This is a genomic window from Mesorhizobium sp. CA4 (genome assembly GCF_020165075.1).
Lineage (GTDB): Bacteria > Pseudomonadota > Alphaproteobacteria > Rhizobiales > Rhizobiaceae > Mesorhizobium.
On record NZ_JAIUHK010000039.1, the window covers coordinates 1 to 53,342 of the forward strand.

A 53,342-nucleotide genomic window follows, 5' to 3' on the forward strand; every position below is an offset into this window, starting at 1 on the left:
ACAAGGATCAGCTTGCCGTTCTTGTTGCCCTTCACCGACTTGATGAACTCGGCCGAGACCTTCGCCTTGTCGTGGCCGTAGGGCAAAAGGTGCTCGTACGGGATGCCGATCTTGGCGCCGATCTCCTGGATCGGTTTTTTCCTGGCTGCTCGAGCTATCTCAATGTCGGTCTTGAATTCGGACATGTTTCCCTCTGGAATGGTTTTCGATCCGGCAGCGCCGGATCGCAACGGTTCAAAGAGGCGACGGCCGCTGACTCACCGCTCGGGAACGGAGGCGGCCCTATTCGCCGTCAAACGCGTGATCGTCATCGGCCCGGCGCAACCAGGCGCGAGCACTAAGCGCTTCGGCCTGTTCTGGTGAAGCAAATTTGCGGTCGATATCCCTCGACCTGCAGCTGTCACCAAGATGAGGCTGACCGAAATGCCTAGCCCTAAACTCACAAAGGCCCCACCTGTCGGTCTAGTATGCGGCGAGGGATCAACAAAAACTGCGCTGCTGAAAGCTTCCCCAGCTGCATTGGGGAAGCTTTCAACGCTAGGTTAGGCGAAACTCTTGGTTCGGGTGTCGCCTGGATCATACAGCGGCATCACAGACAGCTTCGCATCCGCTCGATTGCCATTCTTCAAGACAACGGCAACGTCCAGGCTCGGAACCGCGTGGGGCGGATTGACATAAGCCATGGCGGTTCCGCGCTTTCTGGTCGGCGAGAAGGATCCGCTGGTGACTAATCCGATCTCTCGGTCACCGACAACAATTTTGTCGCCGGTTTCCGCCACGTCGCCGGACGGAATGTCGAGCCACACCATCCGCCGGGTTACCCCGTCGCGCGCGATTCTCCGCAAGGCGGCCTTGCCTATGAAATCTTCTTTTCCAAATTTTACCGCAAAGCCGATGCCGGCTTCGAGGGGGTTAGTGCGACGATCATGATCCTTGCCGACCAAAAGATATCCGGCTTCCTGACGCAGGCTCTCCAAAGCGGCTTGGCCACATGGAACAATCTCGTAGGGTGCCCCAGCCTTCATGACCAGATTCCAGATGGCCGGTCCTTCACTGGAAGCGAAATGGAGCTCGAAACCGGCTTCACCCGTGTAGCCCATGCGCGCGATGATGCACTCGATCGCCGAAATTTTTGCTGGCCTGAAGCGATAGTAGCCTATGGTCGACAGGTCGATATCGACCAGTGACTGCAGGACGCGACTAGCCTTCGGCCCCTGCAGAGCAAGCGTTGTATGCTTGTCGGTCACGTTGGTGGTGGTCACGTTGTACGACTTCGCCTGTTTGGAAATCCAGGTGTAGTCGTCTTCCGAACCGCTGATGATCATGTACTTGGTCTTATCCAAGCACCAGATCGTACAGTCGTCGATCATCTGACCGTCTTCGTCACACATTGCGGTGTACTGCACGGAGCCGATCGTCTTCTTAGAGTAATCGTTCGTGGCGAGCATCTGGATAAACCGAAGCGCATCGGATCCTTCAATCACAAATTCTCCCATGTAATCCAGATCACATAGTGAAACGCTCTCGCGAGTAGCCACGTGCTCCCGGGAACGTCCGACGCTGTACTCCCAAGGTAAGAAGTAGCCGAATAGCTCGGTCATTTTGGCCCCATGCTCAAGGCCCCTTTCGTAAAACGGAGTCTTCTTCATCACGATTTTCTCCTCCTCGTGCGCAAAAACAAAAAGCCCCCGACGGCGCCATCGCGCCTGTCGGGGGCTTCAAATACCCCAATTCCAATGCAGCTAGCCCGCTGCATTGCCCTTCTTATTTTCTTCTCCCGATTTCTGTCAAGGCATTTTGTGACGCGAGGCGCCTGCCGACCAAACAGCCCTTGCGCTAGCCTACCCGGAATGAATGCTGAACCTACCCATTCGGGCGTTCTCTCGGAGGCAAAAAAGTGTCATTCAAAGATGTCGCTTGCATTGGAACACAGCATTAAAATGAATTCATGAATTAAAATGAATTCATAACCGGAATACCATTAAGTATTCCCCCGGGCCAAAGGCATGAACATGAGTCTACTCCAGAAACACTCCCATCACTCATACGAGGGACAGAGTGATGCCTTGCAAGAAAGCCGGCCAATTAGTTTCCGAGAGGATGCGAGAAGCCTCCTATTTCGGCTGTTGCTGTCTGTCGTCAATGACCGCGAGCCTGATATAGCGGAAGTGCTCAACGGACTGGTCGATCTTGGCACGCTACCCAAGGAGCGGCGGATTGCCGCCCTTCAGGCTACTGGGATCTGGTTTCAACTACTGGCCATTGCGCGCGAACTCACCGCAATGCGATCACGTCGCGAGCTTGAACAGGCCGGCGGTTCCGACGAGGTCGTCGGATCATTTTCCAATGTCATTGGCCAGATAGCGGCGCGCGGCTACTCGGCCGAAGCGGTTCGGGAGGTCCTGGCCGATCTTTGCGTCGGTCCCACGATGACGGCGCATCCCACCGAGGCGAAGCGCGTTACGGTGCTCGAAGTCCACCGCCGCATCTACCGCAAGCTGACCGAGCTGGAACAGCAAAGATGGGCGCCGCGCGAGCGCGACCTGCTGATCCGCGATCTCAAGAGCGAGATCGAGATATTGTGGATGACCGGCGAGCTGCGACTGGAAAGGCCGTCGGTCGAGCGCGAGATCGCTTGGGGGCTGCATTTCTTTCGGGAAGTGATCTTCGAGGCGACGCCGCAGCTTTACGAGACGCTCGAAAGCGCATTGCGGCGCCATTATCCACAGCATGATCTCAGGGCGCCGTCGTTCATGCGCTACGGTTCATGGATCGGTGGTGATCGAGACGGCAATCCTTATGTGACGGCGAAGACCACCGCATTTGCTCTGTCTGAATGCCGCAGTGCCGCGATCGAGTGGTATCTCGGACGGGTCCGGCATCTGGTCACGGTGCTGAGCGCGAGCTCGAACGTCGTCGAGATCCCAGAAGATTTTGGGCCGGCGCTGGCGGTCGCGCTCGAAAGAAGCGGCGAGGGGCAAGATCTCGCGGCGAGGAATCCCGACGAGCCGCTTCGGCAGTTTGCCGCCGCCATGCTGCGCAGGCTTGAGGCGCTGCGTGGTCAAGGGAGCGGCGCCGCCTACCCGAACGAGGAGGCCTTCAGAAAGGATCTGCTTTCGCTATCGAAGGTGCTCGATCAGATTGGCGGTACCCTGATTGCCAAGCGGTTCGTTCAGCCCCTGTTGCAGCAGCTCGACAGCTTTGGCTTTCGCACTGTCTCGCTCGATATTCGCCAGAACTCGACGATGGTGAACCGGGTCTTGGCCGAGTTATTTGCTGCGGCCGCCCCAGCGCGATCGACTGCGCTCCGACCGGGCACCCCGCAATGGTCGGCGCGCATCCGCCAAGGTCTTCTTGCGGGCGAGAGGCTCAAGATAAAGCGTGACCGGCTTTCCGGGGAAGCCCGCGAACTGCTTGATCTGTTCGACGTCATTCGCGATGCCGTTGCAGACACCGGCAGCACCTCGATCGGGGCTTTCGTCCTGTCAATGACGCAGTCGGCCGAAGACATCCTTGCCGTCTACCTCGTCGCTCAGTATTGCGGTTTGGCAACCGCGCTCGACGGCTCGGGCACAATCAGGCTCAAAGTCGTACCGCTTTTCGAGACGATCGACGACTTGCGGGCCGCTCCTGAAATCATTGACCAGTTGCTCGTTACGTCGATCGTTCGCCGTTCTATTCGCGATTTTGGCAACCGCCAGGAAATCATGCTCGGCTATTCGGATTCCAACAAGGATGGAGGGTTCCTCGCTTCCAACTGGGAACTGAACAAGGCGCAGAAGCGACTCACCCGGACGGGCCAGAAAAACAGGATCAAGATCAGCTTCTTTCATGGCCGCGGTGGATCCGTCAGCCGTGGCGGAGCGCCGACAGGTAGGGCGATCGCCGCACAACCGGCGCAAACGGTCGGCAGCGTCATGCGCGTTACCGAGCAAGGCGAGGTGGTGTCGTCCAAATTCGCCAATCGCGGGACCGGACTCTATCAACTCGAGATTTTGGCGGCCAGCGTGCTTGCCCATAGCATCAAGTCGGCCGACGAGGTCGAACTGAAGGACAATCCGGAGTTCGAAGAGGCACTCGAGGCGCTGACCGGCATGTCTCAGGCCTCTTATGCCAGCCTCATCAACGAGCCCGGCTTCATTGACTACTTCAACCAGGCAAGCCCGGTCGAGGAACTTGCACTGCTGAAAATCGGCTCGCGGCCGCCGCGCCGGTTTGGCGCCAGCAGCATCACCGATCTTCGCGCGATCCCATGGGTCTTCGCCTGGAGCCAGAATCGCCATCTGCTGACTGGCTGGTATGGGATTGGCAGCGCGCTCAATTCCTTTATTGCAGTGCGCGGCGATCACGGGGTCGAACTGCTGAAGCAGATGTTCGAACGCTCGCGCTTCTTCCGCCTCATTGTCGATGAGGTCGACAAGATGCTTTACCAGACCGACATGGAAATCGGTCGGCTCTACGCCGGGCTTGTCATCGAACCCGAAACCGGCGAGCGCATCCACAGGAAGATCACCGCCGAGTATGAGCTGACGCGCAGGATGATCGGCGAGATCACCGGGCGCGTCGATCTGTCGACTCGCTTCCCGGCGTTCAAGCGTTACTTCGACCGTGTTCGCCCGCAGATGGACGACATCCACCGGCTTCAGGTCAAGCTTCTGCACGAGGTCCGATCACAAGACGTTGCGGCACCAAGTCCGAAGCGGGCGATCAATGCGCTTCTACTGTCGATCAACTGCATATCCACCGGCCTTGGATGGACCGGCTAGAAACTAGGGACGGCGCTGCCGCGCCTGAAAAGGAGGGTCCTCATGAACGTTCCCACAAGACCGGGTCTCGGCAGCTTGGGCCAGTTCTTCTACGCAGGCGTGGCGGAGACCGATCCGGCCGTCAGTGCTGCAATGAATCGCGAATTGCACAGGCAGTGCGACGGGATCGAATTGATCGCTTCAGAAAACATCGTCTCGAAGGCGGTGCTTGAGGCGCAAGGCTCGGTACTGACGAACAAGTATGCCGAGGGCTATCCCGGCCGGCGCTACTACGGCGGCTGTCAGTACGTCGACGAGATCGAAGACTTAGCACGCGATCGCGCCAAGGCGCTGTTCAACTGCTCCTATGCCAACGTCCAGCCCAATTCCGGCAGTCAGGCAAACCAGTCGGTGTTCATGGCGCTGATGCAGCCCGGCGACACGTTCATGGGGCTCAATCTCGCTGCCGGCGGGCACCTGACGCATGGCTCTCCGGTCAACCAGTCCGGCAAATGGTTCAATGTCGTCTCCTACGGCGTGAGGCCGCAAGACCAGCGGATTGACTATGACGAGGTCCGCGACCTTGCAATCAAGTACCGTCCCAAAGTCATACTTGCCGGCGGCTCGGCCTACCCCCGCATCATCGACTTTCAGGTATTTCGCGGCATCTGCGACGAGGTCGGCGCCAAGCTGTTCGTCGACATGGCGCATTTCGCTGGTCTTGTCGCCGGCGGCGCCCATCCCAATCCACTGAAGTACGCGCATGTTGTTACCACCACCACGCACAAGACGCTGCGGGGTCCGCGCGGCGGCATGGTGCTGTCCAACGACGAGGAGATAGGCAAGAAGATCAACTCGTCGGTGTTCCCCGGCCTGCAGGGCGGACCGTTGATGCATGTCATCGCCGCGAAGGCGGTTGCATTCGGCGAGGCGCTGACGCCTGCGTTCAAGACCTATGCGACCAACGTCGTCGCCAACGCTAAAACAATGGCGGCAACAATCGCGGCGAGCGGCGTCGACATGGTATCGGGTGGAACCGACACGCATCTGATGCTTGTCGACCTGCGCCGCAAGCGGCTTACCGGAAAGACCGTGGAGGCAGCCCTTGGTCGCGCCAACATTACCTGCAACAAAAACGGCATTCCATTCGATCCGCAAAGTCCCACTGTCACGTCGGGCATCAGGCTCGGGACGCCCGCCTGCACGACACGCGGCTTTCATGCCGAGGAGTTCCGCCTGGTGGGCCAACTGGCGATGAAGGTCATCGACGGGCTGTCGGCCAACGGAGAAGACGGCAACGCGGCGATCGAGCGGGAGGTTTGCGAGGAGGTTGGTGCGCTGGTTCGCAGGTTCCCCATATACGAATGATTTCGGTTACTTAGCACCGCAGGTGATTGCCTGGGGCAGGTAGGGCCCGCAATATGCCGGGATTGAGGACACGTCGATGGCTGAAGTGAACAAATTCAGAGTTATGATCGCGAAGCGGAATCCACCGGTCCTGGCTGCGTCGTCGACACGATGGAACGGGATGACCGTTCCTTGTCGTGAGGGTCCAGACGAAGAGGCATTCCTGGAGGTGGCATCTGCCGGCCTGAGTGCTTTGGTGAGCTAGTTTTACAGAAAAGCAAAATCCTACGTCACGCCAGCCTCGCTGTCTGATGGCGCTCGTCGCGTGAGTGATCGGAGGCCGTCGTTTATGGAAAAGATTGATGGGTGCTCATGCTGCCTTCCCAGTGGCGACCCTTGCGAAATATCGCAATTTCTACCACCGCTTCACGATGGACACGCGCCAATCGGGCTGCACATGGCGTTTCATGATGCCTTGGAAGCCTACGAGGAATGGGCGGAAAACGCGGAAGAACCGACGGTCCAGGTCGATGGGCGGCGAGTGACGATCAGCTCCATTTTCGTTCGGATGACAGATTGTACGGACCTGCTGCCGAGACGAACGCTCATCACGCTCTTCGCCATAGTTCCGGGGGCTGACCGGGCGTCTCTTGAATGTGGCTGTCCGACATTTGGGGATGGTGGCCGGCTGCTACTTGCACTCTGCTCGCCGCTGAAACCGCTATTAGACTTGGAGAAGCACAATGTTGTACCGTACCATCGCTAACGAGGCGAGCAGCACAATCAGCGCCAATAAAAACTGGACCGGCATATCCGTTGAAGCGGTCGCTCGGATGCGGTTGCAGAACAGGTTCAGCACCGGCCTCGATATTGCCAAGTACACTGCAAAAATCATGCGAAATGACATGGCAGCCTATGATCGGGATGCCAGCAAGTACACTCAATCCCTCGGCTGCTGGCATGGTTTCATTGGTCAGCAAAAGGTCATATCAATCAAGAAGCACTTTGGCACGACTGAACGCCGATACCTCTATCTGTCTGGCTGGATGGTCGCGGCGCTCCGCTCGGAATTTGGGCCGCTGCCGGATCAGTCAATGCACGAAAAGACCAGTGTCGCGGCGTTGATTAACGAGCTGTACACTTTCCTGCGTCAGGCTGATGCTCGCGAGCTTGGCATGATGTTCCGCGACGTCGACCAGGCGAGGGAGAGCGGCGACGCCGATCGCGAGCGCCAGTTGCTTGAAGCGATCGATAACTATCAGACCCATGTCATTCCCATTATTGCGGATATTGATGCCGGTTTTGGGAATGCTGAAGCGACCTATCTTTTGGCCAAGAAGATGATCGAGGCCGGCGCGTGCGCCCTTCAGATCGAAAACCAGGTCTCGGACGAAAAACAATGCGGTCATCAGGACGGCAAGGTCACGGTCCCGCATGAGGATTTTGTCGCCAAGATCCGTGCCTGTCGCTACGCGTTTCTGGAGCTTGGGGTCGACGACGGGATAATCGTCGCCCGCACCGACTCGCTCGGCGCTGGCCTCACCAAGCAGATCGCCTTCAGCGCCGCTGAAGGTGACATTGGTGACGTCTACAACTCCTTCCTCGATTGCGAGGAAGTTGCGGAGGGTAATTTCTCAAACGGCGATGTTCTCATCACGCGAGGCTCGAAGGTTCTGCGGCCAAAGCGCCTGCGATCCAACCTTTTTCAATTCCGAGAAGGTACCGGCCAGGACAGATGTGTTCTGGACTGCATCAATGCGCTGCAGAATGGTGCGGACCTGCTTTGGATCGAGACCGAGAAGCCGCACATCGAGCAGATTGCCGGCATGGTCGATCGCATCCGCCAGACCATGCCCGCTGCCAAGCTGGTCTACAACAACTCGCCATCTTTTAATTGGACGCTGAACTTCAGGCAGCAGGTCTTCGACACATGGCTTGACCAGGACAAGGACGTGACTGGTTATGAGCGTGCAAGGCTGATGAGCGCCGAGTACGACAATTCCGAACTCGCTCGGGAAGCAGACGAGAAGATTCGCACTTTCCAGCGCGATGCGGCAGCGCGCGCCGGGATTTTCCACCATCTCATCACCCTGCCGACCTACCACACCGCCGCATTGTCGACTGACAATCTCGCCAAGGAATATTTCGGCGACCAGGGCATGTTGGGATACGTGACCAATGTTCAGCGCAAGGAAATCCGGCAGGGTATCGCCTGCGTCAAGCACCAGAACATGGCGGGCTCCGATCTTGGGGACGACCACAAAGAGTATTTCGCCGGCGAGGCGGCGCTCAAAGCGGGTGGGACTCACAACACGATGAATCAATTCGCCGCGTGACGATCTGAAGCGGTCGAAAAAGCGATCGCTTCAACAGCGATCGCAGCCAGCCATGCACCTTAGCGCCGAAAAAATGAAACCGAGCAAGGTGGAATGCCAATGAACTTCAATGCGGCCACAGCTTTGAAACCAGGGAATTTGAGCCTTGAGTTGAGCGGTCACAAATACTCGCTTGAGGTCCATCAGGGCACAATGGGGCCGGACGTCATAGACATAGGGGGCCTCTATACGGAAACGGGGGCGTTCACCTACGATCCCGGCTTCACCTCGACTGCGAGTTGCCAGTCGGCGATCACGTTCATCGATGGCGATTCCGGCATCCTCTTGCATCGCGGCTATCCGATCGACCAGCTCGCCGAGCATGGCGACTTCCTCGAGGTCTGCTACCTGCTGCTCTACGGCGAACTTCCGACCAAGGCGCAGAAGGAGGATTTCGACTATCGCGTGACGCGCCACACGACGGTGCACGAGCAGATGTCGCGCTTCTTCACCGGCTTCCGCCGCGACGCTCATCCGATGGCCGTGATGTGCGGCGTGGTTGGCGCGTTGTCGGCCTTCTACCACGACTCGACCGACATCTCGGACCCGTATCAGCGCATGGTCGCCTCGATGCGCCTGATCGCCAAGATGCCGACGATCGCGGCGATGGCCTACAAATACCATATCGGCCAGCCCTTCATTTATCCGAAGAACGATCTCGGCTTCGCGGCCAATTTCCTGCACATGTGCTTTGCCGTGCCCTGCGAGGAGTACAAGATCAATCCGGTGCTGGCGCGCGCGATGGAGCGCATCTTCATCCTCCATGCCGACCACGAGCAGAACGCCTCGACCTCGACGGTTCGCCTCGCCGGCTCTTCCGGCGCCAACCCCTTCGCCTGCATCGCCGCCGGCATCGCTTGCCTGTGGGGTCCGGCGCATGGCGGCGCCAACGAAGCGGCGCTGAACATGCTGGGCGAGATCGGCCATGTCGATCACATTCCGGAATTCATTGCCCGCGCCAAGGACAAGAACGACCCGTTCCGGCTGATGGGCTTCGGCCATCGCGTGTACAAGAACTACGATCCGCGCGCCAAGATCATGCAGAAGACCGCGCATGAGGTGTTGGGCGAATTCGGCATCAAGGACGATCCGCTGCTCGACATCGCGATGGAGTTGGAGAAGATCGCGTTGACCGACGAGTACTTCATCGAAAAGAAGCTCTATCCGAATGTCGACTTCTATTCCGGCATAACGCTGAAGGCGCTCGGCTTCCCCCCCACCATGTTCACCGTGCTGTTCGCGGTCGCGCGCACCGTCGGCTGGATCGCCCAGTGGAAGGAAATGATCGAGGACCCGCACCAGAAGATCGGCCGCCCGCGCCAGCTCTACACCGGCGCGACGGAACGCGATTACGTGCCGATGCTTGGTCGCTAGAGTCCCGCTTCCCCTGACCCCAGAAGGGAGGTTCCTCATGCGTCAGCTCTGGTTCTTCAGCGGGCGCCATGGCAAGCAATGGGGGTGATGCGACGGCGGCGAAGACGGTCTTGGTGGCATCGCGGAGCAGTGGGAAGCGTCTTGCGCAGCCTCGCAGATCGTCCGCACGCGGTGCCCAAGCTTGAACAAACCATGGCCTCGGCGAGCTGCAGGAACACTATCAAAGCCCTTTTGTCGAAAGCGAAATCGCACTGCGCGTTTTCGGAAAGGCATTCTGGTGGTAGCGCCCGGCGAAGTCGGCGTCGGCATATTGCAAATGGTGCCGGTCGTTGCTGCGGCCTTGCGGAAGCGCGAAGGCGTCCTGGCGATCGAGCAGGCGTCGAAGGAGGTCTCTCGCCTCGGACAGATCCCCGTCTTTCAGCAGCCCCTTGTCCTGGACTCCATAGCCCGACGAAACAGTCAGCCTGAAGTTCGGCCGGCACAGTGGCCGCTTCCGGGTTGTCAGCGGCTGAAGAGAGCTCTGCACGTGACACGCGACTTCCAGGGCAACCGTAACCGCCTGTGAGAATTCCCCGTTCGGCCCGACTTTCGAAGCTCGACAAAGGTTAGGTCGAAAGAGATGAAATAAGTCGAAGTCTCTCAGTGCAGCCGAACCACGCCGCGGTTCAGTTCGAAGCCCCTCGCCTGCAGCGTGGGACGCGCGGAACGGGTTGCGTGCTGTCCAGCGCCATTGCTGCGTCACTTGCTCAAGACAGATCGCTACAAGAAAGCGTCCTACTTGCTAAGCGCTATTTTTTCAATTTGCTTTGCTCGATCGCAGCGGCAGAGCGAAATGAACAGGCGGCATTGAGTGGTATGGCGGATCCGTAAACCCGATGGCGACTTACAAACCATCACCGTCAAGCTTCCGGCGGTCGTCACCGCCGATCTTCGCTTGAATCGTCGCTTTCCATTTAATTATAACGATCGGACACCAATGATTTCAGGCGTTGTGCTGAGAATAAGGAGTTAATTTGATCATGAGACTTGGATTTTGTAATGGGTTCTTCCTCAACTTGAGTGGGTTCGTCGGCTATTAGCGAGAGCATCGCTATGGACGGGCATGCAAAGGAGCGAAATGGGTCGCCCGGCCTAGGGTCAAGGTCGACGCCCTGAAGCAGAGAGCCGACGCATCCGCCGAGATGTGGCGCCTGGCGATGCGCTTCAATGGGATCCAAATGGCTGGAAGCCATCATGAGCAGGCATAGCTGCGGGAGCCACTGAACCTCCCAATTGCCCGTCTGGCACCTATCGAGGGTTCATGCGCCGCAGCTCGAGGATTGCTGCGCTATGGTCGAGGTTGCTCCCGCCACTGTCGACGAGGCCGCGGAAAATCCGGTCGACCTCGGTTGCGACCGGCAAGGTCAGCCCCAAGGAGGCTGCCAGCACTAGGGCGATGCCGGTATCCTTGATCTGATATTTGGCTGGACCGCCGGGCACTAAAATCGGCCTCAATCATGCGCCGCCCGTGCTGGCGGAACACCGTCGAGTCGGCAAAGCCGCCGAGCAGCGCCTCGCGCACGCGCGCCGGGTCGGCGCCGCCTCTTTCCGCCAGCAGCAGCGCTTCGGCGACGGCGCAGATCTTGCTGGCGACGATCGTTGGTTGGCGAGTTTTGCCAGGCTGCCGGCGCCGGCCAGCCCAATCCATGCGCAAGGACGAGCAGATCATTATCGTGCAGGGCCACAGTCCGATCCGTTGAGGGCGCGCGATCTATTTCCGGCGCAAGGAGATTAACGAGGCGGCCAAGGCCAATCGTTCGTCAAGCCGTGAGCGTCATGAAGGAAGGTCGCGGAGATCGTCAGGGCCAGTCTCGGCGGCGATGGCGTTCAAACGGATCGACCTCGCCCGGTGGTGTGAACCAGCCGTAGCAAAGCCGATGAAGCCGATCGCCATCAGGAGAAAGGCCCAGGCATCCCATTCGCAGCTTCGGGCTTCACGAAAGCCGCGATCGAGAGCGGAACCATGACAAGCCCGGCAAGGACAAGGAGGTGACGACAGGGCGGAACATGCAGAGCGCAAGGAAGGTCAGGTGCCACACGCAGTAAAATAAGGCCAGCACGCTTCCGACGACGATGGTGCCGAGCAAACGGGCGAAAAACCGCAGCAAGCGAAGAACCGAGTTTGTCCTTCCGTCCCGTTGGTCCTTGGAGGCAGCAGGTAGAATTTCGATCATCGTGCTACCTCGCTTGATCCCTTGCGCTGGTCCTCTCGGTTGTACGAGCGACATAAACGGGAATGGTTCGGGCAACTGAAGGGCGCGGCAACCATCATGGCGCCCGGTCCAGCGCTGCGGATATCGGCCGCGCAATTTGAAATCTCCACCACCATGCCGATCGACAGCTGCACCGCCTGCTCCTGGCCGTTCCAGGTGCATGACCCGCCCCTTGCCCGCATCCTTCCCTTCAACGGTCCGCGAGGTCTGCCCGGGCTGGAGCCGTATCGCCGGCTTCAAGCCGCGCTGCAATACCTCGGTGGAGGTATCCATGCCGGCATCGCATGGCCGATCTTTGGCCGACTCCGTCCTGCCAGCGTCCGGAGAGCCGACCCGTCGGAGGAGCAGGCACACCAATGGTCGGCGAGCTAGGGGCCGGAACAAGATGTGGCGTCCAGAATTATCTGTCGCAGTCCGGAATTAAGTCAGGACGTCGCTGTTATGCGCGCACATTGACTACGCCGAGATTCTGACGCCATCTGTCTCAACGGATTGGGGAGTACAGAGCTGAACCTTGGTCGATAGGGCTGCCGCTTCGGTTTACCAATCCTGGGGTCTCGGGTTGACCAATCCGTTGCCGACGGAAGTGGGTTGACCAATAAGGGTGCTTAAATTCCACGCCAATCCTATCACTTAGCACCAGTCCAGAATCAGCTGTCATTGAGGCTATTGGTAAACCCGACCTATGGATCGGGAACTCCTGGCCTCTGCTTGAAAATTCCATTGTTCTCAATCACATAGGCCGAACACCCGGCGGCCCTTAATTCCGGACTGGTAAACCGCCTGAACTGCCGAATAATTCCGGACATCACACCAGTTCCACACTGCCCTTTATGCGACTTTCGAAGCACAAAAGGCGAACGGGGAGGCTGCCGCCTCGGGATCAGGGCGAAATGCAAGACTGGGTGCATCGAGACGCAAATGAGCACCCTATCTTAGAACTTCATGAAACTACTTTTTTGGCTTCGGCACGTACTGCTGGCTCCACAACCCCAACAGCTTTTGATTGTCCGATAGCCAGAAATTGCCATCGGGTGTCACTGAAGTGTGGATGGTGTCGTTCACCGGGTGCGCGACATCCGGAGCGACCCACGAAAACAGCCGCGCCGCAACCAGGCGATCCGCGAATGCCTTGAGATTAAGCCCCGATTGCGCCGCCCCTTCTTGTAGGCTTTGATCATTGAGATCCAGCCCGCCGCCGTTCATGGCCATACCGAAGATCACGTATTCTTCAAGCGTAACCGCAAAAGGCTCCCACTGATCGGCCGTTGTGTCAGCGAGCTGCTTCTTGCTCAACATGCTATAATGGAACATCCAGCCGCGGACTGATCCGTCTGTCACGACTTCACCAGCCAGAAGCGGGGCGATGACCTCCTTGGTCAGGCTGTCATCGATAGGAAATTGTGCGTTAAACTCGTTCCCGAGGCGCGTCCAAATGAGTTCCAGCAAGAGGGCGAAAGGCGCTGCGCGGGTGGAGCCGAATAAGTTCCACCGGCCGTCATCGCCGACCGGCGAGACGAACGGATGGCCATTCATCTTGAGGATGGCGTTCTTGCGACAAACAATGAGGTTGGGGAGTACCGCAGGCCCTGCGATGCCTCCTGGCGCGTCCCGGAGAGCGTCCAGAAAACCTTTCCGAAGACCTGTCTCGTCTGCGTACCCTTCATAGCCGAAAACGATCCTAACCGGCGCCAACTGCTCGTGGGCAATGGTCCGCAGGATCTCACCCCCTGCCCCTTGGAAGTCTTCCAGCTCTCCCACCGATGGAAAACGCCCCATGAGACGTGCGAAGGCGTCCTTGGACGGGCCGAGTTTCACCCGCTTTCGCTCTGAGGCCATCAGCTCTTTCTGCTGGAGCGAGACGATGCGCATCTTCTCGATGCTATCGACAAGCTGGTTTCCGAAAAGGCTCTTCTTGACCTCGAAGACGGCCAGAACGTCTTCGATCGGCCAGATCCACTGATCGGTCTTAGGTATCCGTTGCCCCTTCTCGCCCATTACCAGCATCGCATCGGTCTGGTGACTGAGTTTTCCATCAACGCCGAGCACAAAGCCATCCACCAAGCGGACGTTTAGCTGTTCTGGGATAGCGCGCTCAAGAAGTTCGCGGGTCAGGCCTTCGTACATATCGCCGATCGTCGGACCATGGGTCACGGATTGTCCGGCGAGGATGGCAGCCTCTTTTTCCTGAAGCTGCTCGAGGAATTCGGCGAAGGATGTGATCATAAGGATTCGATATCCGATCCGGCCCATAGTCGGTCGTCGCAGTGCGTCGTTTCCGCCGGAGGCGCCGGCAAGAACCGCAGGTTTATATATGGGAAGTCTCATCCGCGTTGCATCATGAGACGTTCAGGCCTCGCAATCTCCGACACCATTCTGCCGATAGATCAAGCAACAACTGGAAGAAGGCCCTGGAAGCCCGGCACGGCGCCCAAAAAATGGAATTTGCGGCGTTTTACTGCCTTTTTGCGAAACGTCAGCTTGATTGCTCGACGCTGATCGTGACCAGAATGGCGTCTAGTTTGACAAACGGCACGATGCGGTCATCCGATGTGGTTCGACGAGTTACCTGGCAAATCATGGGCAAGCCTCTGGTCGGGCTACGTGTCATGCAGCGGGGACTGCGCAGGCATTAGGAAGATTGATGCACCCTGCCCGGCTTGTGGTGCCGACCCATTCGACACCTCGCCTCAGATCACGAGGATAAAGGGCCAACAGATGATCATCCATCCGGCCTTCGCTGGTGCCGAAGGTCGCTATGAGGACCACATTTATCTGCAGATGCTGCAGCGTGAGTGGGAGCGTCCGGTCGCTGAATTTGAACGGTTTTCACACCTTGCCGATGCTGAGCGCCCATCCGCTCGGGCGGCGCTGGTGCTGCTGTTCTGGAGCTACTTCGAAACTCGTATCGAGAGGCTTCACCGAACTGCCATGCGTGCCCTCCCACAACGTGTCTTAGACGACGAGCTTCGGCGTTACTCTGGAATTGGGACCCGCCTCTTCGACCTCTACAAGATATTCTTCGGGACGAATTATTTCGACGACCTTCGCGTCAATGGGTTTCCCGGAGTTGCAGATCTACTTAAGGACATCCACGAACGCAGAAACGCGTTCGCTCATGGAAGGCCCCAGGCAATCAATGATTTGACGGTGAATGCCCTTGTTGAAAATCTCAAAGCTGAGCACGATGCCTGGATCGCAGTGTATAACAGCCGCGTGATATCCTGAGATGGTCGAAGCTCTTCCAACGATAGATCGTGCGTTCCTGAGCGTCCTTGTGCGCGGCGCGGAATTGACGTTCGATAACGCCGAGAAGCTGTACTTCGAGGCAGAACTCTTGGCAAAAGCCGGCGCAACGGCACGAGCGCTCTGTCTCCATCAAATTTCTCTCGAAGAATGCTCAAAAATCGAGAACATGGGCTGGTGGGCAACTAGTTTGCTGTCGGGACTTGAAGTTGATCAGAACAGGATTCTAGGAGCGCTTAAACGCCACTCCTCCAAGAACAAAAGCAATGCCTACATGCTCAGCGGGTCGAAAGCAGAGAAAGATGCCAACGCACGCGGAGACTGGGAAACAGCGCGGAAGGAGTTCGAGAAGCTCCAGATGGAGTTTCACAAGACCTCAAACGATGCCAAAAATGCGTCCCTATATGTGGACTGGAAAGACGGGCAATTCGTGTCACCAAGCGAGCAAATTACGCCTGAAATGCTCGCGCAGATCGTGGAAAGAAACCGGACCTTTCTCGGATACGCCCACAACAGTTTGAAGATGCTCAAACGTCTGGACAAATCGCCTGAGGATTTACAAGACTTGGTGGTCGAATTCGTTGAGGCTGCGGAGGAACTCCAAAGGCATGGAGGTGACGATCTCATGTCCGCGAGTGACGAGCTCGTCAAAAAGTTCTTGGACGCTGGATTGAAGAGGCTAAGAGAGGTCGGGTAGACGGGAACTGGCGTTTGCGATTGCGCTCTTACTCGCGTCTATGACTGATCGACAAATTGGAAAGGCGTTGCAAATCATTGTCATCGGCTGCGCGCGAGGGTGTTGGCCTGACATTCCCAAAATATTTTCGCTCAATCCCACCATACTTCATTTCATCGGCCAGCTTGGTAAGTCGCATTTGGAACATCTTTGCCCCGACAACCAGTTCTATCGGATTATTTCCATGGTTGAACAGTTCAACCGAAAAGCACCCCCGGAACCCCGGATGAACCATCGTGCTGAGGCCAATGCCCAGGCGAGTAAAGCTGCTTCGAGTAAAAATGTCGGCGTAGCAGTCGCTTGGAAGTGCGATGTACTCCAGCGTCGTCGCCAGCACGACTTGATCGGGATAGAGAATGAAGCGGTCGCCGAGCTCGCGGCGGGTCGGCTGAAAATAAGATGGGATTGACCTGAAGCGCTCATCATCGCGAACAATCCCGATGAAAGGGCGCCGTGTCACGATCGATACGAGAAAGTCGTATCCGAGCCTAAGGTCGACAGTTACCTCACCGATCTGACCCTCATCCAACAGCGGATCAATCCAAAGCCCGGTTGGACCAACCTTCCCCAGCCTTCCCAGAATGTCGCTTCTTATCATGTTGAGCCCGAGGACCACAGGTGACGGATCGAGTGGTTTCGGATCGATTTTTCAGTAAGATCGTTCACGATACGAATCACCTCCAACGAGCTGCCTGTGGCGGTCCACTGTGGACCAGCGCCAGACTTGATCTTTCCAAGGTAGGACCACCCAGCGGCCATGAGGCCGTGCAGCTCTGCGGCCTCCTCGACTACATGGGGGCGGATGTCGTCAAAAGCGCTCTCAATAGATGGTACCTTGAATCTCTGCCGCAATGGCGGCAGGCCGAGCTTCGAAAGCGCCTCCTGGAACATGTCGAGATCGTCCAACTTCTCGTCTTTCAGGAAGCCGTTTATGAAGTCGATACGTTCTACCGTTGGAGGATGGGTAAAGGTTCGGGGCCCGAGAGGATTGGTCGCGTCAAGACTGTCGACAATTGCCGAGCCGACATAGCAGGCGGCGAATAGGTCGGCGAAATGTTCCCGCCGATAATTGCGGACAATCTCCGTGAGGCCCTCCGGGGCAGGCTTAAGCAGGAGGGTCGTGTCCGTAACGTTGCGGGTCAGGTCTACGAAATGGCCCAATTCATGATAGAGCGCCGCGCAGAATAGAGGCATGTGCTTGTAAATGCGTGGCACGCCAATGAAAATCAGTTTTTCCTCAGGCACGATCCCGTCATATCGATCCAAGGCGGCTGAAACGAATTCCCACGGATCACCGGGTTTGAGGTGGAAATCCTTTTCATCCGTCAGCGCGGTCGTGACCAGACATGGATCCGGGAGCCAGTCCCCAATCGCATGGCGCATACAATATTCGATCTCATAGGGCGCCTCCTTCGTTGTGGAGCCCTGGAGATACCGGTGGCATGTCCACACCTTATCCGCAAAAGATCTCAGGATCTCATCATCGTAAGGAGGAGAGGCGCCGACAACGTGTCGAATAACATCAATGAGCGCCTGAACGTGCTTTTCGATCGCTCGGTTAAAGTATGGAGTCTTTGCGAGCTGCGATAAGCTTTCAGTCAGCAGAGCAAGGTCAGTCTTGGGATGCAATTCCAGGCTCCAGATTCCGGAGCACCTGACGCGCAATGGCTTGACTGACATCCCCGATCGAGTTGATCCCCGTAAGGGCATCCCGCAGGCCCACATAGACGCGCAGCTCGTTTGCAAGCTGCACAGCTTGCGGCTTTATGCCTGGAGAGATCGCATTCGGATCATCAGAAAGTTTTCTCGCTTGGTGCAATACATCGTCAAAATGAACTGAAAGCGGAGATGGTATTTCGCTTTTGCCGCGGTCTATCAGCGACAGTGCCAACCGGAATAGTTCGAGTCGCCTGCTCGTTTCCGACGGCATTGCTGCAAGCATTTGCTCCCCCAACTCGGCCGAATCTGGTTGAGACTAGCTCGGCCCGGCCAAGTATGGAACAAGAATTGCTAATTTTCCGGCAAGATTTTTCCGCTGTCTTTACACCATTCTACACGACCTTTTCGAATCCAGAAATGACACCGGCACCCGTCGGTCCGCCGGATAGATGGGGTCAGGGTGGGCCTGGCCAACCAGTCAGACGCTACGGCCCAGCGAGGCCGACGTTTCGGATTGAGCGAAAGAAGAAGTGGCGTGCCGCAGCCCGAGGGACATTGAAACGTCATCCATTTGGGCGTTTGCCTCGGGCCAACGACGATGGCTTTGCCCGGCTTGAGCTCATTTGGTGCGGGCATGTCTATGCTAGTGACGACAAAAAAGTCCGGTCTTTCGACGAGATGCAGCCGAACAAGGCAGGCGGCGAGAATCTTGCGCAGCATCACCCTGCCCTCCCCAGAAACGGTTGAACATCTCCGATGCCATGGACGCGATCAGACCCGCAGACGCGACAGGGCTCCTTTTTTGCACCGGGCCGAAAGTCTTCTGCCATGTTGAACTTGCGAACCCGATTGGCGATGGCGCCGTCGACACCGCGGAACTGGTTCATCCGCTGGATCATCTCTTCAACGGCCATCGTCGCGACCGAAGTCGTAAACGAGATCACAGCTGGAGACGGATTGCCTTCGCCGCGCACATAGGCTTCCACCTTGCGACGCTCATATTCTACCGGATCGTTTCTTCGAAGCGCTTCTTCGGCCGCAACGCCGGCATCAACGACACGCCGGCACAAAAGGCATGCGCAGCCGGGCTCAAGAACTGTTGCGCGGCCATCGGCCTCAAGGCAAGTCAACCCGTGGCGCTCGGTGACACGCAAGGCCAGACCAAGGTCGATGACCGGGATCAAATAGTAGTAGGCGAGGCGATTTAGCAACGAGCGGCCGTCATGATCATCGGTGCAGCCGAAGATCAGATCCATCGATTTCAATGCATCGCGACATCCGGTGCCCCCGATCCAGGTATCGAAGGTCGCGACCCTGGTGCCAAGGCCCATACGGTCAATCTCGCGCCGAGCAACGTCGACCTTCTTGCTACCTTGATCCGCATCCATCATCGTCGCGCCATAGAGCCTGTTGAGATTGGAATGCTCGACGTGGTCGGGATCGAAGATCGCGATGTAACCGGCACCCATGCGGGCAATCTGTTGGAGCAACGGGCTGCCAGTGCCGCCAGCACCGACCACCCCGACGCGCAGATGGCGCATCACCTGATTGAACTCCGGCCCAAGAGCCAGTTCTTGTCGCGCAAGCGCCCGATTGTCCACCGAGCCTTCCTGGTCGAAGGAGATCGTTCGCCAGCTACTGCTAACCGTTCTCGCTGAGCCGAGGTTGATAAACGAAGTCGGCGAAAGCCACACGCGCCCCGCTGCAAACCCGTCTCCTGTAAAGAGCAGGCTCGGCAAGATGGCATCGGCACCATTGCGGTTCTGGCTCAAACGAACGAGTTCGGCTTCATTTGCGTCGTCCTGCGCGGAGAAGCGCTTTGATCCCGCCGGATGCGAATGGGCAATGCCGAGTTGAAGGCCCTCCCGTTCAGCGCGCGCGAGCAGTTGAACGAAACGTTCGGTACTCCAGGAGATATGCTGGTGGTCCGACGACTTAATCTCGTTGTCATTAACGGCGAGCACGTCCTTGACCATCACGCGCAAGCGAGGCTTGTGCGTGAATGGGTCCGCACCAATTCGAGAGATTCCGAAGATCACATACGCAGCGTGCTCTGTTCCGTCGGCACGCAGCAACTCGGCTTGCAACGTCGAGAGGTGATGTTCCCTTAAGATGAGGTCAGCGGTCATCATGCCGCGATCTCCAGCGCACGCTCGATGCGACGCAGCATGGTCCAGATTCCATCGATCCCCGCGCGCCAGGCGCTGTTGTGCCTCGACCAGCGCTGCCAACGCTTGCCTGCAAACATGTGAGGCTGGTCCGCTGCGTTTGGATAGCGCTGGTTCGCCACAAGACGAACCCAGGGCGTCAGGTAGAACATGTCGGGTGCACAGTCGGGATAGGCCGGGGGCAGGAGAATAAGGATGTCGGCCGTGCCGACATCGAAACGCCGCTCAGGCAGACTCCAGGCTTTCAGCACGACTGCCTTTGTAGTGCCTTCGACGTGCTCCTCGAAAGCGATGGCCTGCGAGGTCAGGTACTCACGATCCTCGGGCGGGAGCACTGCTGCTCCCGCGCCTTCGGTAGTCGTGTCAACGCCGGTGAAGAAGCGCTCGGTTCCGTTCCCCTGCAGATCGACCTTTTCCGTGTTGCCGATCAGACGGTCGTCGCCGACCTGCTGAGCAAGCCAGACGCCATAGGACTGAGGATCGACGCCAGCCAGCCGTTTCAACTGCAAGCCAGTGATGAAGGGAAGGCCCCATTCGAACTTGCGGCCATCAAGGACAAAACGAAACGAGCGATCGCTCTTGAAGGTGATGAACTGCTCGCGGCCTTCGCGCTGAAGGTCGACGCTCTCGTCGGGCCGGATCTCTTCGAGCTGCCCATCCGCGAGCTCTTGGAAGAGAAGATGCTCATCCGTGGGAAAAAGCTTTGCCTTCTGAAGGATCTGATCTCCGGTGACGATCGAGTCATGGAACACAAACGGGCTGCCGTCGATCTTGATGTCGAAAGCACGGTGCCCCTGAGGGGAAATATGGTCTGACATTGCGAGGACTCCATTTTGGCAACAGCGACCACCGCCATGCCTGATCCATAAATAGTAGCTATTTTTTAGCTAATCAATAGCCGCTTGTTGAATTTTTTCTGTTGACTATTTCGCTAAAAAATCCAATCTTGGGGAGTTCGCAATCCCGGGAGTGCCCCATGAAAAAGACAATGACACTCAACCTCACCGATGCCGAAATGCAGGTGCTGCAGGATCTCTGTGACAAGAAGGACTTGTCAAAGACGGCAGTGCTTCGCCAAGCGCTTAGGCTGTATCAGCTGGTCGACGTGCGCCTTCAACAAGGTGGAAAACTCTTCTTCGAGGATGAAACCAAGAAGGAGAAGGCGGAACTTATGGTGCTCTAAATGGCTTCATATCCAGTCTTCCTCAACGACCAGCGAACCGGAAAACCGGTGGCCGCTGAGCTCCTGGACCGCATCGATGAACTTCATCTGAGAGCGGTTGAGACGGACTGGATACCCCAGATCATCAACCATATCCGCCAACTCATCGACCAAGGTCAGCCACGACAGACTTGGCCTCAGAGCTGGCATTGGAACTGGCGAGACAAGGTGGACCGCATCAACGGACTGCTCGCCTTCCAAACATTTGCAATCATGTGTGAGGGCCAACTGCAAGGCCTCATGCAGATGAATTCCGCTCGCAGCCTCTGCCGACTTCCGGAGCAGGCCGGCAAGCATCTTGCCTATGTCGATTATGTTGAGACCGCACCTTGGAACCGCCCGAACATCGCTTCGAAGCCGCGGTATCGAGGTGTTGGAATCACCATGATCCGAGCCGCCATAGAACACAGCCGAGACCTAGGCTTCCATGGCCGCATCGGTTTGCACTCTCTGCCCCAATCGGAGACCTTCTACGCAAATTGCGGCATGACCGATCTTGGTATCGATGGCACGTACGAAAATCTTAGATACTTCGAGATGACATCAAGCCAGGCTGATGCGCTCTCGGGTTAGGAAAACCCATGAAACTAGCAATCACAAAGGAGTGGTTCGAACGCAGAGTCAAACTGGAAGGCGACCACGAAATCGCTGCCGGGGCCCTTGCCCGAGACCCTGCCCCTGAGGCTGAAGCGTCAGTAGCGTCCGAATCGATAGATGCCGTCCGTCTGGCGTTTGGTTCTCTGATAGAGAGCCTGCGCCGACGTAAGGGGCTGACGATAGAGAAACTCGCCGAACGCTCGGAGATCGATGTCGCCGACATCGTGCGGATAGAGCGAGATGCGCATTTCCGCCCCGAACCAAGGGCCGTCTATCGGCTCGCACAAGCATTTGACCTGCCGAACAAAGCACTACAACAATTGTCCGGGAACACATCCGCGCAACCAGAAATGCAAGAGCACGCTCTTCGCTTCGCGGCGCGTTCGGGCGAGTCGCCACAAAAGCTGTCACGCGATGAGAAAAAGGCGCTCGAGGAGTTCGTCGCCTATCTGGCCAGACAATAGGATCCGATGCGTAATATCATCCTCAGCCGCGGAACGGCATCTGACATCGAGAGCCAGGTCAACAAAGTCCTACGCGGACTTGGCAATCCGGAACCGCCTTTGCGGCTCCAGGACGTCCGCGATCTGCTGAAGCTCGACCGTGCCTACTACTCCACTACAGATGACGGCTTCCTTCGGGAGAAAATCAGCAAACTGACGATTGCCGGGGCGCAAGTTCTTAAGCGCCCCGGCCTACTGCTGGAAGCAGTTAGGAAGTTTGATCTCCGCGCGCTCTATCTGCCTGACCGCCGACGGATCCTGCTGGACAGATCACAGCCGGACGCGAAGCAGCGTTGGAATGAAGCACACGAGGTTGGCCACAGCCTTTTGCCTTGGCACGCCGACCTTATGCTTGGCGATCATGAGCAGACCGTCACGCCAAGCTGCCATGCGCAAATCGAGGCCGAGGCCAACTATGCCGCCGGCCAACTCCTTTTTCTTCAGACGAGATTTCTCGTCGCGGCCAATGATTCTTCTCCAGACTTGGATACGGTGCGTTCGCTAAAAGCGTGCTTTGGCAACACCTTCACAACCACTTTCTGGCGCTTTATCGAAAGCGCCCACAGCAACCTGCCCATGATTGGCCTAATCGGTGCGAATCCCAACTTTCCTAAACGGAGCGGCGGAGAAGCGGTCCGTTACGTCATCGAATCGCCTGCCTATCGCAAGATGTTTGAAAGTCTGTCTGTCGATCACCTTCAGGCCGGCATCGCTTCCTATTGTCGACCCAGCAAGGCAGGGCCGCTCGGCTCGGCGGAGATCGTCTTTTCAGATCGGAACGGTGAGGCCCACGTTTTCTTATTTGAATCATTCAGCAACACTTACGATTGTCTCACGCTGGCCGTATATCAGCGACCGCATAGGCGCGTCGTTGGATTCTAGAAATCGCCCAGACATTGCGCGTGCTGCCCCGCTCACGCCAACCCGACATTGAAGTTCTCCAAAACTTGAGCCAACCCAAGCGCGCCCAGGAGCGTCGTCACGCGGGTCGGCCGCAGTTTTCCTACTGCCCGATCGTAGACCGCGAGATTGGTCGCGCCGTTGAGGCGGGATGGATAGATGACCCCGTCAAGCTGAGCCGGGTGCTCATGAAACGCCACCGACCACCGGCGCGCCAAATTCTGCCGCTGTGCCCGAACGACATCGGTCGGCACCCCCATCCTGACGGCATTGTCGCCCCTGAGGTCGACCAGGCGAAGCTCCGCCGTGGTCGCAACTTCCGCATAGCGCCGTTGGGTCAGCTCCACCTCGTCGATCGGAAGGTCGTCTACAAGTCCCTCGCGTCGATCGCGAAGCACGGCCTCGAGGAAGCACACCTTCAACGAGTCGCCGAGGTAGAAGACACCAAAGCGATTTGCGTCGACGCGGCGCCGCGGATCGCTGAAACGGCTTGGCGACTTTCCGTACCCGAGGGGATCGGGATATGCACCCCAGTAGATCCGCCCAAATGTGCGGCCCGGCGGTATGGTCTCGATTTCAAGCTCTGCTCGCTCGAAATCGGGTGGAGGTGGAGCGCCAGGCATTCAGTCGAAGTCGCCTCTGGCCATACCTTCCGCGGCGGCCAGCACCAAGGCATCGTCACCTTGCTGAAGAGCGCGAAGACCTGTCCGTCCATCGAGCGCGCCGTGACGCGATACCAAAAACCGGTAGACCGCCAAGGCGCTGTTGCCCAATGCCGCGTGGAGCGCGGGCAATGCGCCGAACGGCCGTCCGTCCTGGTCGAGTTGCCAGCCAGGAAAGCGAAAGCCGCGCTTGGCGCCGTCGATCCCCAAGACCTGGCCGCTCTGCCGCTTTGCATTGACCGTCACCCGCGACGTGCCGAGCAGCCTGGCAAAGGCATCTGCGCTCAGCATGTCCTCGCCGGCGACAATCTCGGCGACACGCTTGCGGCCGCGCACACGCGCCGCCGCAAGGGCCGCCTCAAGTTCGGCATCCGGCTTAGCTGTATCCTCGACGGGAAACGCATCGTCCAAAGCGACAGGTTGTTCCTCGACCGGCGATATCGTCTGTGCGCCGGCAGTTGGATCGACGTCAACCCGGAATGAAACGCGATGGCCGATCTTGCGACTGCGCGCGATGGCTTCGTGGTAGCGTTCGAGCAGCACCTTCTTGAAATCCGCCTGTGCCGGCAGTTTCGTCGTGAAACTCATTGTGGCTACTCCCGCATGGGACGCGGTTTCGCCATGATTGGTTCGTTTTGAAGCGGCCATGGTGACAACCTCCTTCTTGCTGTCACCAATTTGGTTACAAGACGCAAGTTCGTCAAGTTAGATAACTTCGTAAAGTAGCCGGAACCGTTACACAGGACCGATCAACGGCCCCGAGGGAGTGTCACTCCTCCAAGCGCAGTGTCGCATCGGGGAGCAGCTCGAGGACCTTGGCCAGCTCTGACTTCGGTACGTAGAACGGCATCCGTTTGGCCCCGTAATGATGCGCCAGATGGTAGCGATGCATGCCGCCGACGATGACTATTTCTCCCTCGCGCTCTGCGATGACAGGCGGAGACACGCGCAGCCCGTGAACCCAGCGATACCCGATCTCGATGCTCTTAGATTTATACCGTACGTGCCAGGGGTCTTTGTCCCTGGTCGCCTGGTAGGTCAGCTTGGGATGGATGTCCGCCATATCAGCCTCGATAAGAGCGAAGTTGCTGGCGGGACGGTCGTCGGGGTCGTTGCCGTCATAGGCTAGATAGATCCTGGCGGGATCGCAATCCCATCCCGGCACGAGAGCCTTCGGGATGTTCTTACGCCCCTTGCCCCATTTCTGCGCTTTCCGCCCTATCTCCGCCTGGGCGACTTCGAATCCCTCGTCGAGCTTTCCATCCATCACGGCCATTGCCGTCAGGTTGTTCAGCCCGCGGCCAATCAGCCGATTGAGTTCAGCGGCGTCTTCGGCGGTGAATGTCACGCTTTCCCCATCAACCTTGAACGACTTCTGCGCCACGCTGGACTGCAGGATAGAAAACCGTACAGTCGAGTGGATTCAACCATAAATGATTCGGCCCATGTCGCAGTATCCGCGGCTCGAATACAGCATGGATGACGTGCGGGCAGCCGGGAAAAGCCTGGCTGGTCCAGTGTACTTCACTCCACAAAACAATGCTGAAGCCATCGGCATATTCTCGGTAGCGAACTCTTGGCGTGACTCCCACATCTACCCCATGCGCAGCATCCGCGCTTCAGTGCGGATTGCCATGCGGCAGACCTCCATCCGCGGAGACATGGCCGCACGGCCAAAGCGGATGTCGTCCATCAGGCGTAAGCTCGCCGATACGACGATCCGGCTCGACCAGATGCAGGATCTCGGCGGGTGCCGGGCGATCCTGAACGACATCGATGGGGTAAACCGGCTCGTCGAACGCGTCCGCGAGCGCTCCCCGCATGTCATTCGCAAGGAATGGGACTACATCCAGAAACCCAAGGGCGATGGCTACCGCAGCCACCATCTCTCCATGGAATTCACGCCCGCAAGAAAGGAGGACGAGTCCTTTGCCGGTCGGCGCATAGAACTGCAGGTTAGGACGCGCCTTCAGCACTCGTGGGCGACCGCCATCGAGGCCGTCAGTCTCTACCGCAATCAGGACCTGAAGCATCATAAGGGAGACGGCGACTGGCTCCGTCTGTTCGAGCTGGCTTCCGCCGAGTTCGCCCAAGTGGAGCGAAGCCCGCTTCCGACCGGGGTTCCGGATCGGGCAGAGCGCATCAAGGAGCTGAAGGACCTCAATGCACGGCTCGGCGCCGTGAGCACGCTCGAGAACATCAAGGCGGCCACCCACTTCGCCGAGAATTTTAGCCATGACCGCGGCCGCTACTACCTCCTGCGGTACAGGCCGGATCACACAGTCAAGATCGAGACGTACACGGGGACCTTCTCCGCAACGGGCGCCCTCGAGATCGCCGAAAGGGCGATCGAGGCCGGGGAAAGCCAGGAGAAGGTCGTCCTCGTTGAGGTGGACAAGATCGACAAGCTGGTCTCCACTTACCCGAACTATTTCGGCGACGTCAGCCTGTTCATCCGCAACCTGCAGCTCGCCTGCAGTGGAAAGTCAGGCATCGAATACACCGTCGCGCCGCAGGAGGTGGTCAGGCCGAGAGAAGTGCAGCAGCCTGACTACGGCGCCCTGCGCAGGCGCTACACGCGTTGGATCGAACCGCGACGCTGATCGCTTTTTGGGGGGCGTGGACGATGCTCAGAATATTGGTCGACACGTGCGTGTGGCTTGATCTCGCCAAGGACTACAGACAGCAGTCCTTGATCCTTGCAGCGAAGGAGCTGTTCGACGGGCGACAGATAGACTTCTTCGTGCCGGACGTGGTCAAAACAGAGTTCGCTCGCAACAAGGCCCGTGTCGCCGAGGACGCGCGTCGCAGCCTGCAAGCCCATTTCCGCTTGGTCCGCGAAGCGGTCGACCGCTTCGCCGAGGACGACTACAAGAAGGAGACACTGCACTCCCTGAACGAGGTCGACCAGCGCATTGCCATGAAGGGCGAGGCCGTCAACGACTCCATCGAATGGATAGAAGGGCTGCTGACGCACGGATTGAGCAAGGCGACCACCAAAGCTATCAAGCAACGGGTCACGGAACGCGCGATCGCCGGGCTGGCGCCGTACCACTGTTCCAAGAACTCGGTCGGCGACGCGATCCTCATTGAGACCTACGCCGACTTGGCGAGGACTGCCACGGCGAAGGGGCAGCGCGTCGCGTTCGTATCCCACAATACCCGCGACTTCAGCGACCCGGACGGCGACCAGCGCGACCCCCATCCAGACATCGCCTCGCTCTTCGACGGGCCTCACTCGACTTACTGGACGTCGCTGAGCGACCTTCTTAAGTCTGAGCACGCTGACTATCTCGAGTTCGTAGACGAAGAGCTATCGTGGACGGATGAGCCGCGGCGGTTATCGGAAATCCTTGAGACCGCGCGCTTGCTGGAGCGCCAAGTCTGGTACAACCGCCACTGGAACCTGCGTGTCCAAGTGGAGCGCGGAGACACGAAGGTGGTCACGAAGTCGGAATGGGAAACCGCCGAACCCCATAGCCGTAACAGCCGGGTCATTGTTGACAGCATCTGGAAAGGCGCACTGGAAGCCGCCCGGAAAACAGAGGAAGAGGTCGCCTGGATCACCTTGGCCCGTCGACTTCGAGTGGGGAATGGTCAACGGCAAGCTGTCAGCGCTCCGATGGGTCATGGGCGATGACTGGGACATGCTAGACACCTAGCGCGTCGGCCAGAATCGGAGGGGGTAAGCAATGCAGGAATTCGAAGCCGCACTGATGAACCATTACGTCGCGTTCAACCTAGCCGTCGCCGTGGCCAGCATCATAGTGTCCGCCTACCTCGCACAGCGCATGCGGCCAGGGGTCCTGCTCGGGACGCTGGGCTTCGTCCTGGCGACAGCCCTCGCTCTCTTCGTAGCGGCGGCTGCTACATGGCTGGCGGCGGCGTTCATGACTCCGGGGCTGGCCCCAAGCTCGTCGGCGGTACCGCTCGGCGCGCTCGCATGGTCGTTCGAGACGGGTGTTGAGTTCGCCATGCTTGGCATCTCCGCGGGGATGCTCGCTTACCTCGTCCTCAGACTGAGACGGCCGGCTAGACGGGCGCATTCCTCATGAGGAACATGGTCAGGGTTAGCTGGATGGTCATCGTCCCCGCAACAACGCTCATCCTCGCGGCAGGGCTGTCGTCGATACACGCGGCCGCGCAGTCGACAGGCGGTACGCCCGGCGGCGCTTCCGTTTCCGTGCTGACGGGCTGGCCGCTTGCCATCATGACCGCCGTGGCGACGACCATCGGCACCATTGCGGTTGCCTATTTCAACCATCGGCTGACCGTTGGCAGGGACTCCCATGAGGAGCGCGCCAGGCACGCCACCTATGTGGCGACTAGGGTCGTCTGCACGCTGGATCCGTTCGTGCTGCACTGCGTGGACGTGATCCATGACCAGGGCGAGTACGTCGACGGCGAACTGACCCCGCAGGTCGACGCCCCTGGACTGGAATTCCCGGCCGACCTCGACTGGAAAACCATGGACGCGGCCTTGATGTACCGGACCCTGTCCTTGCCCAACGAGATCGCTGCCGCCGACAGCACGATCTCCGCCTTCACCGAGCACTCGGGGCCGCCGAACTGGGAAGAAGTCTGGGAGGAAAGGCGCTACCAGTACGGCCGCGTCGGCCTCTACGCCCTCGACCTCGCCGCCGACCTGCGGCGACACTATGGGCTGGCGCAGCCCGACTACAGCCGCTGGAATCCCCGCGACACACTCGATATCGCCTACACGGCGGAGGATGCCAGGCGCATGAAGGTGAGCGAGGGCATCAAGGACATGATCAAGAAAGCCGACAAGAAAAAGGTGGAGAAAAAAGAAGGCTGACGGCCGCGACGGCCATAATGCATCTCGCATCATTAACGGAGGCAAGAGGCGTCATCGGATCCCCCGCCGCTAGCGGCGGTTAGTCGGTCGCCACCTCATGGCGCTCAAATCACCACGCCCGCCCCTGCCGGTCATCTCGCGCAGGCCGACTCTGCCGATGAGATTGAGCGCTCGCTGTCTCGAGACTTTCGAGCGCCTCTGCCCTGAACTGCCCTGTCCGAAAAACGCCCATACATTCGAGCACGCAACTGCTGGCGGTTGCTACACGCCGGACAGTCATTCTCGATCTCTGGATCGGCGTTTCAATAGCTGGACGAAAACTCGGGCATGATGTCGCCGGCCAGCAGCTTCTCCTTCGACAGCAGCCCCGCGTCCTCGAGCGCCTCGAAATCAGGCAGCTGGCGCAGCGTGTCGAGCCCGAACTGCGACAGGAAATTTTTCGTCGTCACATAGGTGTAGGGCGCGCCCGGCTGCGGACTGCGCGGCCCCGAGGCGATCAGCTCCTGCGCGCGCAGCACGCCGATCAGATCGCGCGACACCTCCTTGCCGAAGAACGAAGACAGCTCGCCGCGGGTGATCGGCTGGAAATACGCGATGCACATCAACACCAGCGCCTCCGACTGCGACAGTTCCTTTGTCCCCTCCCCCGCGGCCGTGCCGAATGCGGCGTGGATGACGTCGCCAAAGGCTTTCTTGGTCCGGTGCTGCCAGCCGCCGGCGACCGCTACCAGCTCGTAGGGGCGGCCGGCGAGCTCGGCGCGGATGTCGTCGATGACCAAATCGAGATTGCAGCTTTTGCCGACGACGCGCGCGAGCACCTCGCGCGGCACAGGCTCGCCGGCGGCAAAGATCACCGCTTCGACGCGGCCCATCCACTCGCGCCAGCGCAGCTCCGGCGGCAAATGCTCGAGTTCCGTGTCCAGCAACGCGGACTGGTTGTTCGGCTTGCGGCGGACGGAGGCTTGGCTCATCGCTACAGCCCAAACAGCCGGAAGGCGGTTCGGCCGGAAAGCTCGCGAACGGCATCCAGTTGCAGCAGCCGCTCGAATAGCCGCCGTGACGCAAAGCGCGACAAGCTTTTCGTGGTCAGCGAGCCGGAAACGGCGTCTTCGCTGAGCAGCAGAAAGATCACGTCGCCGGCGCCCTTCGCGCGCAGTTTTGGCGCCACCGCCAGAAGCCTTTCGGCGCGGCGCGACAACTCGGCCGCCAACCGACAAGCCTCGGCCGCTCCCTGAACCAGCGCGACGCAGACCGCGCGCTCAAAACCCTTTTGCCCGGGTCGGATGCGCATGCCGCCGCCGGCCTCGGCGCGGAAGACCGGGCCAAAAGCCCGGGCTATCATCAGCGGCAACGGCCGCGGCCAGCGCAAGCCCCGCGCCAGCACCAGGTCGGCCAGCCACCAGGCAAACAGCTCGGCATCGGGCCGCATGGCGACGACGCGGGCGGCGATCGTCGCGGCGGCGAACGGCGCCGGGCGTTGGGAGCCCGCCAGTTCCTCGATCTGCGTGCAGAGGTCGGTGAGAGCCTCATTGCCCCAGGCGAGCCCGAGCATCTCGGCCACTTTTGCCAGCCGATCGGCGCTGACCGCCGGCGGCTGCAGCACCAGCTGGCGCCAGGCGCCCAAAATGGCGCCGGCGGGGCCGGGATCGGCGCCATCCGCGCGTAGAAGCCAGGCGTCGCGCAGTGCGGCTTCGTCCTCGGCGCGGCCGGCGAGCCGCATGCCAGCGGCGGCGCATTTGAGCGCCATCCGCTGGCGCCAGGCGCCGGCCCAGGCGGGTTGCGCGCGGGCAAGCGTGTCGAGCGAAGCCAGGGCGGCGCCGACCCGGAAGGCGGCGTCGATGTCGTTCGACGCGCCGTAGTTTGCCAGTGCCCAGGCTGGGACGGCCGGCGGCGCGGCGGGGTTGGCGGGCAATGGACTGGCAGTTAGGGGATCGAGGCGAATCATGCTTTCGAGGGTAAAGTGCCCGTGCGCTTTGCGCCATAATTTTCACGCCGAAACGCACAGCCTGTCATCCATCTAAAACGAATGATAATGTTGCCTTATCATTCGTTTTGCTCTTTATATAAGAAATGGCCGTTTTCGTCGAGCAAAAGCCCAAAAATCACGCCGAGCGAGGCTCCGGAGCGCCCCACAGCACGGGGCCGGCAGATGACATTCCGGACGCCAGGGTGTCGGCCGAGCCCGACGCGCCGATCGCCGGCGACCTGCCCGACATCGTCGACCTCGTCATGGCGATGGGCACGACGCCGGAAGAACTGTCGGCCGAAGCTCCCTCCCCGCTTACCGCCGTCGCCAATCCCCGCCTGCCGGCGCATCTCGACGCACTCGCCGGCCGCGCCCGCGACTATGTCGAGGCGGCGAGCTCGGCCAACACCCGCCGCGCCTACTCCGCCGACTGGAAGCATTTTGCGAGCTGGTGCCGCCGCCAGGGCTTTTCGACGCTGCCGCCCGATCCGCAGATGGTCGGGCTGTACATCACCGCGCTCGCCTCCGGCACCACTGCAGGCGCGGCCACGGGGGACAAAAAATCCGTGTCGACGATCGAGCGCCGGCTGTCCTCGCTGACCTGGAACTATGCGCAACGCGGCCAGCCGCTCGACAGGAAGGACCGCCACATCGCCACCGTCATGGCCGGTATCCGCAACACACACGCGTCCCCACCGCGGCAGAAGGAGGCGATCCTGCCGGAGGATCTGATCGCCATGCTGGAGACGCTGGAGCGCGGCACCCTCCGCGGACTGCGCGATAGGGCGATGCTGCTGCTCGGCTTCGCCGGCGGCCTGCGCCGCTCAGAAGTCGTCGGCCTGGATTGCGGCCGCGACCAGACCGAGGACGGCCGCGGCTGGGTCGAGTTTTTTCCCGGCAAGGGCCTGCTCGTCACCCTGCGCGGCAAGACCGGCTGGCGCGAAGTCGAGGTCGGCCGCGGCTCGACAGACGCCACATGCCCGGTCGTGGCGCTGGGGACCTGGCTGAAGCTCGCGCGCGTCGCCCACGGTCCCCTCTTCCGGCGCGTCACCGGCCAGGGTAAGACGGTCGGCGCCGATCGGCTCAATGACCAGGAGGTCGCCCGCCTGGTCAAGCGGACCGCGCTGGCCGCCGGTGTGCGCGGCGATCTGCCGGAAGGTCAGCGGGAAAACCTGTTTGCCGGACACTCGTTACGATCTGGCCTCGCCTCCTCGGCCGAGGTCGACGAGCGCTATGTGCAGAAGCATCTCGGCCATAGCAGCGCCGAGATGACCCGCAAGTACCAGCGCCGGCGCGATCGGTTCCGGGTCAATCTCACCAAGGCGAGCGGACTCTAGCGCCCCGCATTGGTGCGTTTTTCCTTGCAAATCTGGAACTGCACTCCATAATTGCAAGGATGATCGAGCGCCGCATCACGACCGAACTCACCCTATTGCTGGACAGCATGCCCGCCGTTGCGCTGCTCGGGCCGCGTCAGGTCGGCAAGACCACGCTCGCGCTCGAAATAGCCGAAAGGCGGCCTTCGATCTACCTCGACCTTGAATCCGATGCCGACCGCGCCCGGCTCGCCGAACCGGAGCTTTATCTGAGCGAGCATGAGAATAAGCTTGTCATCCTGGATGAGGTCCACCGGCTGCCGAACCTGTTCCAGAACCTGCGCGGGCTGATCGACCGCGGCCGGCGCGCCGGTCGGAAAGCCGGGCGCTTCCTGCTCCTGGGATCGGCATCGATCGACCTCCTGAAGCAGTCAGGCGAGACCCTTGCCGGCCGCATCGCCTATCTCGAAATGCGGCCGATCGACGGTCTCGAAGTCGGCGCCGCCGACCTTGGTCCGCTTTGGGTGCGCGGCGGCTTCCCCGACAGCTTCCTGGCCGCCACCGACCGGGCCAGTCAGCGGTGGCGGCAGGATTTCATCCGCACCTATCTGGAGCGTGACGTCCCCCTCCTCGGCCCGCGCATCCCGGCCGAGACGCTGCGCCGTTTCTGGACCATGCTGGCGCACCACCAGGCCGGCCTGCTCAACGCCGCCGAGTTCGCCCGCGCGCTCGGCGTCGACGGCAAGACAGTCGCGTCCTATCTCGACCTGCTCGTCGATCTCCTCCTGGTTCGCCGGCTGGAACCCTGGCACGCCAATGTGGGCAAGCGCCTGGTCAAATCCCCGCGCGTCTATGTCCGCGACAGCGGCATCACCCATGCGCTGCTTGGACTTGCGACACAGGAAGACGTGCTTGGACATCCGGTGGCCGGCGCCTCCTGGGAAGGCTTCGTGATCGAAACCCTTACCGCGACCGCCCCCGCCGGCACGCTGAGCAATTTCTACCGAACGGCCGCGGGCGCGGAGATCGACCTGCTGCTCACATTGCCGGGCCAACGCCTCTGGGCCATCGAAATCAAGCGAAGCCTTACGCCAAAGGTGGAAAAAGGCTTCCATCAGGCCTGCGAGGACCTTGCTCCGGAGCGGCGCATCGTCGTCTTTCCGGGATCGGAGCGTTTTCCGCTCCAGCATGGAATCGAAGCGATGCCCCTGCAGGATCTGGGCCGGGCGCTGCTTGACGAAGCATGATGCAAAGCTCCTGCTTCATTGCGTCGAGGCGGCTCACGGGCCCCTGCCCGGCCCTATCCATGAAGCGTTGCCGTAAACCAAGGTTCCTTGCATCGACCTTTCCGCGCAACACATCACCATTTCGGCTTTTCCAGGCTGCGGCGCAGGGCGTCCGACACCTGAAGACCTTCGCCGCTCGGCGGACGGCTCGCTTGCGGCGCGCCATGCCCCTTCCCGGCAGATTCCTCCGGCTTGCCGTTATCCAGCTTGGCCCTGAGCAGCGCCATTACCATAGGCCAGGTCGAGAATTTTCCGTCCCTGGCGCGCTCTGTCAGGCTGCGCAGATAACCGCCGGCGTTGTTGATCTGCGCGCTGCGCTGGTAGATCGCGGCGAGCGTAATCGCGGCCTGCTGCTCGCCCAGCACCTTGAGCGCATCCTTCCAGGCGCTGGGGCTGACGCCGAGCATCGGCCGGGCGGCCTCCGCCGCGGCCAGAAAATCACGCCAGTGGCGGATCTGGCCGCCCTGGGCCAGCTCGCGCAGGTTCGGGCAGGCATCCAGCACGATGCCCAAGGGCAAATCCCGTTTCGGCAGGCTGCGTACGTTCTCGGTTTCCACAAACGTTGCCGCTTCTTCATATTTTCCTGAGCTGTTTTCAAAATCAGAGGGGGAGTCTGGATTTGAATTCTGTATGTGCGCGCCGGAATGGGACTCATTGGCGTCCGGATTTTGTGTTTTCGCAAATGATTCCAGTGTGTCACGGATTTCAGCCCAAAGGTCATCGAGCTCGTCGCCGACGCTCTCGACGAGCTCGCGGGAGGCCGTGCGCGGCAGCCGGCTGACAATCACCTGGTATGCCTGCAGCACGCGGCCCCAATTGCCGGGCACCTTCTCCTCGATGCCGGCGTCGATCATCTTGACGATGTCGCGGCGCAGCAGCGTGAGGCGCTCCCTGGCAACGCGAGAGGCCTTCTTCTCGGCCTGGACCGCTTCAGCGAGATCCCTGAACTCGTCCGCGCGTGCCACGATCGGCGCCAGATCGAAGCCATAGGCCTGCTCGATCTCCCCTCCCCTGCCCTTGCGCGCGAAGCGCTTGCCGTTGGGGCTGTCGCGGCGAATGATCAGGCCGCAATCGACCAAGACCGCCAGATGGCGACGCAGCGTCGTTGCCGGCATGCCGTTGGCGCGGGCCATCAGTTGCTCGTTGGACGGCCACACAACGAGCTCTCCGTCGCCGGTGAGCGTTGTTTCGGGATGAAATGACAGCAGAGCGTTCAGAATGGCGAGCGCCCTGTCCGTAGCGCCGACTAGGTCCCGCGCTTCGCGGATGTGTTGAAACACCTGCCATTTCTGGACGCTTGCCTCCCTATTTATCGTCCTGGCCTTCGCCTGGCTTGAAATTTGGCCAAGCGACATTGGCCGCCGCCCAAAGGGCGTCGTAGCAATATAAGTCTGCATTTTCCTTCACCTGTCGTAAGGCAAAAGAAATCCGCACGCCAAAACGACGGTTACGACTCTTGACAGTGATTCGTGGAGATGCGATTCTCGCTTCGCTACAAGACGAGAGAGGCTTCCACGACGTAAGTCGCTTGGGGGCCTTTTTCTTTTGCGGTTAAGTGCTCCTTAGTCCGTTATCTTTTGGCGGAATTCATCATAGAGCGCCTGCAGGCGATCCCGCACGAAGCTTGCGAATTCCGGTTCGATGCGCTTGTCGAAAGCGAACGTCATCTTCGTTTCGCTGTCATTGATGTTGACCAGTCGCGATCCATTGGCGGCTGTCCATACCGTCCGGTCGGGCTTCCTTGCGGCGGTCCTGATAAGCTCGTGAATAGCCTGGAAGCGTTCGTCGCTGGTGCGCTCGGCAAATCCAGGCTCCTGGATAGCCTTCAGCGCCTTGGCGCGCTTGCCCTTTTCCTCGAGCAGGTCGGCGAGTTCTGCCCATTTCTGGCGCCCGAACGACTCGGCGGTGCCTATGGCTTCGATGATCTCCGCCGGCAGGCGGGCAACCAACGCAATCATCCTGGAGAGTGCGGCTTTATCGACGCCCAGCGACGCCATGATGATGTCGCGTGAAAAACCCTTAGCCTCGAGCTTGGCCGCGAAATAGCACCGCTCGATGTACGAAAGGTCGCTACGGCTGTTGTTCTCCTGGCCCTGGCTGATAACGAGTTGCTCATCCGTCAGATTCCTGACGACTGCACGGACCATCCGACCGAGTTGTCTGATGGCGCGTAGTCTTCGGTGACCGTAGGCTATCTGATAGCGGCCGTCATCGTTGGGATGTGGCCGCACCAAAATAGGTACCTGTTGTCCGTGCTCGCGGATCTGAGCCACCAGGCCCGCTTGCGCCTCATCGCTTACACCAAGGCGGTCAACTACGATCGACTGGTCTATCAGGTTGGGATCGAGTTCAACGACCGCTTGGCCTTCCGACAGTCGACGCTCGATTTCCTCAGCCCGCTGTGCGCGCGAGTTGATGCTCTCGAGCGACTGCGAGATGGCTCCGACCGGCCGACCAGGCTTGAGAGGTCTGTCCAAGCCCATCAGCGGCCTCACCAACGCCGTTCTGGCGGCGGCGTCCGGTGGGGACTGCTCATTGTTGGCTTCGGACACTTCGAAGAGGTTCTTGCGGGCCATGATTACTTCCGCCCCCATGTCTTGCGGATCAACTCCTCGATCTCACCATTGACAAGGGTCAGGCTCTCCAGGGCACGATCATAGGTACCGCGCGTGAATTGTCCGCGCTCGACTTCGTAAAGGGTCTGCTTAGTCAGCCCGGCATCGGAAATCGCTGTCGACTTGAGCATGGCGTTTTCAAGGACGCGATTGCCAAAAATCGATCGCATGAAGCCGGACATCTGGCTTTGCGGACCATCGTTCGGCTCGAACCGGGTAACCAGGTAGCGCATCCAGTCATAGTCCGTGTTGCCGCCTGCGTTCTCTACGACGCTCAGCAAATCCGAAGTCATGAGCAAGAACTGGGACATCGACATTACGTCCAGCATCTGCGGATGCACGGTGATGATGACGGCCGTGGCCGCGCACAAGGCAGACAGCGTCAGAAAGCCTAGTTGCGGCGGGCAGTCGATGACGACGACGTCATAGGCGCTTTCGATCTCGGCCAAGCATTCCCCAAGCCGGGCGAAGAACATCGTGCCTGGCTGCCGGCTGGCCAGCACCTTCGGCGTCTCATGCTCGAACTCCATCAGTTCGAGATTGCCAGGGATAAGGTGCAGGTTGGGCGTATAGGTCGAGCGCACAATCTCGAGGATGCTGCGACAATCCTCATCGTATCGGATCGCCCCATAGATGGTCTCGTTGGCCCCGACATCCAGTTCGGGTTGATGGCCGAACATCGCCGACAGGCTCGCCTGCGGATCGAGGTCGATGGCCAGCACCCGATAGCCGCGCAGGGAAAGAAACTGAGCAAGGTGGGCGGCGGTAGTGGTCTTGGCACTGCCGCCCTTGAAATTCATCACGGAGAGGATCTGAAGCTTCTCCCCTCCCCGGCGATGACGGATGTATTTCCCTGGTCCCTTTGAGTTCTGTTCGTCAAGCACCTGGCGAAGGCGGTCGATGTCTTCCACCGAATACAAGCGCCGTCCGTTCGCCTGCGGCTGCGGACCGTGTCCCTCTGATACGATCTGGCGCAGATACCCTTCATGGATCCCAATGAAGTCCGCGGCCTCGCCTGGGGTGAACAGGCGCATGCCCTTCTGCGAGGTCGGCGGAAATATCCTCGCCTGGTGCGCCTGCAACTGCCTCGACAGTTCTGTGGCGTCCGCGGCAATGAGTTCGCGGAGGCTTTCGCCTGGTGGACTGCTCTGGCTGACTTTCTCCAACATCGGCCCTCTCTCGATCTGCGCATTTTGGCCAAAGGGCGAAGGAAATGCGCTGATCAGGATGGACTGATTCTGAACTGCCGACAAACGCTTTTTGGTTACCAAAAGGTTAACGAGGCGCAGTGCTAGATGAGTCTCTTTGAGCTTGCAATTTGCTGATAATAACGCCCGCACGGGTGCGGCCATACTTCATTGCTGGCTATTTAGGGCAGGCCGTCACGCGCGAATGTTGTCGCCGGCTTGCCACAAGGAGCTTTGTGAGTGTGCGGCACGCCTTCCGCTGCTCAACTGCTTGCGACTGCTAGTCACCCCGAGCCGGCAACACGGCCAACTCCTTGGACGGGCCCGATTAACAAGCGTTGCCGGCGCTAAGCACCCTCGGCGTCGAGATCTCTCGCCGCAGACTCCACGTTACGAGACTACGAGCGGCACCCCTTGGCAATGCCGCGGCTGAAGAGACGTATCACTGGATAACCATGGCCAAGCTGTCGTCCGCCTCCTTGGCAGTCGCACGCGGGCAACTTTTCCTCGCCGCAGATCGACCTCGTAAGTTGGCAGAACCTGGGGTTTACTCTTAGTAGCCCATTTCGAGCCATCCCCGCACGGAAGAGCTTCGCGCTGTATCCTGCCGGCCGTCGCCGCTGCTCTGATTGGTTGTACGCGTGCAACTTTTCGATAGGTCGCCCCCTCATCACTTGGGCTTGAGCCGAGAAATGCCTTAGAACCGGCCCGTGTTTCGGCGGGCGGCTCAGCGGTGCTATACATGTGCAACTGTATGGGATTGGTTTGCTCGGTGCAGGACCCATCTGCCCTTTGCCAGAGGAAGCGAGATACCTTTGCAAGATCATTTGCCGATTTGGCCAGCTTCGTATGCGGATTTGTTCGCGACAACGAAAGTGGCGCTTGGCGGTCGCCCGATGGAACGCTGGTTGTACACGTGCAACTCGCGTAGCGACCTTCCGGCAGAGCAGTGCTTGCTAGTCCCGAAAACAAGAAACCCGAGCCGCCGTCAACTTCGCAGCGGGCAGTCCGAAGCTAAACGTAGGCGGGCGGATTGCCGTCGGGTGAGAGCAATTCCGCCTCAATATGTTGCCCGCGTCATCGACCATGACGATCCGAGGATTTACCCCGCAACGGCAGCCTCTAGACGTCGTTCAGCCGCATGCGCAAAGTTGCCCCGGCCACAAAGCAACAGTTCAGGCGGCCCGCCAAGAAGGCGGTCGGCGCTTCATGCCACTTTGCGATGGTTCCTCGCCATCCCGCCAGTTCCTACACCACGCCGGGTCGATGAGCGCGGCAAGTAGCGGGCAGCTGGTCTGAATCTGCATGTGCTCCTACAAGAAGGCACACAGTTGTACACGTGCAACTCGGGCAGGAGCCGTTCGAATCCTGCCACGCTAAGGCAAATGCGCCTTACGTCGAGGCGCCGGCTGTGACTGCTGGGTGAAAAAATGCGGGGAAGGAACCCTGGCTGCCCTGCCACCTGTCGCCGCATTCCGAGGAATTTGGGTACTGACGAGAGGCCCGCAGCAGGGCATAGCCTCTGGCCGAGGATAGCGTCCTCAGGAAGCGAACCACCGCGCTGTAAGGCGGTCCTAAGTTGAGCCCTGGCTGGTGTCTCGGCGCGCCCTATGCTTTGCCGCCGGAAGTGGATTGCACGGGACAACCGCAGACCCGCCGGCAATGGCTATAGGAAGCCAGCCATCCGTCCGAACTAGCACACACTCTCGACCTTAACGGAGCGTAGATCCCAGTCGCTGCGCGGCGACTTTCTCGCGAGGGAGGGGAGGGATCAGCGCGACGGCATCACGGCTTCAACCGCTAGCGGACAGACCAGGTTGGCTTCCGCCATACGCCTTCTTACGCGCTGCCGCTTCGATATCGGCCAGCTCGAACACTTTGCCGCCCTGTGGGCCCAGCAGCTGGCTCTCCGGAACAGGCGTATCCCCAAGACTTTGGCGCTGCGGGCTTTTAGAGGCCGGTTGCCGAGACGATTCGGCCTCTTCTTTCCAATGAGCAAGAACATCGAACAGACCGGCTATTCGTCTATAACCAGCGCCTCATGCTTGGACTGCCGGTGCCATACGAGCTGTCTGAGGTCGGTCATATCAACCACCTGACCACAGACCGGACACACATAGCTGGTCACATAGTCGCGCGCCCTGAGCTTGTCAGTTCGCTTCCCGGATATCGATGGCCCGAGATCGGACAATTTCGTCATTGAAATGAAACATTCAACTTAGCTAAAATGTTCCCTGAACCAATCGTGAACGCCCCCCTGCTGATTTCCGTTAGCCTTGCCTCAACGATAGCGCGTTCGAGTTGAGCTGGTGGACGGTCAAGTCGATCATAGGCCGGCAAGCACCGCCGGCGGGCGTCACTTGCACCCACGGGGCAGCGAGCACGCGGCGGCAGATGATTGGCCCTGCCACACCGGCGCTCAAGAGCGCTTAAGGCGCTCAAGGATTTCCGGGGCGAACTCGTACTGCCATGCCGTTCCTCGCCCCACCGAATTTTTCACGATCGTTTCCTGGAGGACGCCACGCGCAACCAGCGGATCAACCGATTCCTTCACTGTGTTGCGCGTCATACCGGTTACCTCTTTGATGTTCGCAAGGGTTAGCTTCTCGCCCCTTTGGTGCATCATATAGAGCACCGTCATCATGCCGAGCTGCTTCAGCCGCGATTGCGGCGTTTCTCCCTCGACCGGATTGTCAAAAACCTCCTGCAGGGCGAGGGCCGAAAACCGCTGGTCCTGCCATTCCGCGTTACGTGCGCTTGTCATCGATTAAACTATCAGATATTCGATAGTATAACGAATCGGAATCGCAGATCGGTCCCGACCAGCGTTGCGCGCGTGAAAGGTGGTGATCATGAGAAACTCGCTCATACGGGCAATCGTCGCTGCATCCAGCCTAGCGTCATTCTATCTCGTTTTCGACAGTAAAGCGCGAGCTGATGAATGGGGATGCCAGGTTATCCTGTGCCTTTCCAATCCAGGCGGCGCGACGCAATACGCTGAGTGCCGACCGCCTATCAACAAGCTCTGGCGTTGGCTCGCCAAGGGCCACTCGTTTCCCACATGCAGCGGCGTTGGGTTCCAGAGTTCGCGCCCAGGCTACGATCCGTATTACTGCAACGAGGGCTATACGCTCACCAGCTCTTTCGGATCAGGCGAACGTGTCGCCACATGCGTCTCGACCTCTGTCCAGCCCGTTGACAAGCGCTTCTGCTCATTCGGGCGCAATGACGACGACGGCGATCACACTTCCGTGCTGGCGCCGCGATGGCAAAGGCAGGACGGCCGCTTTCAGTGCATGGCCAAGGTTACGTCCCGGCCCAACGTCCGAGCGCAGCCCCATTTTGTCGATGTGACCATCGACGGCGTCGGAAAGCAAAGGGTCTGGTACTGACCATGCCAGTTCTCTTCGCCGATCTTGCGCAGACCTGCGCACCCATAGTCGCTGCCCAGACGCTGGCGGGCGTCGTCAGCCTGGAAAGCCGGTTCGAGCCGCTGGCCATCCGGATCAACAGCGGTCCGCCACTTTCGAAGCATCCGTCCACGAAAGCGGAGGCGATCGAGATTGCCACGTCGCTGGCGGCTGAGGGGCAGGACATCCAGCTCGGCCTCGGTGGCATCGGCATGGAAGAGCTTCGAAAACTGAAGCTGTCGATCTCCGACGCCTTCGATCCGTGCCGCAACCTTCGGGCCACCGCGACGCTCCTCGATGGATACTACCGGCTCGCCGTTAACGCCGGCGCCAATCCGAAGCGGGCGGGGCAGGTGATGCTGCAATCCTGGTATGGGCGAGGCGATCCCACCGTTGGCGACATGGTCAAGTACGACGAGCAGGTCAGGAAAGAGGCGAGGCGGCTGAGCGGATCCCTTGCGACGCTCGAAATCGGAGATGGCGGGCAGGGGAGGGGGGATAGTGAGCCTCCTGCCATCGAAGTCGCGGCCAAACAGCAGACACACGATCCGCGAGCCGACCAGGCAGCCTCGGCTCCCTCTTGGGATGTCTTCAATGCGCGGCGGCGATCTCCCGTCCTGGTGTTTCAGAACAGTCAAATGGAGCAGAGTGAATGACCTCCCATTCCCGTATCCGATCGACCGCCGCCTCCGCTGTCCTAGCCGCGGCCATCGTCACGACCGTGATCGAGCCCGCGTTCGCGCAAGCCGCCGGCATCGAAACCGTACTGCAGAACATCGTCGACATGCTGACCGGCAACATCGCCAAGCTGCTGGCTACCATCGCGGTGATCGTGATCTGCATCGCCTGGATGTTCGGCTACATGGATCTGAGACGAGCAGGGTTCTGGATCATCGGCATCGGCGGTATCTTCGGCGCCACCGAGCTCGTCAACACCATCGTCGGAGGCTGACGCCATGGCGAGTGCGCGGCCGACGCTCGAGGAAGACACGCTGTTCATCGCCTGCACCCGGCCGGCGATGATCGCCGGCGTGACGATGGAAGCCATGGGCGTGAACATCATGCTCACCACCATCCTCTACATCCTTGCCGGCTCGATCGCCTACGCGCTCGTCGGCGTGGCCTTCCACCTGTTGTTCCGCGCTGTCGTCAAACACGACCACAACATGTTTCGCATCCTGCTGGCCTGGGTGGAGACGCGTGGCCGGTCCCGGAACAGCGCCTATTGGGGCGGCGCGACACTGACACCGCTGAGACTCGCCCGACGCTTCGACGAAAGGGACCTCGATCTTGCCTAGCCTGGCCACGCTCAGGTCTCGCGAACTCGATCCGCAGACCTTCATCCCGTATTTTCGCCATGTCGACCATCAGACCATCGCGCTCAATTCGCGGGCGCTGATGGTGATGGTCGCGCTCGAAGGCGTCTCGTTCGAGACCGCGGATGTTCTCGACCTCAATTCCCTTCATCGCGACCTCAACACACTCTACCGGAACATCGCCGACGAGCGGCTTGCCGTGTGGACCCATCTCATTCGCCGTCGCGACAACAGCTATCCCGAAGGAATGTTCACCACACCGTTCTCGGCGACGCTCAACGACAAGTATCGGGCGCGCATGGTGGACGAGGATCTGTTCCGTAACGACCTCTATCTGACCATCCTCTGGTCCCCGGCCCGCGATCCGGCAGACAAGGCGGCAAAGCTGCTGTCGCGCCTGCGTCGCGCCCGCCGGACGTCGACGGAACTGGACGAGGAAGCGCTGAAGCAGCTTCACGACAAGGTCGCCGAAGTCACGGCGGCGCTGAAGCGCTTCGAGCCACGCCTGCTGTCGCTTTACGAATCCGGCGGCCTGTTGTTCTCAGAGCCGAGTGAGGTGCTGCACCAGATCGTAGGCGGCCGGCGAGAATCGGTTCCGCTGACTGAGGGTCGGATCGCGTCGGCGATCTACTCCGACCGGATCATCGTCGGCCGCGAGACGATCGAGATCCGGCACGAAGCCGCCAGCCGCTATGCGGGCATACTGAGTTTCAAGGAATATCCGGCGCGCACCAGGACCGGCATGCTCGACGCTGCGCTCACCAGCCCCTTCGAAATTATCCTCACGCAGTCGTTCTCCTTCGCTTCGAAGGCGGACGCCCGCGTCATCATGGGCCGCAAGCAGAACCAGATGGTCAGCAGCGGCGACAAGGCGGCCTCGCAGATCGATGAGCTGGACGAGGCGATGGACAATCTGGAGTCCAATCGGTTCGCGCTCGGCGAGCATCATCTGACGCTTTCCGTCTTCGCCTCCTCGGTGAAGGAACTGACCGACAATCTCGCCAAGGCGCGCGCCAGCCTGACCAGCGGCGGCGCGGTCGTCGCGCGCGAGGATCTTGGCCTCGAGGCTGCCTGGTGGGCGCAGTTGCCCGGCAACTTCCGCTACCGCGCTCGGTCCGGCGCGATCACGTCGCGGAACTTCGCCGCCTTGTCACCCTTCCACTCCTATCCGATCGGCCAGAAGGACGGCAATGAATGGGGGCCGGCCGTTGCCCTGCTCAAGACGGCATCAGGGTCGCCGTACTACTTCAATTTTCATTATGGCGATCTCGGCAACACCTTTGTTTGCGGGCCGTCTGGCGCCGGCAAGACCGTGCTTTTGAACTTCATGCTGTCGCAGCTCGAGAAGCACGATCCGCACGTGGTGTTCTTTGACAAGGACCGGGGCGCCGATCTTTACGTGCGCGCCGCCGGCGGCGCCTATCTGCCCCTCAAGAATGGTGTTCCGACCGGTTGCGCGCCCCTGAAGGCGCTCGAGCTGACGCCCGAGAACAAGGTGTTCCTGACGCGCTGGGTCGGCAAGCTTGTCGGCTCGACAACACGGGAACTGACCGTGACCGAGCTTCGCGACATTGCTTCCGCCATCGACGGCCTTGCCGACCTGCCGGTCGAGCGCCGCACGATCGGCGCGCTCAGGACCTTTCTCAACAACACCGACCCGGAGGGGATCGCGGCCAGGCTGCGCCGGTGGGAGAGGGGAGGGCCGCTGGGTTGGGTGTTTGACAATCTGATCGAGGACATTGGCTTCGGTGATTTCGGCGCCGGCGGCAGATTCGTAGGCTACGACATGACCGACTTTCTCGACAATGAAGAAATCCGCACGCCGCTGATGGCCTATCTCTTCCACCGCGTCGAGCAGCTGATCGACGGCAGGCGGATCATCATCGTCATCGACGAGTTCTGGAAGGCGCTGCAGGACGAGGGGTTCAGGGATCTCGCGCAAAACAAGCTGAAGACGATCCGCAAGCAAAACGGCCTGATGCTCTTTGCCACGCAAAGCCCCCGCGATGCGCTCGTTTCACCAATCGCACACACAATCATCGAGCAGTGCCCGACGCAGATCTTCCTGCCGAACGCCCGCGGCAATCAAGCTGACTATGTCGACGGCTTCAAGCTGACGGAGCGCGAGTACGAACTGATCGCTCGCGAACTCTCGGTCGAAAGCCGGCGGTTCGTGCTGAAGCAAGGCCACAACAGCGTCGTCGCCGAGTTGAACCTCAGGGGCTTCGATGACGAACTCGCCATCCTTTCCGGCCGCACCGCCAATGTCGAGCTTGCCGAGGCGATCCGCGCGGAAGTTGGCGACCGGGGCGAGGACTGGCTTCCCATTTTCCACCAGAGAAGGAGTGCGGGCTGATGGCTTCCTACCGACTTCACGGCGCGGCGATTGCCGCGGCGCTATTGCTGTCCGCGAGCGGAGCGGCGGGGCAGGGGATACCGGTGATCGACCAGACGGCGATCGCCAAGCAGATCGAGAGCATCACGCAGCTCAAGTCGCAGCTCGATGCGCTCCACCAGCAGATCGAACAGGCGCAGCAGCTCTACGGCTCGCTCAACAAACTCACCGATATGGCGGATGTCGCGAGCGTCCTCAATGATCCTTCAATCCGAAAAGCCTTGCCAGCGGACTTCAACGCGATCCAGGGGCTATTCAAGGGCGAGGGCGCCGGCGTGTTCGGTGACTCAGCCTCGAAATTCCTTGAAGACAATTCCACCTATCGGACCAGCGCCGACGACTTCTACGCAAAGGAGCTCTCCCGCATCCAGAACAAGAATGCCGGCCAGATGAGCCTCGGCCAGCAGATCTATGACGCCGCGACCAAGCGCATCGACGGCATCGATCAGTTGCGCGAGAAGATATCGACGGCAGCCGACGCCAAGGACATCGCCGACCTGCAGGCGCGGCTCCAGGCCGAAACGGCCTTCCTCCAAACCGACGTGCTCCGCATGGAGGGCCTGCGCATGGTGCAGCAGGCGCAGGCTCAAGTCGATGAGCAGCGCAAGGCCGAGGACTGGCGCCAGCGCATGGACTCGATCAAGGCGGCGCTGCAATGAGGAGGCTGCTTCTCCTGGCGGCGATAGTTGGTCTGGCGGCGTGCTCGGAGCAGACCGAACTAAGCTACACCGTCGACGAACTGGTGGCGGACGAAGCGCTTCTTTCCAGCACCCTCACAAAGTGTCGCAACAATCCGGGTGAGCTCAGAGACACGACGAACTGCAGGAACGCCGAAGCCGCCGACGGCAAGCTGCGGCTTCAGCGGATGCGGCAGTCGTTGGGAGGCTGACAATGTATGAGGTGTTCGCCTTCGTCGATGAGCAGTTCAAGGCGCCCTTGGAGACTTTCATCTCCGATGGCACCTCCAACATCTCCGAATGGGTTTCGGGGCCTCTCACGGCGGCAGTCACCCTCTATATCGTGCTCTACGGCTATCTCATTCTCCGAGGCTCGGTCCAGGAACCGATCCTGGATTTCGCTTACCGGGCGATCAAGCTCGCCATCATCGTGATGCTGGTGAAGAACGCCGGCGAATACCAGACCTATGTCACAAACATCTTCTTCGACGTGCTCCCGCGCGAAATCTCTCAGGCTCTGAATACAGGCACGGCGCCGAGCGCTTCCACCTTCGACAGTCTGCTCGACAAGGGGCAGGCCTCCGCCACCGACATCTGGTCCCGAGCTTCCTGGCCCGTCGACATCGTGACAGGCGTCGCCGGCATGATGGTGATCGGTGCGAGCTTCATCGTCGCAGCGATCGGCTACATCGTCTCGCTCTATGCCCGGCTGGCGCTCGCCATCGTGCTGGCGATCGGCCCGATCTTTGTGGCGGTCGCCATGTTCCAGGCGACGCGCCGCTTTACCGAGGCCTGGATCGGGCAGCTTGTGAACTTCGTAATCCTGCAGGTCCTGGTCGTCGCCGTTGGCTCGCTGCTGATCACCTGCATCGACACCACGTTCACGGCGATCGAGGGATACAGCGACGTGCTCATGCGGCCGATCGCGCTTTGCGCCATCTGCCTCGCCGCCCTCTATGTCTTCTATCAGCTTCCCAACATCGCTTCGGCGCTCGCCGCCGGCGGCGCGTCGTTGACCTATGGCTACGGTGCGGCACGCGACGCCCACGAAAGCACACTCGCCTGGACGGCATCCCATATCGTCCGTGCCGCCGGCCGCGGCTTCGGCGCGGCCGGCCGAACCTTCACCTCGAAACGCGCCGGCTCATGACGCTTTTCGCACCAACAAGAAAAAGGCCTTCCGGAATGATCCGAATTTTCCCGCTGGTTTGCATGGCGGCGATCTTAAGTGGCTGCGCATCGCTATCCTATCCGCTCCCCAAATGCGACGGCTATTCGCGCCGGCCGCTCAATCGTTCGATGTGGGAATGGGAGGACAATAAGAATCTCACTGAGAAGCGTTCGAGCGCACAGCCGTCGATCTCCCAACAGGCGGCCGCAGCCTATGTCGAAGAGGGCAGGGCGCCGGCCGCCTTAGCCCGTTTTGACATCGCTGCATCCAATCGTCCTTGCGGAGCGTGACCCATGGTCTCCGGGGACGAACTCAAGGCATATTTCGAGAAGGCGAGACGCTTCGATCAGGACCGCATGGTTCAGGTCGAACGCTCGGCGCGTATCGCCTGGTCCGTGGCAATCGTTGCCGGCGTCCTTGCCGGCGTTTCGATCTTCGCCGTCGCGGCCTTGACCCCGCTGAAGACGGTGGAACCGTTTGTCGTGCGGGTGGACAATTCGACAGGCATTGTCGATGTCGTCTCGGCGCTGACGTCGACCGCGGGCACCTATGACGAAGCCGTCACCAAATACTTTGCCGCCAAATATGTGCGTGCGCGGGAAGGCTATGTCTGGAGCGAGGCGGAGGAGAATTATCGCACCGTCGCCTTGCTGTCGACACAGCCCGAGCAGACGCGATTTTCCACGTACTATCGTGGCAGCAACCCAGATTCGCCGCAGAACACCTACGGGCGCGGCGCCACTGTGCGCATCAGCATTGCGTCGATCTCACTGATCAATTCGAATGTCGTATCCGTCCGCTACATGCGCACGATCACGCGCGGCGAGGAGGTTCGGACAACCCATTGGGTCGCTACCCTAACCTTCTCCTACGTCAACGCGCCGATGTCGTCGACGGATCGGCTGGTGAACCCTCTCGGCTTCGTGGTCAGCGAATACCGGGCCGATCCGGAGGCCATCAACTGATGCGCACAATCGCAATCGCCACTCTTCTTCTGGCCGCCACCCCATCCGCCGCGCTTGCCCTCGAAATTCCTCGCGGCGCATCGCAGGACAGCCGTGTGCGCTTTGTCGACTACCAGCCCTACAACATCACCCGCATCGTCGGCTCGCTGCGCTCCTCGGTGCAGGTTGAATTCTCGGCCGATGAGGAGATCGCCCATGTCGCGCTCGGAAACAGCGTCGCATGGGAGGTCGCGCCGGCCGGCAACATCCTGTTTCTCAAGCCGCGGGAAAACCAGCCAGTCACCAATATCTCCGTCGTGACCACCCGGCGTGACGGCTCAACCCGCAGCTACCAGATGGAGCTGACGGTAAGGGACGGAACGGTGGTGGTCGGCCAGAATACCTATTTCTACGTCAAGTATCGCTATCCGGCTGACGAGGCCGAACGACGGCGACAGGCTGCGGCGGCGCGAGCCGTCGCGGCGCAGGCGAAAGAGGCCGACAATGTGCTGGCCCTCCACGAAGCCTATGGCCCACGGAACTGGCGCTATTCGGCACAAGGCTCCCAGGCACTGGAACCGGAGACGGTCTACGACAATGGCAAGGTGACGACGTTCGCCTTCGTCGGCAATCAGGAGATGCCCGCCATCTATATCGAGAACTCGGACGGCAGCGAGAGCCTAGTGCCCAAATCCGTCGACGGGAACCTGGTCCTGGTCCACGCGATCAGCCGCAAGTTCATCCTGCGCAGGGGAGGGGATGTGCTTTGCGTCTTCAACGAGGCCTATGACCGCGTCGGCATCGATCCGGACACCAACACGACCTCGCCATCGGTCGAACGCGTCGTGCGGAGCGACGCCAGCGCAGCGCGATAGGAGGTGGGCATGGCTCAGGAAAACGAAAGCAGGATCCCGGGCGAGCGGGCTGAAACTGTCGCGGCCAGGCGGATCGACAACAATCCCACCCTGAAGCGGGGCGCCGTAGCGCTGGCCGTCGTCGCCTTCGTTGCCTTCGCATTGTGGTCTATGAGCGGAGAAAAGACGCCGTCGGACATGACGAAGCCGGAGCGGGTGGTCATTCGCCAGGCGACGAGTTTCGAGCCGGCCAAGGAGCAAGTGGAACCGGTCGTTGCCCGCCCGGAAGTGAAGCTGCCGACCCCTGTAGTGACCGAGCAGGCCAAGGAAGAAGATCCGCTGCTCGACTCGGCGCGGCGTGCGCCTGTCATGGCTTACAGCGGCGGGCAGAAAAACGCGACATCGAGCCGGGATGCCGGAGGCTCTGCAGCAGCGACAGAGGGCAACTACCTGCCGCTCGACGGAAATATGATGGGACAGAATGCGGCCAACGCCGATCAACAGCGGTTTGACGGCCTCCTGCGGCCGACCCGGCTCGAGGGCTCGCGAGCCGGCACGCTCGGCAACCGCAATTACATCGTCGCCATGGGAACCTCGATACCTTGCGTCCTCGAGACCGCCATGGCGTCGGATCAGCCCGGCTTCGCAAGCTGTGTGATCAACCGCGACGTCCTCTCTGACAATGGCCGGGTCGTGCTGATGGAGAAGGGAACCCAGGTCATCGGCGAATACCGTGGCGGCCTTCAGCGCGGGCAGAAACGTCTCTTCGTGCTCTGGAATCGGGCAAAGACGGCAAAAGGCGTGATCGTCACGCTCGCATCGCCTGCGACGGACGCCCTCGGCCGCGCCGGCGTCGACGGCTATGTCGACACCCATTGGTGGGAGCGATTCGGCAGCGCACTCCTTCTTTCCGTCGTCGGTGATGCGACCAGCTACGCCAGCAGCCGGCTGCAAGACAGCGGTGTCGAGGCGCAGAACACGACGAGCGCGGGCCAGCAGGCCGCGGCCATTGCGGTCGAGCAGTCGATCAACATTCCACCGACACTGAACAAGCACCAGGGCGAACTCGCCTCGATTTTCGTGGCGCGCGATCTCGACTTTTCCAATGTCTATAGGCTCCGCGTGACGGAGCCTAGAAACCGCATTTACGATCGCGCGGTGCTGGGGGATTTCAGCCCGCGGTCGACCCTCACAACGAAGTAGCAAGAGACAATGGTCGAGGGAACCGACGCGGCAGTCGTTCGCGAACTCCTCTCACCATTGGCGCCATTCCTGGCCAATGGGTCTCTATTCGAAGTGATCATGAATCGGCCTGGTCAGATGTTGACGGAAGGTACCAATGGGTGGCGCACCCATGACATGCCGGAACTGACCTTCGAGAAACTGATGCGTCTTGCCCGCGCAGTGGCGACTTTCTCCAACCAGTCGATCGACGAGAGGCGGCCAATCCTTTCCGCGACGCTTCCAGGCGAAGAGCGCATCCAGATCGTCATCCCGCCGGCGACAACGAAGGGGACGGTGAGCCTCACAATCCGAAAACCCTCGTCATTGAACCTTACCCTCGATGATCTGGAAGGAAGTGGGTTCTTCAGCGAAGTCAAGGCTGCGGGACAGGAAGACGCCGCAAGTGACCAGAAGCTGAAAGCCCTTTATGACGCGGGCTGCTACAAGGATTTCCTGCGCGAGGCAGTGATTGCGAGGAAAAATATCGTGATCTCGGGGGCGACGGGATCGGCAAAGACGACGCTGTCAAAGGCCTTGATCCGGCACATTCCCGAGCACGAGCGCATTATCTCCATTGAGGACACACCTGAACTCGTCATCCCGCAACATAACCACGTCCGCCTCTTCTATTCCAAAGGAGAGCAGGGGCTGTCATTGGCCGGGCCGAAAGAGCTGCTGGAAGCGTGCCTTCGCATGCGCCCGGATCGAATCCTGCTTCAGGAACTCCGCGACGGAAGCGCGTTCTATTACATCCGAAACGTGAATTCTGGCCACCCAGGGTCGATTACGACCGTGCATGCCCACTCGGCGACGCTGGCCTTCGAGCAATTGGCTCTGTTGATCAAGGAATCCGAGGGCGGTCGCAACGTTGAGCATGACGACATCCGCAGCCTTCTCAGGGTGTCCATCGACATCATCGTCCAGTGCAAGCGTGTAGGCGAACGGTTCCGTGTGACAGAGATATACCGTCAGTTTTAGGCGACATGACCGTCGCCCTTAATTTTATCGCTCAAAATTTGTAGTAAGCTATGAATAACGTAGCCGGCAACACATAGTCAGCTGTGTGCTAATAATTCACGGCGGCTCAAGGGGCCCGACTGGTGGAGGGTTTGCCTGAATTGAAAGCGCCGGCCAAGTAAGGTGTGTACGCTACAGCCAAATATGCGTCTTGACGGAACGTCACCCGCACATTTCACCACATGGTGTGGGCAAACGTCCTACAAACGTCTGCTGTCATACCTTGGCTTTAGCCTTATGCCTGCTCGGAGTTTTCTTGGCTGGCGTCGGCTGCGGTTTGCGTCCGAGCCCGACGGCCTTCGCGAGCGTTGATCGTTGGGCCGCATAATTCGGCGCCACCATCGGGTAATCTGGCTTCAATCCCCACTTTTCGCGGTATTCGTTTGGAGTGAGGCCGTAGTGTACCGCGAGATGCCGTTTCATCGACTTGAATTTCTTCCCGTCCTCCAGGCAGATAATGTAGTCCGGCGTTACTGACCGCTTAGGATTGATGGCGGGCTCCCGTTTAGATGGCCCGGCCACATTCGGCGAACCAAGGCCTGTTAGCGACGAATGAATCGACGCGATAAGGTCTGGCAACCCGGTGGCAGGGAGGGGATTTTGGCTCACATAGGCAGAGACAATGTCGGCCGTCAGCCCGACCAGATCAGCCGCCATGACTTCATTTTGATCGCTCAACTATTCGCTCCTGATAAAAGGTCAAGCCGCGTGTCATCAGTTTTATATCGCAAGCGTGAACGATGCCGGGAAAATACCACGAGCGCAAGCAACCAAAAGGTTGACCTAGCCAATCCAAAGGGCATCCAATTCGCCTGGGGTTCCTGGAAGCTTTTCGAACTTTCTGGGTCACGTCTCAGCCCGAGTTGCGCGCGCTTATGGACAAAGCGGGACACTAGATTCGGCTTTTGGACAATTTCGGTGGCAGCGACTTTCTGGCGCGTGTGACTTCCTGATAGCGCCGGTCAGCACGACACCCCAAGGGCTCCACGTTCTGAATGGCAGCTTTGCGCCCAATGTCGGCAGTTGAAGTCAGGCTTGCCACCGCCCTATAGCGGACATTACCGGCGACCACGCTGGAGGTCGCGGTCGCGCCATCTGGGGACCTTGTCTGAATAGTGGCGAATGACCAGTGCCGAGCGATTCCCGGCCGTTCGTTTGATCCTAAACAGCGCCTCGGCGCGACCGCGCAGCGTTGCCTTCGTAACTGATCCGGTGACAGCCACCCCTTTGGCGCTTTTCAGATGATCTTGCCCGGATTCATAATCCCGTTCGGATCAATGGCGTGCTGGATCGCGGCCATCAGATCGACCGCGTTCTGGCCATGCTCGGCAACCATGAAATGCTTCTTGCCCTCGCCGATACCGTGTTCGCCGGTGCAGGTGCCGTCCATGGCGAGGGAGCGCTCGGTGAGCCGCCCCAGGAAGGCCCTGGTCCGTGCGACCTCCTCGGCATCATCCACCATCACGAGAACGGAGGCGTGGAAATTACCGTCCCCAACGTGCCCGACGATCGGCGCGATGAGTTTTGAGCGCTGGATATCGTTCTTTGTCTCGCGCACACATTCCGCCAGCCGGGAAATCGGCACGCACACGTCGGAGACAACGACCTTCGCGCCAGCGCGGTAGGATCGCAAGGCCCAGAAAACATCATGGCGCGCCTGCTGCCCGAGACCGACATCGAAGCATTGATGGCGCAGGTCACCACGCGCGATATGCAGGATATCAAATTCGCTCAGCAGCAGGTGCGCAACTTCGCGCAAGTCCAGCGCGACTCGATGAGGGACGTAGAGGTGGAGACGATGCCCGGCGTTATCCTGGGTCATCGCAACATCCCCGTGCAGTCTGTCGGCTGCTACGTGCCTGGCGGAAAGTTTCCAATGGTCGCATCGGCGCATATGTCGGTTGCCACGGCGAGCGTCGCGGGTGTTCCCCGTATTGTTGCGGCGACACCGCCTTTCAAGGGTAAGCCCAATCCAGCCGTCATCGCCGCCATGAAGCTCGGCGGCGCGCATGAAATCTATGTGCTGGGCGGCATCCAAGCGGTCGGCGCGATGGCCATTGGCACGGAAACAATGCGGCCGGTGCACATGATCGTCGGTCCAGGCAACGCGTATGTGGCCGAGGCCAAGCGCCAGCTTTTTGGCCGTGTGGGTATCGACCTATTTGCCGGCCCGACAGAGACGATGGTGAAAGCCGACGAGACCGTGGACGCCGAGCTTTGCGCGACCGACCTGCTCGGCCAGGCCGAGCACGGCTACAATTCACCCGCCGTGCTAGTGACCAATTCTGAGCGGCTTGCTCGTCAGACGATGCTCGAGATTGAGCGACTGCTCAAAGTCCTTCCGACCCAGGAGACCGCGCGCAAAAGTTGGGATGATTATGGCGAGATCATCGTCTGCGACAGCTATCAAGAGATGTTGTCGGTGGCAGACCACATTGCCTCCGAGCACGTTCAGGTGATGACCGATCGGGATGACTGGTTCTTGGAAAATATGCGCTGCTATGGCGCGCTGTTCCTCGGGCCGCGGACCAATGTGGCAAATCGCGACAAAGTGATCGGAACCAACCATACGCTGCCAACAAAGAAGGCCGGGCGCTATACCGGCGGGCTCTGGGTTGGCAAGTTCCTGAAGACCCACTCCTACCAGCGAGTACTCACTGCCCAAGCCGCCGCGCTTATCGGCGAGTATGCTCAAGGCTTTGCATGCTCGAGGGGTTCGTGGGACATGCGGAGCAGGCCAACATCCGTGTGCGGCGCTATGGCGGGCGCAATATCCCCTACGGGGTTGCTGCCGAATAGGCGGGGTGCGACGGCTTTCATTGACTTGCGGATTCTTCTCACCGCGAGCCGGTAATGCCTCCCGAGGCGAGAGGGCGGCTGTCGCCGATTTGATCGGCGGCAGCCGCAAAACCGGGAGACGCTTCGCCTGGCGAACGGTTCCTGAAGCCTTGCCTTACATGTCATCAACTCAGGGACAACAGTGGTGGACATCGTATTCATCCCTCGTGAGCTTGACCCGAACGAGCCGCGTCGCGGGCTCGCCGGAGACGGTCAAGCGCCTGGCCGGTCTCGGTTTCGATGTGATCGTCGAGAAGGGCGCTGGCCTCGGTTCCCGCATTCCCGACCAGGACTTCGCCGCCGCCGGCGGCGTGAGCGGCACGGCGGCCGACGCCAAAAAGGCCGATGTCGTGCTGAAAGTGCGCCGGCCGACGGATGCGGAGCTGAAGGGCTACAAGTCGGGCGCCGCTGTCATCGCCATCATGGATCCTTACGGCAACGACGCCGCGGTGATCGTCGATCTTGCGGTGGAGCGCGGCGGCAATGTCGAAGGCGCGGTGCCCGGCAAGGTCGTGACGACGGAG

At 60.0% G+C, this 53,342-nt stretch carries 51 protein-coding genes and 5 pseudogenes; 33 read left to right on the forward strand and 23 right to left on the reverse strand.

All coding sequences use genetic code 11. The features are described from left to right. Positions 1-185: formate--tetrahydrofolate ligase (locus tag LB528_RS25275; RefSeq protein WP_224518292.1), on the reverse strand; the 185-nt coding region annotated here is incomplete at its 3' end. Positions 186-542: 357 nt separating this feature from the next. Further along, positions 543-1,649, reverse strand: coding sequence for a glycine cleavage system aminomethyltransferase GcvT (gcvT, locus tag LB528_RS25280; RefSeq protein ID WP_224518298.1), 1,107 nt, complete (start codon positions 1,647-1,649; stop codon positions 543-545). A 357-nt stretch (positions 1,650-2,006) separates the two neighbouring features. Between gcvT and LB528_RS25285 the strand changes: the two genes are divergently transcribed. From LB528_RS25285 to gltA, 4 genes are all read left to right on the forward strand, one after another. Continuing rightward, entirely contained in the window at positions 2,007-4,766 is a 2,760-nt protein-coding gene (locus LB528_RS25285; RefSeq protein WP_224518290.1) for a phosphoenolpyruvate carboxylase, read from the forward strand. Between the two features lie 42 nt (positions 4,767-4,808). Further along, entirely contained in the window at positions 4,809-6,113 is a 1,305-nt protein-coding gene (glyA, locus tag LB528_RS25290; RefSeq protein ID WP_224518289.1) for a serine hydroxymethyltransferase, read from the forward strand. Between the two features lie 722 nt (positions 6,114-6,835). Next, on the forward strand, positions 6,836-8,428 hold the full coding sequence (locus LB528_RS25295; RefSeq protein ID WP_224518287.1) for an isocitrate lyase: 1,593 nt from the start codon (positions 6,836-6,838) through the stop codon (positions 8,426-8,428). Between the two features lie 93 nt (positions 8,429-8,521). Then, positions 8,522-9,841: a citrate synthase gene (gene gltA / locus LB528_RS25300; protein ID WP_411962256.1), complete on the forward strand. Its 1,320-nt coding sequence runs from the start codon at positions 8,522-8,524 to the stop codon at positions 9,839-9,841. A 220-nt stretch (positions 9,842-10,061) separates the two neighbouring features. On the opposite strand, the gene LB528_RS25305 is transcribed toward gltA, so the two are convergent. Then, positions 10,062-10,583, reverse strand: a complete 522-nt coding sequence (locus tag LB528_RS25305) for a hypothetical protein (RefSeq protein ID WP_224518300.1) — start codon at positions 10,581-10,583, stop codon at positions 10,062-10,064. On the opposite strand from LB528_RS25305, the gene LB528_RS30625 reads away from it, so the two are divergent. Beyond that, entirely contained in the window at positions 10,484-10,711 is a 228-nt protein-coding gene (locus LB528_RS30625; RefSeq protein WP_224518283.1) for a bifunctional hydroxymethylpyrimidine kinase/phosphomethylpyrimidine kinase, read from the forward strand. The two genes, LB528_RS25305 and LB528_RS30625, sit on opposite strands and share 100 nt — an antisense overlap. Positions 10,712-11,128: 417 nt before the next feature. On the opposite strand, the pseudogene LB528_RS25315 reads toward LB528_RS30625, so the two are convergent. Continuing rightward, positions 11,129-11,524, reverse strand: a pseudogene (locus LB528_RS25315) (NAD-binding protein); the annotation flags it as partial. On the opposite strand from LB528_RS25315, the pseudogene LB528_RS25320 reads away from it, so the two are divergent. Further along, positions 11,521-11,637, forward strand: a pseudogene (locus LB528_RS25320) (type IV secretory system conjugative DNA transfer family protein); the annotation flags it as partial. The pseudogenes LB528_RS25315 and LB528_RS25320 overlap by 4 nt on opposite strands. Positions 11,638-11,814: 177 nt before the next feature. On the opposite strand, the gene LB528_RS25325 reads toward LB528_RS25320, so the two are convergent. Together LB528_RS25325 and LB528_RS25330 are read right to left on the reverse strand one after the other, a co-directional pair. Continuing rightward, complete coding sequence (locus LB528_RS25325) at positions 11,815-12,366, reverse strand: hypothetical protein (RefSeq protein ID WP_224518281.1); 552 nt, start codon at positions 12,364-12,366, stop codon at positions 11,815-11,817. A 678-nt stretch (positions 12,367-13,044) separates the two neighbouring features. Beyond that, positions 13,045-14,319: a DUF6602 domain-containing protein gene (locus LB528_RS25330; protein ID WP_224518279.1), complete on the reverse strand. Its 1,275-nt coding sequence runs from the start codon at positions 14,317-14,319 to the stop codon at positions 13,045-13,047. Between the two features lie 492 nt (positions 14,320-14,811). On the opposite strand from LB528_RS25330, the gene LB528_RS25335 reads away from it, so the two are divergent. Continuing rightward, positions 14,812-15,321: a hypothetical protein gene (locus LB528_RS25335; RefSeq protein WP_224518277.1), complete on the forward strand. Its 510-nt coding sequence runs from the start codon at positions 14,812-14,814 to the stop codon at positions 15,319-15,321. Between the two features lies 1 nt (position 15,322). Continuing rightward, positions 15,323-16,036, forward strand: coding sequence for an AbiV family abortive infection protein (locus LB528_RS25340; RefSeq protein ID WP_224518275.1), 714 nt, complete (start codon positions 15,323-15,325; stop codon positions 16,034-16,036). Between the two features lie 28 nt (positions 16,037-16,064). Here the strand turns inward: LB528_RS25340 and dcd are convergent, their stop codons facing one another. The 6 genes from dcd to LB528_RS25370 form a co-directional block, all read right to left on the reverse strand. Then, positions 16,065-16,673 carry a dCTP deaminase gene (dcd, locus tag LB528_RS25345; RefSeq protein WP_224518273.1) on the reverse strand — a complete coding sequence of 203 codons (609 nt, stop codon included), beginning with the start codon at positions 16,671-16,673 and terminating at the stop codon, positions 16,065-16,067. Continuing rightward, complete coding sequence (locus tag LB528_RS25350; RefSeq protein WP_224518271.1) at positions 16,670-17,704, reverse strand: hypothetical protein; 1,035 nt, start codon at positions 17,702-17,704, stop codon at positions 16,670-16,672. The genes dcd and LB528_RS25350 overlap by 4 nt, the downstream gene beginning before the upstream one ends. Next, positions 17,688-18,017 (reverse strand): hypothetical protein, encoded by a 330-nt coding sequence (locus LB528_RS25355; RefSeq protein ID WP_224518270.1) that lies wholly within the window; start codon positions 18,015-18,017, stop codon positions 17,688-17,690. The genes LB528_RS25350 and LB528_RS25355 overlap by 17 nt, the downstream gene beginning before the upstream one ends. Before the next feature lie 68 nt (positions 18,018-18,085). Further along, complete coding sequence (locus LB528_RS25360; protein WP_224518268.1) at positions 18,086-18,454, reverse strand: DUF6527 family protein; 369 nt, start codon at positions 18,452-18,454, stop codon at positions 18,086-18,088. Further along, the gene (locus LB528_RS25365) at positions 18,454-19,866 is read right to left on the reverse strand and encodes a ThiF family adenylyltransferase (protein WP_224518267.1); all 1,413 of its coding nucleotides are present in this window, start codon (positions 19,864-19,866) and stop codon (positions 18,454-18,456) included. The genes LB528_RS25360 and LB528_RS25365 overlap by 1 nt, the downstream gene beginning before the upstream one ends. After that, entirely contained in the window at positions 19,863-20,720 is an 858-nt protein-coding gene (locus tag LB528_RS25370) for a multiubiquitin domain-containing protein (protein ID WP_224518265.1), read from the reverse strand. Before LB528_RS25370 ends, LB528_RS25365 begins: the two co-directional genes overlap by 4 nt. A 158-nt stretch (positions 20,721-20,878) precedes the next feature. Between LB528_RS25370 and LB528_RS25375 the strand changes: the two genes are divergently transcribed. The 4 genes from LB528_RS25375 to LB528_RS25390 are packed head-to-tail and all read left to right on the forward strand — an operon-like array spanning position 20,879 to position 23,106. After that, a complete protein-coding gene (locus tag LB528_RS25375; RefSeq protein ID WP_224518262.1) occupies positions 20,879-21,085 on the forward strand; it encodes a transcriptional regulator in 207 nt (68 codons plus the stop codon). Beyond that, positions 21,086-21,697: a GNAT family N-acetyltransferase gene (locus LB528_RS25380; protein ID WP_224518261.1), complete on the forward strand. Its 612-nt coding sequence runs from the start codon at positions 21,086-21,088 to the stop codon at positions 21,695-21,697. It abuts the gene before it with no gap. An 8-nt stretch (positions 21,698-21,705) separates the two neighbouring features. Continuing rightward, positions 21,706-22,185, forward strand: coding sequence for a helix-turn-helix domain-containing protein (locus LB528_RS25385; protein WP_224518258.1), 480 nt, complete (start codon positions 21,706-21,708; stop codon positions 22,183-22,185). A gap of 6 nt (positions 22,186-22,191) precedes the next feature. Next, complete coding sequence (locus tag LB528_RS25390; protein ID WP_224518256.1) at positions 22,192-23,106, forward strand: ImmA/IrrE family metallo-endopeptidase; 915 nt, start codon at positions 22,192-22,194, stop codon at positions 23,104-23,106. A gap of 32 nt (positions 23,107-23,138) precedes the next feature. On the opposite strand, the gene LB528_RS25395 is transcribed toward LB528_RS25390, so the two are convergent. From LB528_RS25395 to LB528_RS25405, 3 genes are all read right to left on the reverse strand, one after another. Then, complete coding sequence (locus LB528_RS25395; protein ID WP_224518254.1) at positions 23,139-23,747, reverse strand: RES family NAD+ phosphorylase; 609 nt, start codon at positions 23,745-23,747, stop codon at positions 23,139-23,141. Beyond that, positions 23,748-24,374: an XRE family transcriptional regulator gene (locus LB528_RS25400; RefSeq protein ID WP_411962257.1), complete on the reverse strand. Its 627-nt coding sequence runs from the start codon at positions 24,372-24,374 to the stop codon at positions 23,748-23,750. A gap of 181 nt (positions 24,375-24,555) precedes the next feature. Continuing rightward, positions 24,556-25,170, reverse strand: a complete 615-nt coding sequence (locus tag LB528_RS25405; RefSeq protein ID WP_224518247.1) for a hypothetical protein — start codon at positions 25,168-25,170, stop codon at positions 24,556-24,558. A gap of 61 nt (positions 25,171-25,231) precedes the next feature. Between LB528_RS25405 and LB528_RS25410 the strand changes: the two genes are divergently transcribed. From LB528_RS25410 to LB528_RS25425, 4 genes are read left to right on the forward strand one after another with little or no spacing between them, the layout of a single operon-like run. Then, on the forward strand, positions 25,232-26,389 hold the full coding sequence (locus tag LB528_RS25410; protein ID WP_224518245.1) for a RelA/SpoT domain-containing protein: 1,158 nt from the start codon (positions 25,232-25,234) through the stop codon (positions 26,387-26,389). Then, on the forward strand, positions 26,368-27,426 hold the full coding sequence (locus tag LB528_RS25415) for a PIN domain-containing protein (protein WP_224518243.1): 1,059 nt from the start codon (positions 26,368-26,370) through the stop codon (positions 27,424-27,426). The genes LB528_RS25410 and LB528_RS25415 overlap by 22 nt, the downstream gene beginning before the upstream one ends. Positions 27,427-27,478: 52 nt before the next feature. Then, positions 27,479-27,841 (forward strand): hypothetical protein, encoded by a 363-nt coding sequence (locus LB528_RS25420; RefSeq protein WP_224518242.1) that lies wholly within the window; start codon positions 27,479-27,481, stop codon positions 27,839-27,841. 23 nt (positions 27,842-27,864) lie between these two features. Further along, on the forward strand, positions 27,865-28,602 hold the full coding sequence (locus tag LB528_RS25425) for a hypothetical protein (RefSeq protein WP_224518240.1): 738 nt from the start codon (positions 27,865-27,867) through the stop codon (positions 28,600-28,602). A gap of 302 nt (positions 28,603-28,904) precedes the next feature. Here the strand turns inward: LB528_RS25425 and scpB are convergent, their stop codons facing one another. Beyond that, complete coding sequence (gene scpB / locus LB528_RS25430) at positions 28,905-29,573, reverse strand: SMC-Scp complex subunit ScpB (protein WP_224518238.1); 669 nt, start codon at positions 29,571-29,573, stop codon at positions 28,905-28,907. A 2-nt stretch (positions 29,574-29,575) separates the two neighbouring features. Continuing rightward, a complete protein-coding gene (locus tag LB528_RS25435; protein WP_224518236.1) occupies positions 29,576-30,547 on the reverse strand; it encodes a DUF1403 family protein in 972 nt (323 codons plus the stop codon). A 125-nt stretch (positions 30,548-30,672) separates the two neighbouring features. Between LB528_RS25435 and LB528_RS25440 the strand changes: the two genes are divergently transcribed. Both LB528_RS25440 and LB528_RS25445 read left to right on the forward strand, forming a co-directional pair. Beyond that, positions 30,673-31,905, forward strand: coding sequence for a site-specific integrase (locus LB528_RS25440; RefSeq protein ID WP_224518234.1), 1,233 nt, complete (start codon positions 30,673-30,675; stop codon positions 31,903-31,905). A 59-nt stretch (positions 31,906-31,964) separates the two neighbouring features. Next, the gene (locus tag LB528_RS25445) at positions 31,965-33,131 is read left to right on the forward strand and encodes an ATP-binding protein (protein ID WP_224518232.1); all 1,167 of its coding nucleotides are present in this window, start codon (positions 31,965-31,967) and stop codon (positions 33,129-33,131) included. A gap of 113 nt (positions 33,132-33,244) precedes the next feature. Here the strand turns inward: LB528_RS25445 and repC are convergent, their stop codons facing one another. From repC to LB528_RS25465, 4 genes are all read right to left on the reverse strand, one after another. Next, the gene (gene repC / locus LB528_RS25450) at positions 33,245-34,567 is read right to left on the reverse strand and encodes a plasmid replication protein RepC (RefSeq protein WP_224518229.1); all 1,323 of its coding nucleotides are present in this window, start codon (positions 34,565-34,567) and stop codon (positions 33,245-33,247) included. A gap of 165 nt (positions 34,568-34,732) precedes the next feature. Beyond that, positions 34,733-35,746: a plasmid partitioning protein RepB gene (gene repB, locus LB528_RS25455; protein ID WP_224518228.1), complete on the reverse strand. Its 1,014-nt coding sequence runs from the start codon at positions 35,744-35,746 to the stop codon at positions 34,733-34,735. Between the two features lie 2 nt (positions 35,747-35,748). After that, positions 35,749-36,954 (reverse strand): plasmid partitioning protein RepA, encoded by a 1,206-nt coding sequence (repA, locus tag LB528_RS25460; protein ID WP_224518296.1) that lies wholly within the window; start codon positions 36,952-36,954, stop codon positions 35,749-35,751. Positions 36,955-39,391: 2,437 nt separating this feature from the next. Next, entirely contained in the window at positions 39,392-39,736 is a 345-nt protein-coding gene (locus tag LB528_RS25465; RefSeq protein ID WP_224518227.1) for a MarR family transcriptional regulator, read from the reverse strand. Positions 39,737-39,824: 88 nt separating this feature from the next. On the opposite strand from LB528_RS25465, the gene LB528_RS25470 reads away from it, so the two are divergent. Genes LB528_RS25470 through virB11 form a run of 13 tightly spaced genes read left to right on the forward strand, consistent with a single transcriptional unit; the run spans position 39,825 to position 49,941 of the window. After that, positions 39,825-40,364 carry a hypothetical protein gene (locus tag LB528_RS25470; protein ID WP_224716722.1) on the forward strand — a complete coding sequence of 180 codons (540 nt, stop codon included), beginning with the start codon at positions 39,825-39,827 and terminating at the stop codon, positions 40,362-40,364. A 2-nt stretch (positions 40,365-40,366) separates the two neighbouring features. Continuing rightward, a complete protein-coding gene (locus LB528_RS25475; protein ID WP_224518223.1) occupies positions 40,367-41,038 on the forward strand; it encodes a lytic transglycosylase domain-containing protein in 672 nt (223 codons plus the stop codon). Next, positions 41,035-41,334: a TrbC/VirB2 family protein gene (locus LB528_RS25480; protein ID WP_224518221.1), complete on the forward strand. Its 300-nt coding sequence runs from the start codon at positions 41,035-41,037 to the stop codon at positions 41,332-41,334. Before LB528_RS25475 ends, LB528_RS25480 begins: the two co-directional genes overlap by 4 nt. A 4-nt stretch (positions 41,335-41,338) precedes the next feature. Then, positions 41,339-41,680 (forward strand): type IV secretion system protein VirB3, encoded by a 342-nt coding sequence (locus LB528_RS25485; protein WP_224518219.1) that lies wholly within the window; start codon positions 41,339-41,341, stop codon positions 41,678-41,680. After that, positions 41,673-44,054 (forward strand): VirB4 family type IV secretion/conjugal transfer ATPase, encoded by a 2,382-nt coding sequence (locus LB528_RS25490; RefSeq protein ID WP_224518217.1) that lies wholly within the window; start codon positions 41,673-41,675, stop codon positions 44,052-44,054. The genes LB528_RS25485 and LB528_RS25490 overlap by 8 nt, the downstream gene beginning before the upstream one ends. Beyond that, the gene (virB5, locus tag LB528_RS25495) at positions 44,054-44,752 is read left to right on the forward strand and encodes a P-type DNA transfer protein VirB5 (RefSeq protein WP_224518215.1); all 699 of its coding nucleotides are present in this window, start codon (positions 44,054-44,056) and stop codon (positions 44,750-44,752) included. Before LB528_RS25490 ends, virB5 begins: the two co-directional genes overlap by 1 nt. Further along, positions 44,749-44,982, forward strand: a complete 234-nt coding sequence (locus tag LB528_RS25500; protein WP_224518213.1) for an EexN family lipoprotein — start codon at positions 44,749-44,751, stop codon at positions 44,980-44,982. The genes virB5 and LB528_RS25500 overlap by 4 nt, the downstream gene beginning before the upstream one ends. 2 nt (positions 44,983-44,984) lie before the next feature. Continuing rightward, on the forward strand, positions 44,985-45,920 hold the full coding sequence (locus tag LB528_RS25505; protein ID WP_224518211.1) for a type IV secretion system protein: 936 nt from the start codon (positions 44,985-44,987) through the stop codon (positions 45,918-45,920). Beyond that, positions 45,917-46,231 carry a hypothetical protein gene (locus LB528_RS25510; protein ID WP_224518209.1) on the forward strand — a complete coding sequence of 105 codons (315 nt, stop codon included), beginning with the start codon at positions 45,917-45,919 and terminating at the stop codon, positions 46,229-46,231. Before LB528_RS25505 ends, LB528_RS25510 begins: the two co-directional genes overlap by 4 nt. A 3-nt stretch (positions 46,232-46,234) precedes the next feature. Then, positions 46,235-46,906: a virB8 family protein gene (locus LB528_RS25515; protein WP_224518207.1), complete on the forward strand. Its 672-nt coding sequence runs from the start codon at positions 46,235-46,237 to the stop codon at positions 46,904-46,906. After that, the gene (virB9, locus tag LB528_RS25520; RefSeq protein ID WP_224518205.1) at positions 46,906-47,760 is read left to right on the forward strand and encodes a P-type conjugative transfer protein VirB9; all 855 of its coding nucleotides are present in this window, start codon (positions 46,906-46,908) and stop codon (positions 47,758-47,760) included. The genes LB528_RS25515 and virB9 overlap by 1 nt, the downstream gene beginning before the upstream one ends. Positions 47,761-47,769: 9 nt before the next feature. Next, positions 47,770-48,942 (forward strand): type IV secretion system protein VirB10, encoded by a 1,173-nt coding sequence (gene virB10 / locus LB528_RS25525; RefSeq protein ID WP_224518203.1) that lies wholly within the window; start codon positions 47,770-47,772, stop codon positions 48,940-48,942. Positions 48,943-48,951: 9 nt separating this feature from the next. Beyond that, complete coding sequence (gene virB11, locus LB528_RS25530; RefSeq protein ID WP_224518201.1) at positions 48,952-49,941, forward strand: P-type DNA transfer ATPase VirB11; 990 nt, start codon at positions 48,952-48,954, stop codon at positions 49,939-49,941. Positions 49,942-50,196: 255 nt separating this feature from the next. On the opposite strand, the gene LB528_RS25535 is transcribed toward virB11, so the two are convergent. Further along, positions 50,197-50,658, reverse strand: coding sequence for a MucR family transcriptional regulator (locus tag LB528_RS25535; protein WP_318011542.1), 462 nt, complete (start codon positions 50,656-50,658; stop codon positions 50,197-50,199). A 559-nt stretch (positions 50,659-51,217) separates the two neighbouring features. Then, positions 51,218-51,640: pseudogene (locus tag LB528_RS25540) on the reverse strand (FAD-binding oxidoreductase); the annotation flags it as partial. Between LB528_RS25540 and hisD the strand changes: the two are divergent. Then, a pseudogene (hisD, locus tag LB528_RS25545) lies at positions 51,641-52,779 on the forward strand (histidinol dehydrogenase); the annotation flags it as partial. A 181-nt stretch (positions 52,780-52,960) separates the two neighbouring features. Beyond that, positions 52,961-53,270: pseudogene (locus LB528_RS25550) on the forward strand (NAD(P)(+) transhydrogenase (Re/Si-specific) subunit alpha); the annotation flags it as partial. Between the last annotated feature and the right edge of the window lie 72 nt (positions 53,271-53,342).

Excerpts from the sequence above, each read along its gene's own strand:
- LB528_RS25375 (WP_224518262.1), top strand. The coding sequence starts at position 20,879 with ATGAAAAAGACAATGACACTCAACCTCACCGATGCCGAAATGCAGGTG.
- LB528_RS25370 (WP_224518265.1), bottom strand. The coding sequence starts at position 20,720 with ATGTCAGACCATATTTCCCCTCAGGGGCACCGTGCTTTCGACATCAAG.
- LB528_RS25480 (WP_224518221.1), top strand. The coding sequence starts at position 41,035 with ATGACCTCCCATTCCCGTATCCGATCGACCGCCGCCTCCGCTGTCCTA.
- LB528_RS25465 (WP_224518227.1), bottom strand. The coding sequence starts at position 39,736 with ATGACAAGCGCACGTAACGCGGAATGGCAGGACCAGCGGTTTTCGGCC.
- LB528_RS25335 (WP_224518277.1), top strand. The coding sequence starts at position 14,812 with ATGATCATCCATCCGGCCTTCGCTGGTGCCGAAGGTCGCTATGAGGAC.
- LB528_RS25380 (WP_224518261.1), top strand. The coding sequence starts at position 21,086 with ATGGCTTCATATCCAGTCTTCCTCAACGACCAGCGAACCGGAAAACCG.
- glyA (WP_224518289.1), top strand. The coding sequence starts at position 4,809 with ATGAACGTTCCCACAAGACCGGGTCTCGGCAGCTTGGGCCAGTTCTTC.
- dcd (WP_224518273.1), bottom strand. The coding sequence starts at position 16,673 with ATGATAAGAAGCGACATTCTGGGAAGGCTGGGGAAGGTTGGTCCAACC.
- LB528_RS25385 (WP_224518258.1), top strand. The coding sequence starts at position 21,706 with ATGAAACTAGCAATCACAAAGGAGTGGTTCGAACGCAGAGTCAAACTG.
- LB528_RS25340 (WP_224518275.1), top strand. The coding sequence starts at position 15,323 with ATGGTCGAAGCTCTTCCAACGATAGATCGTGCGTTCCTGAGCGTCCTT.
- gcvT (WP_224518298.1), bottom strand. The coding sequence starts at position 1,649 with ATGAAGAAGACTCCGTTTTACGAAAGGGGCCTTGAGCATGGGGCCAAA.
- LB528_RS25295 (WP_224518287.1), top strand. The coding sequence starts at position 6,836 with ATGTTGTACCGTACCATCGCTAACGAGGCGAGCAGCACAATCAGCGCC.
- repC (WP_224518229.1), bottom strand. The coding sequence starts at position 34,567 with ATGCAGACTTATATTGCTACGACGCCCTTTGGGCGGCGGCCAATGTCG.
- LB528_RS25485 (WP_224518219.1), top strand. The coding sequence starts at position 41,339 with ATGGCGAGTGCGCGGCCGACGCTCGAGGAAGACACGCTGTTCATCGCC.
- virB9 (WP_224518205.1), top strand. The coding sequence starts at position 46,906 with ATGCGCACAATCGCAATCGCCACTCTTCTTCTGGCCGCCACCCCATCC.
- LB528_RS25395 (WP_224518254.1), bottom strand. The coding sequence starts at position 23,747 with ATGCCTGGCGCTCCACCTCCACCCGATTTCGAGCGAGCAGAGCTTGAA.
- gltA (WP_411962256.1), top strand. The coding sequence starts at position 8,522 with ATGCCAATGAACTTCAATGCGGCCACAGCTTTGAAACCAGGGAATTTG.
- LB528_RS25475 (WP_224518223.1), top strand. The coding sequence starts at position 40,367 with ATGCCAGTTCTCTTCGCCGATCTTGCGCAGACCTGCGCACCCATAGTC.
- LB528_RS25500 (WP_224518213.1), top strand. The coding sequence starts at position 44,749 with ATGAGGAGGCTGCTTCTCCTGGCGGCGATAGTTGGTCTGGCGGCGTGC.
- LB528_RS25435 (WP_224518236.1), bottom strand. The coding sequence starts at position 30,547 with ATGATTCGCCTCGATCCCCTAACTGCCAGTCCATTGCCCGCCAACCCC.
- LB528_RS25410 (WP_224518245.1), top strand. The coding sequence starts at position 25,232 with ATGTCGCAGTATCCGCGGCTCGAATACAGCATGGATGACGTGCGGGCA.
- LB528_RS25420 (WP_224518242.1), top strand. The coding sequence starts at position 27,479 with ATGCAGGAATTCGAAGCCGCACTGATGAACCATTACGTCGCGTTCAAC.
- LB528_RS25505 (WP_224518211.1), top strand. The coding sequence starts at position 44,985 with ATGTATGAGGTGTTCGCCTTCGTCGATGAGCAGTTCAAGGCGCCCTTG.
- LB528_RS25445 (WP_224518232.1), top strand. The coding sequence starts at position 31,965 with ATGATCGAGCGCCGCATCACGACCGAACTCACCCTATTGCTGGACAGC.
- LB528_RS25285 (WP_224518290.1), top strand. The coding sequence starts at position 2,007 with ATGAACATGAGTCTACTCCAGAAACACTCCCATCACTCATACGAGGGA.
- virB10 (WP_224518203.1), top strand. The coding sequence starts at position 47,770 with ATGGCTCAGGAAAACGAAAGCAGGATCCCGGGCGAGCGGGCTGAAACT.
- LB528_RS25470 (WP_224716722.1), top strand. The coding sequence starts at position 39,825 with ATGAGAAACTCGCTCATACGGGCAATCGTCGCTGCATCCAGCCTAGCG.
- LB528_RS25360 (WP_224518268.1), bottom strand. The coding sequence starts at position 18,454 with ATGCTGCGCAAGATTCTCGCCGCCTGCCTTGTTCGGCTGCATCTCGTC.
- repA (WP_224518296.1), bottom strand. The coding sequence starts at position 36,954 with ATGTTGGAGAAAGTCAGCCAGAGCAGTCCACCAGGCGAAAGCCTCCGC.
- LB528_RS25390 (WP_224518256.1), top strand. The coding sequence starts at position 22,192 with ATGCGTAATATCATCCTCAGCCGCGGAACGGCATCTGACATCGAGAGC.
- virB5 (WP_224518215.1), top strand. The coding sequence starts at position 44,054 with ATGGCTTCCTACCGACTTCACGGCGCGGCGATTGCCGCGGCGCTATTG.
- LB528_RS25365 (WP_224518267.1), bottom strand. The coding sequence starts at position 19,866 with ATGATGACCGCTGACCTCATCTTAAGGGAACATCACCTCTCGACGTTG.
- virB11 (WP_224518201.1), top strand. The coding sequence starts at position 48,952 with ATGGTCGAGGGAACCGACGCGGCAGTCGTTCGCGAACTCCTCTCACCA.
- LB528_RS25425 (WP_224518240.1), top strand. The coding sequence starts at position 27,865 with ATGGTCATCGTCCCCGCAACAACGCTCATCCTCGCGGCAGGGCTGTCG.
- LB528_RS25325 (WP_224518281.1), bottom strand. The coding sequence starts at position 12,366 with ATGGATACCTCCACCGAGGTATTGCAGCGCGGCTTGAAGCCGGCGATA.
- LB528_RS25355 (WP_224518270.1), bottom strand. The coding sequence starts at position 18,017 with ATGCTTGCAGCAATGCCGTCGGAAACGAGCAGGCGACTCGAACTATTC.
- LB528_RS25440 (WP_224518234.1), top strand. The coding sequence starts at position 30,673 with ATGGCCGTTTTCGTCGAGCAAAAGCCCAAAAATCACGCCGAGCGAGGC.
- repB (WP_224518228.1), bottom strand. The coding sequence starts at position 35,746 with ATGGCCCGCAAGAACCTCTTCGAAGTGTCCGAAGCCAACAATGAGCAG.
- LB528_RS25510 (WP_224518209.1), top strand. The coding sequence starts at position 45,917 with ATGACGCTTTTCGCACCAACAAGAAAAAGGCCTTCCGGAATGATCCGA.
- LB528_RS25400 (WP_411962257.1), bottom strand. The coding sequence starts at position 24,374 with ATGAGTTTCACGACGAAACTGCCGGCACAGGCGGATTTCAAGAAGGTG.
- scpB (WP_224518238.1), bottom strand. The coding sequence starts at position 29,573 with ATGAGCCAAGCCTCCGTCCGCCGCAAGCCGAACAACCAGTCCGCGTTG.
- LB528_RS25515 (WP_224518207.1), top strand. The coding sequence starts at position 46,235 with ATGGTCTCCGGGGACGAACTCAAGGCATATTTCGAGAAGGCGAGACGC.
- LB528_RS25330 (WP_224518279.1), bottom strand. The coding sequence starts at position 14,319 with ATGATCACATCCTTCGCCGAATTCCTCGAGCAGCTTCAGGAAAAAGAG.